General features: G+C 42.9%; 54 protein-coding genes, 5 tRNA genes and 1 pseudogene (1 of these 60 running past the window's edge). 20 read left to right on the top strand and 40 right to left on the bottom strand.

Going from position 1 to position 57,671, the window contains the following annotated elements; genetic code table 11:
• Together ACWNM1_RS17355 and ACWNM1_RS17350 are read left to right on the top strand one after the other, a co-directional pair.
• A protein-coding gene (locus ACWNM1_RS17355; protein ID WP_449601894.1) for a transposase crosses the window boundary here: on the top strand, positions 1–111 show its 3' portion. It extends 3 nt beyond the left edge of the window; 111 of the gene's 114 nt are visible here — the last part of the coding sequence; the start codon falls outside the window, past its left edge; its stop codon occupies positions 109–111.
• Between the two features lie 44 nt (positions 112–155).
• Positions 156–404, top strand: a complete 249-nt coding sequence (locus ACWNM1_RS17350) for a transposase (RefSeq protein ID WP_449601896.1) — start codon at positions 156–158, stop codon at positions 402–404.
• Between the two features lie 299 nt (positions 405–703).
• Here the strand turns inward: ACWNM1_RS17350 and ACWNM1_RS17345 are convergent, their stop codons facing one another.
• The 4 genes and pseudogenes from ACWNM1_RS17345 to ACWNM1_RS17330 all read right to left on the bottom strand — a co-directional run bounded on the left by ACWNM1_RS17345 (position 704) and on the right by ACWNM1_RS17330 (position 3,000).
• Positions 704–898, bottom strand: a complete 195-nt coding sequence (locus tag ACWNM1_RS17345) for a response regulator (RefSeq protein WP_449601893.1) — start codon at positions 896–898, stop codon at positions 704–706.
• Positions 888–1,202 (bottom strand): annotated as a pseudogene (locus ACWNM1_RS17340) (multidrug ABC transporter permease); the annotation flags it as partial. The gene ACWNM1_RS17345 and the pseudogene ACWNM1_RS17340, both read right to left, overlap by 11 nt.
• A gap of 946 nt (positions 1,203–2,148) precedes the next feature.
• Complete coding sequence (gene panD, locus ACWNM1_RS17335) at positions 2,149–2,532, bottom strand: aspartate 1-decarboxylase (protein ID WP_449601892.1); 384 nt, start codon at positions 2,530–2,532, stop codon at positions 2,149–2,151.
• Positions 2,533–2,760: 228 nt separating this feature from the next.
• Positions 2,761–3,000, bottom strand: coding sequence for an IS3 family transposase (locus tag ACWNM1_RS17330; protein WP_449601891.1), 240 nt, complete (start codon positions 2,998–3,000; stop codon positions 2,761–2,763).
• A 1,762-nt stretch (positions 3,001–4,762) separates the two neighbouring features.
• Between ACWNM1_RS17330 and ACWNM1_RS17325 the strand changes: the two genes are divergently transcribed.
• On the top strand, positions 4,763–5,467 hold the full coding sequence (locus ACWNM1_RS17325) for a 4'-phosphopantetheinyl transferase family protein (RefSeq protein ID WP_449601890.1): 705 nt from the start codon (positions 4,763–4,765) through the stop codon (positions 5,465–5,467).
• 345 nt (positions 5,468–5,812) lie between these two features.
• Here the strand turns inward: ACWNM1_RS17325 and ACWNM1_RS17320 are convergent.
• Both ACWNM1_RS17320 and ACWNM1_RS17315 read right to left on the bottom strand, forming a co-directional pair.
• Positions 5,813–5,895 (bottom strand) — tRNA-Leu (locus tag ACWNM1_RS17320).
• Positions 5,896–5,978: 83 nt separating this feature from the next.
• A complete protein-coding gene (locus ACWNM1_RS17315) occupies positions 5,979–6,344 on the bottom strand; it encodes a helix-turn-helix domain-containing protein (protein WP_449601889.1) in 366 nt (121 codons plus the stop codon).
• A 230-nt stretch (positions 6,345–6,574) separates the two neighbouring features.
• Here ACWNM1_RS17315 and ACWNM1_RS17310 point away from each other — a divergent pair, with 230 nt between their 5' ends.
• On the top strand, positions 6,575–7,198 hold the full coding sequence (locus ACWNM1_RS17310; protein WP_449601888.1) for a hypothetical protein: 624 nt from the start codon (positions 6,575–6,577) through the stop codon (positions 7,196–7,198).
• Positions 7,199–7,272: 74 nt separating this feature from the next.
• Here the strand turns inward: ACWNM1_RS17310 and ACWNM1_RS17305 are convergent.
• From ACWNM1_RS17305 to ACWNM1_RS17260, 10 genes are all read right to left on the bottom strand, one after another.
• Positions 7,273–7,355: transfer RNA gene (locus ACWNM1_RS17305), tRNA-Leu, on the bottom strand.
• A 6-nt stretch (positions 7,356–7,361) separates the two neighbouring features.
• Positions 7,362–7,433, bottom strand: a tRNA-Glu gene (locus ACWNM1_RS17300).
• A gap of 438 nt (positions 7,434–7,871) precedes the next feature.
• The gene (locus ACWNM1_RS17295; protein ID WP_341049804.1) at positions 7,872–8,330 is read right to left on the bottom strand and encodes a DinB family protein; all 459 of its coding nucleotides are present in this window, start codon (positions 8,328–8,330) and stop codon (positions 7,872–7,874) included.
• A gap of 94 nt (positions 8,331–8,424) precedes the next feature.
• Positions 8,425–8,892, bottom strand: a complete 468-nt coding sequence (locus ACWNM1_RS17290; protein WP_449601887.1) for a hypothetical protein — start codon at positions 8,890–8,892, stop codon at positions 8,425–8,427.
• Between the two features lie 132 nt (positions 8,893–9,024).
• Positions 9,025–9,630: a class I SAM-dependent methyltransferase gene (locus ACWNM1_RS17285; RefSeq protein WP_449601886.1), complete on the bottom strand. Its 606-nt coding sequence runs from the start codon at positions 9,628–9,630 to the stop codon at positions 9,025–9,027.
• 20 nt (positions 9,631–9,650) lie between these two features.
• Positions 9,651–10,127, bottom strand: a complete 477-nt coding sequence (locus ACWNM1_RS17280; protein ID WP_449601885.1) for a hypothetical protein — start codon at positions 10,125–10,127, stop codon at positions 9,651–9,653.
• 83 nt (positions 10,128–10,210) lie between these two features.
• Positions 10,211–10,639, bottom strand: a complete 429-nt coding sequence (locus tag ACWNM1_RS17275; RefSeq protein ID WP_449601883.1) for an oxidoreductase — start codon at positions 10,637–10,639, stop codon at positions 10,211–10,213.
• A 277-nt stretch (positions 10,640–10,916) separates the two neighbouring features.
• Positions 10,917–11,005, bottom strand: a tRNA-Ser gene (locus ACWNM1_RS17270).
• 7 nt (positions 11,006–11,012) lie between these two features.
• Positions 11,013–11,088: transfer RNA gene (locus tag ACWNM1_RS17265), tRNA-Asn, on the bottom strand.
• Between the two features lie 152 nt (positions 11,089–11,240).
• Positions 11,241–11,993 (bottom strand): MBL fold metallo-hydrolase, encoded by a 753-nt coding sequence (locus tag ACWNM1_RS17260; protein ID WP_449601881.1) that lies wholly within the window; start codon positions 11,991–11,993, stop codon positions 11,241–11,243.
• 126 nt (positions 11,994–12,119) lie between these two features.
• Here ACWNM1_RS17260 and ACWNM1_RS17255 point away from each other — a divergent pair, with 126 nt between their 5' ends.
• Positions 12,120–12,551: an Lrp/AsnC family transcriptional regulator gene (locus ACWNM1_RS17255; RefSeq protein WP_449601879.1), complete on the top strand. Its 432-nt coding sequence runs from the start codon at positions 12,120–12,122 to the stop codon at positions 12,549–12,551.
• A gap of 139 nt (positions 12,552–12,690) precedes the next feature.
• On the opposite strand, the gene ACWNM1_RS17250 is transcribed toward ACWNM1_RS17255, so the two are convergent.
• The gene (locus ACWNM1_RS17250; protein WP_449601878.1) at positions 12,691–19,521 is read right to left on the bottom strand and encodes an S-layer homology domain-containing protein; all 6,831 of its coding nucleotides are present in this window, start codon (positions 19,519–19,521) and stop codon (positions 12,691–12,693) included.
• 204 nt (positions 19,522–19,725) lie between these two features.
• Between ACWNM1_RS17250 and ACWNM1_RS17245 the strand changes: the two genes are divergently transcribed.
• The gene (locus ACWNM1_RS17245) at positions 19,726–20,364 is read left to right on the top strand and encodes a pentapeptide repeat-containing protein (RefSeq protein WP_042185508.1); all 639 of its coding nucleotides are present in this window, start codon (positions 19,726–19,728) and stop codon (positions 20,362–20,364) included.
• 13 nt (positions 20,365–20,377) lie between these two features.
• On the opposite strand, the gene ACWNM1_RS17240 is transcribed toward ACWNM1_RS17245, so the two are convergent.
• A complete protein-coding gene (locus ACWNM1_RS17240; RefSeq protein ID WP_081382729.1) occupies positions 20,378–20,848 on the bottom strand; it encodes a SprT family protein in 471 nt (156 codons plus the stop codon).
• 120 nt (positions 20,849–20,968) lie between these two features.
• On the opposite strand from ACWNM1_RS17240, the gene ACWNM1_RS17235 reads away from it, so the two are divergent.
• Both ACWNM1_RS17235 and cmpA read left to right on the top strand, forming a co-directional pair.
• Positions 20,969–21,331 (top strand): hypothetical protein, encoded by a 363-nt coding sequence (locus ACWNM1_RS17235; RefSeq protein WP_042124766.1) that lies wholly within the window; start codon positions 20,969–20,971, stop codon positions 21,329–21,331.
• A gap of 65 nt (positions 21,332–21,396) precedes the next feature.
• Positions 21,397–21,534, top strand: coding sequence for a cortex morphogenetic protein CmpA (gene cmpA, locus ACWNM1_RS17230; protein WP_094874036.1), 138 nt, complete (start codon positions 21,397–21,399; stop codon positions 21,532–21,534).
• A gap of 75 nt (positions 21,535–21,609) precedes the next feature.
• Here the strand turns inward: cmpA and ACWNM1_RS17225 are convergent, their stop codons facing one another.
• The gene (locus ACWNM1_RS17225) at positions 21,610–21,780 is read right to left on the bottom strand and encodes a hypothetical protein (RefSeq protein WP_156113060.1); all 171 of its coding nucleotides are present in this window, start codon (positions 21,778–21,780) and stop codon (positions 21,610–21,612) included.
• Between the two features lie 250 nt (positions 21,781–22,030).
• On the opposite strand from ACWNM1_RS17225, the gene ACWNM1_RS17220 reads away from it, so the two are divergent.
• A complete protein-coding gene (locus tag ACWNM1_RS17220) occupies positions 22,031–22,225 on the top strand; it encodes a helix-turn-helix domain-containing protein (RefSeq protein ID WP_449601877.1) in 195 nt (64 codons plus the stop codon).
• A 74-nt stretch (positions 22,226–22,299) separates the two neighbouring features.
• On the opposite strand, the gene ACWNM1_RS17215 is transcribed toward ACWNM1_RS17220, so the two are convergent.
• Positions 22,300–22,794 carry a DinB family protein gene (locus ACWNM1_RS17215; RefSeq protein WP_188114522.1) on the bottom strand — a complete coding sequence of 165 codons (495 nt, stop codon included), beginning with the start codon at positions 22,792–22,794 and terminating at the stop codon, positions 22,300–22,302.
• 168 nt (positions 22,795–22,962) lie between these two features.
• Between ACWNM1_RS17215 and ACWNM1_RS17210 the strand changes: the two genes are divergently transcribed.
• The 5 genes from ACWNM1_RS17210 to ACWNM1_RS17190 all read left to right on the top strand — a co-directional run bounded on the left by ACWNM1_RS17210 (position 22,963) and on the right by ACWNM1_RS17190 (position 28,261).
• Positions 22,963–23,526: a CGNR zinc finger domain-containing protein gene (locus tag ACWNM1_RS17210; RefSeq protein ID WP_449601875.1), complete on the top strand. Its 564-nt coding sequence runs from the start codon at positions 22,963–22,965 to the stop codon at positions 23,524–23,526.
• A gap of 138 nt (positions 23,527–23,664) precedes the next feature.
• Positions 23,665–24,750 (top strand): stalk domain-containing protein, encoded by a 1,086-nt coding sequence (locus ACWNM1_RS17205; protein ID WP_449601874.1) that lies wholly within the window; start codon positions 23,665–23,667, stop codon positions 24,748–24,750.
• A 188-nt stretch (positions 24,751–24,938) separates the two neighbouring features.
• The gene (locus ACWNM1_RS17200; protein WP_449601873.1) at positions 24,939–26,813 is read left to right on the top strand and encodes an acyltransferase family protein; all 1,875 of its coding nucleotides are present in this window, start codon (positions 24,939–24,941) and stop codon (positions 26,811–26,813) included.
• 61 nt (positions 26,814–26,874) lie between these two features.
• Positions 26,875–27,381 carry an RNA polymerase sigma factor gene (locus ACWNM1_RS17195; RefSeq protein ID WP_042124760.1) on the top strand — a complete coding sequence of 169 codons (507 nt, stop codon included), beginning with the start codon at positions 26,875–26,877 and terminating at the stop codon, positions 27,379–27,381.
• Position 27,382: 1 nt separating this feature from the next.
• Positions 27,383–28,261 (top strand): DUF3298 domain-containing protein, encoded by an 879-nt coding sequence (locus ACWNM1_RS17190; RefSeq protein WP_449601872.1) that lies wholly within the window; start codon positions 27,383–27,385, stop codon positions 28,259–28,261.
• 69 nt (positions 28,262–28,330) lie between these two features.
• On the opposite strand, the gene ACWNM1_RS17185 is transcribed toward ACWNM1_RS17190, so the two are convergent.
• Together ACWNM1_RS17185 and ACWNM1_RS17180 are read right to left on the bottom strand one after the other, a co-directional pair.
• Positions 28,331–28,852 (bottom strand): N-acetyltransferase family protein, encoded by a 522-nt coding sequence (locus tag ACWNM1_RS17185; protein WP_449601870.1) that lies wholly within the window; start codon positions 28,850–28,852, stop codon positions 28,331–28,333.
• Between the two features lie 137 nt (positions 28,853–28,989).
• On the bottom strand, positions 28,990–30,969 hold the full coding sequence (locus ACWNM1_RS17180; protein ID WP_449601868.1) for a GTP-binding protein: 1,980 nt from the start codon (positions 30,967–30,969) through the stop codon (positions 28,990–28,992).
• Between the two features lie 176 nt (positions 30,970–31,145).
• Here ACWNM1_RS17180 and ACWNM1_RS17175 point away from each other — a divergent pair, with 176 nt between their 5' ends.
• Positions 31,146–31,937 (top strand): SDR family oxidoreductase, encoded by a 792-nt coding sequence (locus ACWNM1_RS17175; RefSeq protein ID WP_449601866.1) that lies wholly within the window; start codon positions 31,146–31,148, stop codon positions 31,935–31,937.
• A gap of 85 nt (positions 31,938–32,022) precedes the next feature.
• On the top strand, positions 32,023–32,985 hold the full coding sequence (locus tag ACWNM1_RS17170; RefSeq protein WP_449601865.1) for an S-layer homology domain-containing protein: 963 nt from the start codon (positions 32,023–32,025) through the stop codon (positions 32,983–32,985).
• Between the two features lie 140 nt (positions 32,986–33,125).
• Here ACWNM1_RS17170 and ACWNM1_RS17165 read toward each other — a convergent pair whose 3' ends face one another.
• Entirely contained in the window at positions 33,126–33,872 is a 747-nt protein-coding gene (locus tag ACWNM1_RS17165; protein WP_449601864.1) for a hypothetical protein, read from the bottom strand.
• A 169-nt stretch (positions 33,873–34,041) separates the two neighbouring features.
• Here ACWNM1_RS17165 and ACWNM1_RS17160 point away from each other — a divergent pair, with 169 nt between their 5' ends.
• Positions 34,042–35,097, top strand: a complete 1,056-nt coding sequence (locus tag ACWNM1_RS17160; protein WP_449601863.1) for a UvrB/UvrC motif-containing protein — start codon at positions 34,042–34,044, stop codon at positions 35,095–35,097.
• Positions 35,098–35,442: 345 nt separating this feature from the next.
• Here the strand turns inward: ACWNM1_RS17160 and pbfA are convergent, their stop codons facing one another.
• Genes pbfA through ACWNM1_RS17130 form a run of 6 tightly spaced genes read right to left on the bottom strand, consistent with a single transcriptional unit; the run spans position 35,443 to position 42,135 of the window.
• On the bottom strand, positions 35,443–36,798 hold the full coding sequence (pbfA, locus tag ACWNM1_RS17155; protein WP_449601861.1) for a (R)-1-hydroxy-2-aminoethylphosphonate ammonia-lyase: 1,356 nt from the start codon (positions 36,796–36,798) through the stop codon (positions 35,443–35,445).
• Positions 36,788–37,603 carry a phosphonoacetaldehyde hydrolase gene (phnX, locus tag ACWNM1_RS17150; protein WP_449601860.1) on the bottom strand — a complete coding sequence of 272 codons (816 nt, stop codon included), beginning with the start codon at positions 37,601–37,603 and terminating at the stop codon, positions 36,788–36,790. The genes pbfA and phnX overlap by 11 nt, the downstream gene beginning before the upstream one ends.
• Positions 37,600–38,694 (bottom strand): 2-aminoethylphosphonate--pyruvate transaminase, encoded by a 1,095-nt coding sequence (phnW, locus tag ACWNM1_RS17145; RefSeq protein ID WP_449601859.1) that lies wholly within the window; start codon positions 38,692–38,694, stop codon positions 37,600–37,602. Before phnW ends, phnX begins: the two co-directional genes overlap by 4 nt.
• Before the next feature lie 28 nt (positions 38,695–38,722).
• Positions 38,723–39,724 carry an extracellular solute-binding protein gene (locus ACWNM1_RS17140; protein WP_449601858.1) on the bottom strand — a complete coding sequence of 334 codons (1,002 nt, stop codon included), beginning with the start codon at positions 39,722–39,724 and terminating at the stop codon, positions 38,723–38,725.
• 46 nt (positions 39,725–39,770) lie between these two features.
• Positions 39,771–41,390, bottom strand: a complete 1,620-nt coding sequence (locus ACWNM1_RS17135) for an ABC transporter permease subunit (protein WP_449601857.1) — start codon at positions 41,388–41,390, stop codon at positions 39,771–39,773.
• Positions 41,383–42,135: an ABC transporter ATP-binding protein gene (locus ACWNM1_RS17130; RefSeq protein ID WP_339269226.1), complete on the bottom strand. Its 753-nt coding sequence runs from the start codon at positions 42,133–42,135 to the stop codon at positions 41,383–41,385. The genes ACWNM1_RS17135 and ACWNM1_RS17130 overlap by 8 nt, the downstream gene beginning before the upstream one ends.
• A gap of 209 nt (positions 42,136–42,344) precedes the next feature.
• Between ACWNM1_RS17130 and ACWNM1_RS17125 the strand changes: the two genes are divergently transcribed.
• Both ACWNM1_RS17125 and ACWNM1_RS17120 read left to right on the top strand, forming a co-directional pair.
• Positions 42,345–43,106, top strand: a complete 762-nt coding sequence (locus ACWNM1_RS17125) for a DeoR/GlpR family DNA-binding transcription regulator (protein ID WP_149645227.1) — start codon at positions 42,345–42,347, stop codon at positions 43,104–43,106.
• 443 nt (positions 43,107–43,549) lie between these two features.
• Positions 43,550–45,007 carry a methyl-accepting chemotaxis protein gene (locus ACWNM1_RS17120; RefSeq protein ID WP_449601856.1) on the top strand — a complete coding sequence of 486 codons (1,458 nt, stop codon included), beginning with the start codon at positions 43,550–43,552 and terminating at the stop codon, positions 45,005–45,007.
• A gap of 552 nt (positions 45,008–45,559) precedes the next feature.
• Here the strand turns inward: ACWNM1_RS17120 and ACWNM1_RS17115 are convergent.
• The 11 genes from ACWNM1_RS17115 to ACWNM1_RS17065 form a co-directional block, all read right to left on the bottom strand.
• The gene (locus ACWNM1_RS17115; RefSeq protein ID WP_449601854.1) at positions 45,560–47,788 is read right to left on the bottom strand and encodes a Tex family protein; all 2,229 of its coding nucleotides are present in this window, start codon (positions 47,786–47,788) and stop codon (positions 45,560–45,562) included.
• Positions 47,789–47,906: 118 nt separating this feature from the next.
• The gene (locus tag ACWNM1_RS17110; protein ID WP_449601853.1) at positions 47,907–49,136 is read right to left on the bottom strand and encodes an MFS transporter; all 1,230 of its coding nucleotides are present in this window, start codon (positions 49,134–49,136) and stop codon (positions 47,907–47,909) included.
• A 143-nt stretch (positions 49,137–49,279) separates the two neighbouring features.
• Entirely contained in the window at positions 49,280–49,888 is a 609-nt protein-coding gene (locus tag ACWNM1_RS17105; protein ID WP_449601852.1) for a TetR/AcrR family transcriptional regulator, read from the bottom strand.
• A 156-nt stretch (positions 49,889–50,044) separates the two neighbouring features.
• Entirely contained in the window at positions 50,045–50,395 is a 351-nt protein-coding gene (locus tag ACWNM1_RS17100) for a type II toxin-antitoxin system PemK/MazF family toxin (protein WP_042124727.1), read from the bottom strand.
• A gap of 3 nt (positions 50,396–50,398) precedes the next feature.
• Positions 50,399–50,680, bottom strand: coding sequence for a CopG family ribbon-helix-helix protein (locus tag ACWNM1_RS17095; protein ID WP_025698676.1), 282 nt, complete (start codon positions 50,678–50,680; stop codon positions 50,399–50,401).
• Positions 50,681–50,894: 214 nt separating this feature from the next.
• Positions 50,895–52,076 carry an alanine racemase gene (alr, locus tag ACWNM1_RS17090; RefSeq protein WP_449601851.1) on the bottom strand — a complete coding sequence of 394 codons (1,182 nt, stop codon included), beginning with the start codon at positions 52,074–52,076 and terminating at the stop codon, positions 50,895–50,897.
• A 216-nt stretch (positions 52,077–52,292) separates the two neighbouring features.
• Complete coding sequence (locus tag ACWNM1_RS17085; protein ID WP_094872533.1) at positions 52,293–53,378, bottom strand: LolA family protein; 1,086 nt, start codon at positions 53,376–53,378, stop codon at positions 52,293–52,295.
• Between the two features lie 234 nt (positions 53,379–53,612).
• Entirely contained in the window at positions 53,613–53,786 is a 174-nt protein-coding gene (locus ACWNM1_RS17080; protein WP_076284026.1) for an aspartyl-phosphate phosphatase Spo0E family protein, read from the bottom strand.
• Between the two features lie 122 nt (positions 53,787–53,908).
• Complete coding sequence (locus ACWNM1_RS17075) at positions 53,909–55,309, bottom strand: helix-turn-helix domain-containing protein (protein WP_449601849.1); 1,401 nt, start codon at positions 55,307–55,309, stop codon at positions 53,909–53,911.
• Between the two features lie 256 nt (positions 55,310–55,565).
• Entirely contained in the window at positions 55,566–56,324 is a 759-nt protein-coding gene (locus tag ACWNM1_RS17070) for a DUF3600 domain-containing protein (protein WP_449601847.1), read from the bottom strand.
• A complete protein-coding gene (locus ACWNM1_RS17065; RefSeq protein ID WP_449601846.1) occupies positions 56,311–56,898 on the bottom strand; it encodes a sigma-70 family RNA polymerase sigma factor in 588 nt (195 codons plus the stop codon). Before ACWNM1_RS17065 ends, ACWNM1_RS17070 begins: the two co-directional genes overlap by 14 nt.
• 328 nt (positions 56,899–57,226) lie before the next feature.
• On the opposite strand from ACWNM1_RS17065, the gene ACWNM1_RS17060 reads away from it, so the two are divergent.
• Complete coding sequence (locus ACWNM1_RS17060; protein WP_449601845.1) at positions 57,227–57,646, top strand: MarR family winged helix-turn-helix transcriptional regulator; 420 nt, start codon at positions 57,227–57,229, stop codon at positions 57,644–57,646.
• Positions 57,647–57,671: the final 25 nt, after the last annotated feature.

Genomic DNA, 57,671 nt, shown 5'->3' with positions numbered 1-57,671 from the left:
GAAGAAATGGCAACGCATCTTCCAGAGGTTGAACTCGTGATGAGTATACCGGGAATCGGGGATAAGCTGGCAGCCGCAATTGTCGCAGAAATCGGAGATGTTCCAGTTTAAAGAAGCTAAACAACTGGTGGTTTTTGCGGATTAGATCCTGACGTATTCAGCTCGGGCGAATCACAGCGACCATCTCCAAAATTACCAAACGAGGCTCTAAGAGACTTCGTCGAGCGTTATATTTAGCCATACAGTGTGGTATTCAAGGAAGAACCAACCCTAGAGTTCAAGATTACTATGAGAAAAAAAGAAATAAGGGCAAGCCCTACAAGGTGATCTTGATCGCCTGCGCCAACAAGCTACTCCATCACGTATACGCCATCCTTAGTAAGCAGCAGCCCTTACAAATATAGCAATTTGAAAGCACAAGCTGTTTGACAGCTATCACGAGCAGAAAAATTTTGTGATTCAGCTTCGCGATAGTACGACCTTCCAAAATCCGTATTTAAAAAAATACCCATTTACAGGAAGCATTGAACAGATTTTATTTATCAATTCAAAAGAAAAGGGCACTTTTCCAGAAGGGAAGTGATCCTAAAAAATCCGAAAGAAAACATCGTCATTCTCGCCATGATTTTGTATTGGCATTCTACAGAGCAAATTGCAGAGATCTTTAAAAGCAGTGTCTTCTTCCAATGGATTCAGCAGCACCTCAACATTCCAAAAAGTTTAGAATGATGCCGAATACAGCATAGCTCCGGCGCAGTTCCTTGCACAGTTCCCAGCCATCCATATTCGGCATCATGACATCAATAACCGCCAGATCCACCCCATTATTCTCAAGGAGCCCAAGCGCCTCTACGCCATCGGAAGCACCGTATATCTCACCCATGCCTTCAGCCTTCAAAAAGACTTCCACCAATTCGCGGATGTGCGGATCGTCGTCCACTACCAGAATTTTGGCCACTTCCCGCTGAACCCTCCTTTTCACCGCCGCCCGGAAGCACCGGTGTATTGAGCTGCAGCTGCTGGTCGGCGAATTCCCGGTACAGCTCATGCTCCCGCAGTAATTCTTCATGTGTTCCTCTGCCGGTAATTCGGCCCTTCTCCATAAAGATAATCTGATCCGCATTCACAACAGTAGCCAGCCGGTGCGCAATGACAATCGTCGTCCGGCCCTTCATCAGGTTGGACAAGGCTTTCTGCACCACTAACCCTATATGAGCAATACACACAACACCGTTCCTTTAGGTGCATTTATTAACACTTGCTGAGTTCGAGCAACTATTTACTCTGCTAACTTCGCAACTATAGTGGAAGATTTTGGTTTATACATACTATTTTCATAATTCGGTTAATCAACAGATGTGGATTTTATTATACAATCCACATCTAGGCTGTATTGTTCATAATTAATTATTTCTATCATGCGCAGAGAACGCATCTTTTGAGGTGATTTCCTTCTCTTGAATACCTTTCTAGCCCTATATATTTCAAAATTCTCTTTTTAAACATTTCTCTGCGTTCTTACTGAAAAGCAAAAGCAAGCCTTTTTAGAAATACTTATCTCGCATGTATGTTCTTGTTCATTACGAAGGTAATTATCACCGAGTGCTTTGATGCATATCGTCTATACTTACTTTTAGATTCGTACTCTTAACGACATATTCCATCGTTAAAGGGCGCTTAATTTTAAAGCTACGAAATCATCCCACTATGGAATTAAAAGATGTTAGAACTCGACGTAACACCAGCCGCTTTCAACGTTGTTAATTATCATCCCAACTTCTCCTTAAATTCAATTGAAATGAAAAGAGTAGGGAACCTATAAAATTTATCATCTTAATATGAATAAAGTACAGAATCTCGGGTTGAAAAAATCTCTGAGTATTTTGGAATGAAGATCACTAATTAGCCCTATGAACAGAAGCAAATAAAATTCATTATAGGGAGGAAGTAACTTGTGCGGAACCAGAAATTGGTCTAACAGAGCAAACATTTGAAACGTTTTGTAAAACTATCTATATTAGTTATCTTTGCGCTGTTTGTGTCATTTACTCCACTGCCTGGCCTGAGTTATTACGTCGTACTATCAACGCCGCCACAGATTAGAAAATGTCAATGTTAGTAATTATACTTTAATTATTAAGTGAGTAATCACAAGATGGTTGATTGAAGCTCTTCATTTAAAATTTCAACTATTTTATTGTTTTTCCCCATAATTCCGACTCGTGGAATGTGTTTTCGTGCTTCTTCGTCACTTAAAATAACATAAGACATAATAATAATTGTATCATCAATTTGTACTAATCTAGCCGCTGCACCGTTTAAACATATAATCCCTGATCCAGGAGCACCCTCTATTATATAAGTTTCAAAACGTGCACCATTGTTGTTATTAACTATTTGGACTTTTTCATTAGGTAACATATCAAGAGCATTGAGGATATTTTTGTCAATTGTAATACTTCCCACATAGTTAAGATTCGCTTCTGTGACTATTGCTTTATGAATCTTAGATTTTAGAAGTGTTCTAAACATAGCATACGCCCTCCCTTTTTTGGAAAATTTTAATGACTGCATATGTAGTAAAACTCCTTATCATTTTCAACTTATATATTATACTTTGTCAATATTTTTATTTTTTCAAGTAAATCAACAAAAACGCATTAAGATCGAGAAGAATACAACCAAAAGAACATAGATGAATGAGTTACTTAAGACATCACACTGGCAAGAAATTATGATATGTTTAGAGAGGTGATGATGTTATACGAGCTGCTTTCGTGAACCTCTATCAAGAAAGTAGTTTTGTTGTATTTGTTTGAATCTCGTTCCAAACTGAACTGGAAGAACGTAGCCTAGAGAACCGTGAATTCGTTTGCAGTTATAAAAATTCAATGAATTGGAGATCGCAACATAAGCTTGTTTCTTCGTTCTCAGTTGAGCACAATACACAAACTCTTTTTTTTGGCAGACCGTGTAAAGATTCAATACAAACCTTATCATAGCAATTACCTTTCCGAATTATGCTTGCCTTGATTCGATACTCTGTTCTGCTCTTTCTCTCTCAGTGTTCGAGCTTTCTGATTTTCCAGGACTAGAAACAGGCTTGCTTGGAACTGCCGGTACTTGCGCAGCCGTTGGTGCAGTGTTTTAGCAGGGATATACAGCTCCTGAGCCGATTCTGCTACCGTCTTGGTCTACTCTTGAATGTATATTACACCTGTTTTTATTTTTTCGTTGTAGCTATTTAGTCTTCCACTCATGTGGCACCACGTTAATTTCATTATCTCCAGTCTATTAACGGGTGTCCTCGATCAATACTAACAGCAGAAACACTGTTAACAGTATAAAAAGTTATCAGATACTCAATCCTGAGTGCCTTTTCGAACGTGAGCCTGAACAAGTAATTGGTCGTTGGGAAAGGAATCCACCCAAAATGGAGTATTTTGAGTTTCCGCTAGACTGCAAGCCAGTGCGTCATAAACAAAAAATAGAAACAACCTTCTATTTGTTTCCTTTTGCAACACTTCTTGTTACTGCCTATACACCTTTTCGCAGGGACAAGCGTTCATTGTGTTTCTTGGCTCAAAGCTCGGCAAGGAAAGGGAATATAACGATATTTATAGAATAGAGAAAATATATTTATTATACTTTAACTGTCACCTTATCAAAGGCGGCAACCCTCATTTCTATGAGTATTTCTATAACCTTTTTATTTTAGAAACCACAAGAAGGATACTTTATGGAAAACGACGCCCCCCCCAAGATTGGGAACAAGGAACTGACAAATCAATAGAAATGGCTATATTTATGAGCTTAATCGGATTTAGTTCTGAAATCTGTAAATATACTTTGCCGGTTTTCATTCTCAAAAGCAAAGTACGTTATTAAATGCTTTTCACCAACAATTTAAATCTGAGGTTTGGTTTTAAATAAGGGCTGGCAAATCACTCCTCCTCTTATTCAAATTTTCGATTTTATAATAACTCAAACCCATTAAGATGGAAGCAAGAAAAAGATTAGGGAAAACAAACACAAAGGGCTTGAACAAAACATGGTAAGGAAACAATTAGCCATCTCACAGATTACTTAATATAAGATCACATCTTGCCAATGAATGTACTAGACATAATTTTCACACTAACAATGTAATTTAAAAGACAGGCGAGGCCATCAATTCACAGAATTAGGAAGGCGCGTCGCTGTAGAAGAAAACCTATGTAAAGATTAGATGAGGTGACCCACACTCTTGTGCTACTTATGCAGGCCGTGTAAATGAAAATTAGTCCACCAAGTTATTTTGATGCAAGAGCTCTGCTTCCAACGTATAAGGTACATTGAAGTTTTTTTCTTTGTAACTTACTAGTGCTTGATCTGACATGTGAAGCAAGTCTTCTCTAAAATAGGTTGAATAGACTTTATACCACATTTATTCTATTGTGCTTAGCATATTGCTAGTTCAGATAAAAATACTTTATTACAGGTATTAAATAAGTGCTGTAGTATAGTTGCCGTCAAACATAAGAAAGAAAAAAAATGATATTCTCCGGCAGGTGGTATTCTTTCCCCTCACTGCTGATTCAAGACGTCAATGGTCCTGGTGTTCGCCAGCTTACAAGGATACTTCAACTACTGAGGTTACAACCCGTCTATTGGCCAACAACCGTTAGAATTTTAGAAGCTCAGGATCTGACATTCAACACCTCATTTGTTTGAACTTAAAGGTCGTGGGTATAATCAAATAACTTTATGGAGTTGAATTATATTGGAAATCATCGCTTTGAAACTACCAGAGATTATACCAACAAATGTTTACCAGCTCTTCCTTACTAGAATCGGGAAAGAAAAGAAGACTCGAATCCTGAAATATCAACACATTCGGAGTGCATACCATTCCTTATTTGGCGAATTACTTGTGCGTGCGATTATATGCCATAACACCTCTATAAATAACCCCGAAATTGATTTCATTGTTGGCCGGTATGGCAAGCCATTTCTAAAGAATTATCCTAATTTCTCATTTAATATATCCCATTCTGGACATTGGGTGGTATTGATTTGGAATAATCAAAAGGTCGCATTGGGGATCGATGTGGAAGAGATCAAGTTGATAGACTTGAAAATTGCGGAGACTTTTTTTCATAGAACAGAATATCTTGATCTGTTGTCCAAACAAGGGATCGAACAGACGGAGTATTTTTTTCAGCTTTGGACATTGAAAGAAAGCTACATTAAAGCCGTTGGAAAGGGACTGGCCATTCCCTTAGATAATTTTTCTTTCCATTGTAGTGGGACTAAAATTTTGAATTCTCCTGAAACGAGAGGCTATTACTTCAAGTCTTACCGAATTGATGCTGGACATTATATATCCGCTTGCTCTAATACCGACACCTTGCCCGAAAATATAAAATTCATGAAATATGAAGATTTATGCGGATTCTTTTTCAATCAGTCAAAATCCCTAAATTGAGTAGTATGCTTGACAATAATTCCTCTAATTTATAACTGAATATTTTTGTGTGTTTCTTAATCCGCTTACACAGTGACATAGTCAACTTTCATTTGACCCTTAAAATTGTTATACATAGAGCTTGTATCCCTCTATTCCCCCTTATGTCCACGCCTCCAACCGACCACTGCAATTGCAAGGGCCCGTTTAATAAACACAAATCGTCCTCCTTGATACCTTTAATAATTTTCCGTCAACATTTCGTCAACAAAGCTAAAACGGTATCATTAGCGTCAGTTTCTTTATTGAAAATAAAAAAGCAAAAAACCCTTGAATCATCAAGGGTCTTTGCTCATTTAAATGTTATGCGGTAGAGAGGACTCGAACCTCCACGGGTATACACCCACTACCCCCTCAAGATAGCGTGTCTGCCATTCCACCACTACCGCGCGGTGAGATAAAACATAAAACTTTGTTTGAGGTCAACATTCATTATTATAAATGTACTTCCCCAAAATGTAAAGGCGTTGATTTAAGAATTTTCGTCGGCCCATTTCTGCTTACGATATTCAGTGAATGCTAGGTATTCTTTAATGAATTCCTTTTCCTCTGGAAGCAATTTATTCGTTCGATCTTCATTCAACTTCACTTCTCCGAAATCATAGTACTCATTGCTCTCTTTCAATATTTCAGATGTATTTCTACCTAAAATAAGCCAGTCCAGACTTACATGAAAAAAAGCGCCGATCTCAATTAATTTATGTGTTCCCGGAGTAGATTTGCCCCGCTTCCAATCTCCCATATTACCTGTGCTTATATTTAACTGCTCGCAGAATGATTTCTTGGTGAGACCTTTTTGCTTAATTAAGTACTCTATACGTTCGTATATGGTCTGCATCCGTAAACCGCCCTTCACAAAAAAATAAAAAAAGACTTATTTAAGTAATTACCTATTGCAAAATAACGCAAAAAAGTATATAATTGGTGTTACTATGTATTATCCGATTATATCATATGGCTAGAGTGACGATAAGAGGCGACTCAGGTGACAAGTGTCTGATGTAATGCCGTCTGACCCCCTTAATTAACATGTCATCCCGAAGGATCTCTAGGAGGGAGCGGTGACTTTTGTCAAAATGCTTATCATCTTCCATTATCCATTCACTTGAATATCTGCCGCACAATGCAGTGGTCATTAACAGCCACGGAGTTATCCAGTTCACCAACAGGAAGTGGAAGGCATTTAGTCATGAATATGGCCTCTCCCCTCACAAACAATGGATTGGAGCTTATTATTCGGAGCTTCTGCAAGATGTGATCGTCGATTCCGATCAATGGGTCAAGCTTTATGATTCGGTGAAAATTATACTCCGCAGAGAGCATCAGATTTATACCTCTGAGTTCATCATACAAACCGCCTATAAAGGGACGCGAATCTTTCGTTTGGAAATCTATCCGCTGCTCACTGATTATTACCTAGAAGCTGCTTTTATAATTTCTCTATATGATTTGGGTGTATTTATAGAAGGGACTAAGATGTCGGGGATCACAAGCATCTGTTCGACATGTCAGCCAACACAAGAGTTAATCCCCATCTGCGCTTCCTGCAAATCCATTCGAAATTCTAAGGATGAATGGATCAACATTGAACATTTTTTAAAACATCAGCTTTCTCTGCAATTCACCCATGATATTTGCCCAGACTGTGTCAGACAGCTCTATCCCCAATATGCAAGAGCCTTCAAGAACTAATCAACTTGTCTAACTCTATAAAAAAAAGTAAGAAAACCTCTGCGAAGCAAAGGATTTCTTACTTTTTTTTTGTATGCGGTAGAGAGGACTCGAACCTCCACGGGTATACACCCACTACCCCCTCAAGATAGCGTGTCTGCCATTCCACCACTACCGCATAATATGACCCGTATGGGATTCGAACCCATGTTACCTCCGTGAAAGGGAGGTGTCTTAACCCCTTGACCAACGGGCCTTAGCAAGATTGTCTTAACGTGACAACAAAAATTATGATACCAGAAATATAAGGACATGGCAAGCACTTTTTTTCATACCACTCAGCCTGTAGCATTCTTCGATTCTTCAATCATCTCTATATCCCAATCACGTCTAATCCTTGCCTTGATCTCCTCATATTGTTCCCTGGAGTCGCTGTGTATCTCATGAACATAAAGAAGCTTCCTTCTAGAACCATGATCCTCGTAATGAATAAGTTCAATAGAAAAATTCACGCCGCAAGACCGTTATAATAAGACATATCCCCTTGATGTGTAAACGAAAGGATAGCGGTCTCGTAAGAACGAGGGATATTTAAGAGGCTGCTAGATTTGATATAACATTTGTCTCAATTGTTACATACAAAAAAAAGCTTATTCCCAACCGATAAACGGAAGGAGAATAGGCTGTAAGCTGTTCACATTTTCCCTTTTAATTCTAATTCTTTAATCTGCATCATATGGTGTCGGTCATGCGATATAAAATCCTTTAAATAGGACTCAAAGGAAAACCTTCCGTCAACATATTTTCCCGAGTATTTCCCCTCTTCAAGGCTACTTATACAATCTAATAGTAAGTTACGATACTTCATAGTCAATTCTATTAATTCATCTTTGGTTTTTGTCTTACCATATGTAACAGCATCATTATTGAATTGATCGTAATCAATAAGTTGCAGTGTTATCGCTTTATCACATGCTATCGGTTCTATCGTCGATTCATAGAAGTATTTATCCCATAACATAATATGACTAACAACATCATGAATTGTCCATTTTCCTTCAGCGATGGGTGTTTTCCAATCTAAATCAATAATTTCTAGAACAAATCCATTCCATTCCTTAAACTGATTTAGCAAGTCTGATCTGTTATTCATTGGCACATCTCCTTTTTTTAGTAATCATCTTAACAGCATTTATTAATACTCTCTCGATACATATTCTCAATAGCAAACTGTTATATGGGTACTCTCACAGTTTTTTTGAAAGCTCTATTAATGCATTTTTTGCCGTATTACTTACATTTTGATTATGGTGAATTTCAAACTTAATAAAAATTGGAACATATCGTTTATTATAAGTATTACTTAATGTGTATAGAGCATCTGCAAGAAATTCAGGATCAATTTCTTCTATATGGTCCGCCAAATAATCCAAATTGCTTTTTGAGTAGTCATTTAGTAATTGATTAATATCCTGGTTGATTTCTTTACTATGATTAAAGAGTAGATGTTTTTCAAGGAGCAAGATAATATCATCAAAGTACGGCAAATCATAGCCGAAATATGGATCCAAGTACCTGTCCAAACAAAATAATAGACTTCTCTTTTCAGAAACATCTTTACGATTCAAAAAATCGTTGATTGCAGTCACTCCTGTAATTATGATATCTCTATGTTTCTGCGTATAAGTTACATAACTACCATCTCGTTCACCCAAAAAAAACACCTCTTTTCTAACTTATCCAGTTAAATACCCCTATTTCATTATCGGTATATTCTTCTATATGTTTATAAATACGTTTCATATCCATTAACTCCTAGAGAAACAAATTTAGGTTGAATCATGTCTCTATTTTTTATATATGTAATCGATAAATCCTTGTCGTATCCATTCACCTTCAAACTTTCTTTCCAGTACTCGATCTTCTTTGTATATTAACTGCAAATCATCAAACATAGAATCTGCTTCATGATAATCATAATAAGAGTGTATTACTAATTCATCATCTTCCATTTGTTCAAACTGATTATCCCCCAAATCAACTCCATCGCCGACTCTAAAATCCTTTAGGGTTAAAAAATTCACAAATAATAATCCATTAGGTTTTAGAACTCGTTTCATTTCATTTATCGCTTTTTTCACATCTTGTTTTCTCATATGAAAAATAGAGTTATACGAATACACAAAACTCATCGACTCAGCACTTATCGCCAACTGTCTCATGTCGCCTTGTTGTATATTTAGATTCTGTCCTCTTTCAGTTGCGAACTGATTAGCTCTTTCAATTTGTTCGACATTCATCTCAATTCCGTTTGTACTGTATCCATAATTCGCAAACAAACTTAATGGAGGTGAATCCCCTCCCGCCCCACAATCTAATATTGTTTTCTCCATACCACTTTCATTGCATAATGCCAAAAATCTGTACAAGGGTATTTGCTTAAACAGTTCCATGTTGATTCCACTCCTTTGACTTATATGATTTTCCGTCTTAAATGTTTTTTATAGATTGTTAATACAAATTCTTTCTCTACAAAACCATCATCATATCCTTCTATTGGTAGGCCATTATGTAACGGTGAATTTATAAAATCTTCTAAAACTTCTCTTTTATCTCCCGTATATTGAATCGAGCAAGCAAATGGTAGTTCTTTGTTTACATCTGATATTAAGTTGAATCTCAACTGGCTAGCCATTAGATCAAACCACAGGTAAAAGATCATACCATTAGCTGAATTTGATCTACCGATCTGTTCTTGTCTATTTTCAATTACTTTATTTATAAAATTGTCAAAATCATCAATTAAATTTTCTTTCGCCAAGTCAGGTTGAATTGTAATTCTCCACATATTTGTCTCAATTTCTTTTTGAATATCAGATTCTGATGACCCAATGTATATTTGATCTGTAATTATTTCTTCTAGATTTTCAAAGTACTCATCTTTGTTCATGTAATGCACTCCTTATATTCACGAGTTCTCATCAATGAGATCCCATCTTGGCAAACACAGAGCAATAGCAACGAGCAGAAATGTTATAATGTCTCTTTAATAACTTTCTCGTACTCATCCCATTTAAAATAAAAAGGCCCAACATCAATAGTTTTATTGCTGGGTTCCAGTTTGAAATCTCTCCATATGATAAGATCCTCTTCTTTCTCAATAAATACGGATATAAAGCCACACTCTTCATCTCCACACCAAGGGCAGACTAATATTGGGTATCTGTAGTACATATATTCATGCATTTGGTTTAATAAAAAATAGTTAATCATTTTCCTTTGATGCTCTTCACTGCCCCACCCAAGGGACGGAACCATATCATGCCTTTTCAGCATTTGATAAAGAGACCTGCCATCAATTATTATGTCAGCAAATTCGGTATTTTTATTTCCTTCTTGATCCGGATCAAAGCGATCATATCTACTTGAAGGTTTAGTTTGTAATTGATTTATAGTTTTCATGTTCCCTCCTTTATATGAATGCTGTGTTAGCCGATGTAACTGACTTCTTGAGACTGATTCATTAACATTCGCTCTTCTCACTCCATTCACCTTCCAAAATATAGAATATGCTCATAGTGATCACTGATAATTCAGATTAAAAAAGACAAATCACATTCGCGTGATCTGCCCCCGGCACTTCCTCAATTCCATATATATCACATTTAGCAACCGAAAATAATTTTACGTAACAAAAAAAGAGCCCCCATAATGGAAGCTCTTCTTATGTAATTCAGAACGGAGAGAGTGGGATTCGAACCCACGCACCGCTTACGCAGTCTAACCCCTTAGCAGAGGGTCCCCTTATAGCCACTTGGGTATCTCTCCATAAAAATGGCTCCCCGAACAGGACTCGAACCTGTGACAACTCGATTAACAGTCGAGTGCTCTACCAACTGAGCTATCAGGGAACATTAGAAGTAAATTAGAAGTGAACATGAATTAATTTATCATGATTTCAAGGTCTAGTCAAGCAGGTAAAATAATTTTTGTGATCGTTTTCAAATTCAAGCATTATTTCTGCCTGTAGCTAGATTTAAGAGGGGATTACTCCCCCTATAGTTTATACGTAACACCATTCCCCGTCTTCCGGAAGCTGTACTCGATCCTGTAGCTCCTCCTTCTCCAAGTGAGCTTTTAGCTTATCGCGGGTAACTAGGCAATGGTTGATGGCGTCCATGTGTACAGCAATCACCTTAGTAGAAGAAGTATATTCGCATAAATCTACGACATCCTGCTCATTCATTGTGATATGACCTCCGGTTAAAAACTGCGCTCCACCGGCATTAACGATCGTCGCCTCAGGTTTAAATACATCGAGCGCAATCTTCACCTCATCACACCAAATCGTGTCTCCTGCCAAATACACAACTGGTTCGTTTTCCGCCTGAAAGACAAACCCGGATACCTTCCCCATCAGCTTGCCAATCTCTCCGGTTCCATGCTGTCCACCGGTACGTGTTATAGTTACTCCTTGGAATGTCAGCTCATCGGTGATTTCCGAGACGTTCTCAAATCCCTGCTCTACTAGGGTATCCCTGTCTCCCTCCTGACATAATAGCGGTAGATCATGCGGCAACAAAGAAATCGCAGCGGCATCCCAATGATCTGGATGAAGATGCGTGACTATTATTGCATTAGGATTCAGCCATTTGTCTACTGATCCAGGTAACGATACAAGCGGATTCCGACGGTCATTTTCCGTATTAAAAATGGGAGGATTAGCGCCCTGCTCACTCAACATAGGATCGATCAGAAATGTACTTCCCCCATACTCCATCCATAGGGTCGCGTTGCGAATATGCTGTATTTTCATCGTAAGCCCTTCTTTCTTTCAGATATCTTCTGCTACAATTAATTATAGTTGGACCTTGAAACAGAATACATTGAGATTGGAAAGAGATTGGCCTGTTCTACTTTCACGCAGAAAGGATTTTAAATAATGACGAGTTCTTATTCCATAGATGATGTGGATTTTCGCATCCTACAGCTTCTAATTGATGATTCCACGATCAGTCACAGAGACATTGGGCAGCAAGTGCATATGACAGGCCAAGCTGTGGGCGCACGTATTCGCAAAATGCAGGACACCGGAGTGATTGAAGGCTACACCGTCCGCTGGAATCCAGATAAAGTGGGCGAGATGATCCATGTCTTTATAACAGTTTTTCTAGGTTCGAATACGGTACATCCAGCCTTTCAGACATTCGCAAAGCAGCATGACAGCGTTAAAGAAATGCATCGCGTCAGTGGAGAAGGCTGCTATTGGATACGTGTTCGTACGGGAAGCCAAGAGGATTTGAATAACTTTCTCGACGAGCTGCTGAAGTTCGGAAATTACAGAGTCAATCTATCAATGGGAAAGCTGAAATAAGGCTGTATCGCGTAGGAGGCCGCTATCGGATCAGTTGACCTTATATGCAAAAACGCAGAGCAACAATTCTCCAATAATCGGAGAACCGCTGCTCTGCTGTCTTATTACATATGAAATGTTATAGCTTCTACCACCAACGCTAATTCAATAATTTAGCTGTTCTAAGCAAACGAACTAGAATTACAGCTGCCTCTGCACGGCTAGTATCACTGCCAGGCGCAAAGCTATCTGCCGATTGGCCTTTCATGATTCCTTTTGCTGTCAAGACATTCACAGCCACTTTAGCCCAAGAAGAAATAGCAGATGAATCTGTAAATACATTTGTCGCAGGTTTAGCTCCAGATTCTCCAGATTCTCCAGCTCCAAGGTTCAACAGCTTCAGTGCTCTAGCTGCCATAACAGCCATTTGCTCCCGTGTAATAGGGGCGTTCGGACGGAAGGTTCCATCCTCATAGCCTTGAACCAGTCCTAAGGCTGCCGCAGCTCTGGCGTCTGCAGCATACCATGATAAATCAGACACATCACTAAAGGTCTTCGTTGTGTTCGCAGCGGCTAGGCCTAAAGAGCGCATTAGCATAGCTGCGAATTCAGCACGACTAACGGAATTCTGAGGTGCAAAGTTATCTTTGGATTGTCCGGTCAAGATCAGTCGACTGGCAAGCGTTTCGATCTCGTTCTTTGCCCAGTGTGAAGAAATATCTCCAAAAGTTACAGGGTGTTGTGCAGCGACGAATATCCCGCTAGCACTGCTGCTCTTAACAGTAACCTTGGTCATCCCACCTAGGATCTCGAATAATGCAGGTACATAACGGAAAGAACCCGTCTGCTCATCGTAAATAAGGACTACTCCCGTCTTTGCAACCAGTGCTCCTTCCATCATAAATGTACGATCTACATACGTAGTGCCGAACCCATTAGCAGGTACAGTGTTTTTGCCATCTGTGACCTTTAAGGTGACACTTGCAGGAGTTCCTTGCACCTTAAAACCTTGCTGCTCAGCCTTGGCAAGCAGTTGTTCCAATCCTTTTCCGCTTAGCGGATTGAGTTGGAACTCTAAAGTGCCTGCCGGCATTTGTGCAGCTTTCAGCACGCTCTCCACGAGTCCTAACGGGAAGCGATAGCTCATATCGCCACCGGCAATGACAAGCACCGCATTCGGGCTAAGTGCTGCTGCATTGCGTAAAGCTTCTGCGCTAAAGCGAGCTATACCATCTCCGTTAGCTGAGATTTCGATAAGAGCTTGCCCAGCAGTCGCCTTAGCTTTTAGCTGCGCATCATGATTACCAGCTGGTGTTGGCGTTGGTGTAGCGACAGGTGCAACAGGATTTGCTGACCCCGCCGGATCAGGGGTACTCGTTGGTTCAGTCGGATCCACCGGATTCGTCCCACCATTAGGTAACACCACCTCAACTATATATACCCTCTTATCATTGCCAACAGTTACCGTGAAGTCTGTGCTTCCCGCTTTAACTCCATGAATACTGTTGTTTGTAAAAGTAGCAATGTCACTGCTCATAAAATTAAGTGTAGCTTGTGTAGTAATATCCGCTCCTTCTTTGTCTAACACCTGAAGAATAGCCGACTTTCCTTGTTCCAGTACAACAGGTCCGCTCTGTCCATCTGCTAGCTTGATGGAGAAAGGTTTAACAGCTGTGGCTATTCCTTGGTTCTGTTCAATGATGCTAAATTCAGGAGATGCATTGGACAGGAGGTTCATCCGTTCACCACGAATAATCAAGTTGTCGACGAGCAGATTACCTTTCAAATTTTTCGTTACTTCTATACCACTAGTACCTGCACCGTCTAATACATTATTCGTCAGAACAACTCCATCAATCGTCGTGAGGGCATTTCCCTCCAGATTACCGTGGGCAATCAGGCCAGAATAGGTGCTATCGAGCGCTGTATTGTTACGGATGAGCACTTTTCCTTTTAGGTCGCTCTCACCAGCGTACAGCCATAATGCACCGAGGTTTACCCCGTAGCCCGAATCATAACTACCTGTGCGAAGCAATGTATTCCGCTCAACGATAGTCGTTCCTTGGAACGGTTCTGCGGAGAAGCGGGTAGATACAGCGATCCCGGCTCCGTTAGTCACAGTATCTTTTACCACGTTATCTTGAACTTTGTTATCCTTACCACCGAAGACCACAATGTTATCGGCCAACCATGGCAGTGAGACGTTATTAAAACGAGCCGTATTGTTATAGCTAAATGTCCGTTCCGCGCCATTCACTTCATTCAATTTGGCATCTGTGAACGACCACATCGCAATACCATCATCCCCTGGATAGCGGATGTCACTTTGTTCCATCATGCTGTTGCCAGTGCCTACGGCAAAGTTAATTCCGTCCGCCATCAGATTGCGGATTCGAAGACCTGCCATATACAGACCATTCGTGCGAGCCTTCTCACCCATTGGCTGTGTTAACCACAAACCTGCTTTGGTATGTTCAATCCATACGTTTTGAATAACTGAGCCTTGGCCAAAAGCACCATGGAAGGCGTTGGTAACCGCCTCATCATCCCGTACATTAATGCCGCCTTCAATTAATAGGTCGTAAACACCAACCTTGCCGCCATGTCCGAAGAATTTAGCTCCGTTCAGAACCGTATACCACATGCCGGCACCACGGATTTCAGCGGTATCCAGATCCAGTAGACCATCTCCAACATTAAATTTACCTGCTGGAAACCAAACCCCTTTACCTTCAGCATTCGCTTCAGTAAGCGCTGCCTTGAAAGCGGCGGTATCATCTCCCTCATCATTGGCTACCGCTCCAAAATCCGTTACAGAAATAAAGCCGTCAGGGCGAGTCAACTCAGGGGCTACCTGCTCCATATCCACCAAGTCGATGACGTATGAAGTCGCTTGGTCTCCTGTTCCCTTCTCTAAACGAATAGTTGCTCCGGCGGGAGCATCGCCAATCAGAGCATGAATTTCATCAAAGAAGCGATGTCCACTACCTTGACGAGGATCATTTGACCATGGGTAGCTGCCATATTCCCAAGCATATTTTGAAGTCAAATTAAGCTGTTTCTTAACGCCATCTACATATAGAGTCAATGTTTCTTCAGCACCAGCACCATCCGAACTGTCCGGAATGGAATAGCGCAGAACAATAGAATTAGCTGCTTCTGCAAGCTTGAACTCTATATAGTCCCCAGTATTCTTCAAGGCGACGGCTTGTCGTCCTGAAGCCTCGGAAGCCATAGTGCGATATTTCCGCGAAGGACCGATTAGTGTTCCGTTAGTGACTGCATCCTCAGCTTCATAGCTAATATAAGGAACTGTTGCCCCGCGGTAAACTTTGTTCACGCTATTTTTTACTGTCAGGCTATCAATACTTACTTTATTCCAATCGATATTGTCGTTGTTTAGAGAGATTGTGTTGATTCCTGCACGCAGCTGCAGCTTCACCTGTACAGTCTTCCAAGAGGAAGTCTTGACCACGTTAACTTTATTTGACTCCTTCAGGCCGTTCACCTCAAAGAGCAGATCTGTTACATCACTGGAAGTATTCTTGTAACGAACAACGGCATCATATTCACCTGCTTGCTGGGCATTGACTGCAAACCGTATAACATGATCTCCATGGAATGCTTCTCCTCCTGCATAAATTGTATCTGTAGGGATTGGCAAGAAGCTCCAAAGAGTGCTATCGGCTCCCACAGCAGAACCAAGTTGAACAGCTGATGCGTCGTGAGTAAGATAGGCTGTTTTATCCGCACTTAGCAGGAGCTTATAGCCTAACTTCTCTTCCAGCGTCCACTGGGAACGTTCTGTTTCCCCAGAAGCTAACAAGACGGCTTGGTCTGCTTCATTTAAAGAAAGATATTGTTTGGTCTGAACATTCATTATGCGTTTACGTCCATTTACATCTTGGACGATCCATTGGGAGTGAGCCGCCTTGTCGGACGCTTCTGCATATACGAGTGCCCCTTCTTGTTCAGCCAATACTTTACCAGTCAGCCCTTTCGGCACGATCGTTATAATGTTGGTATCATTCTGAACTGGAGTTGTTGTATTGTTATTGCGCAGTTCTCCAGACGGAGTAGTAAACTCCTGCTGAGCCGCTTCAAGAGTCCATTGAGCTAAGCCGTCACTCTCTAGTAGGAGCGCACGTTCAGCATATCCTGTCTTATTCGCAATGTTTATTAATTCATCGTCGTATTCTCCATAGAGACTACGAATGGTGTAGTGCGTATAATCGGAAGCCAAGCTTACTTCCCAAGCAGATGCTCCGTCTATAGCCGGTTCCGCGCTACTGCTCTCCAAGTATGAATAATCTCCATTCAATGTTAAATAATGGCCTGTTGCTCGATTGATGATCGTCTGTTTGCCGTCTTGCACAGATATATTCCAATGCGAGAATCCATTCTCTGCTGACGGCTGCCCGTACAGAACAACTCCGTGCTCATTCTCGTATAAATACTCCCCACTGCTTGCATTCTTAAATCTTACAGGGTAAGCAGGGATCGGTGGCGCAATGGCTTCAACGGCTTCAGCGGCAAAATGAGCACTGTTTCTATCCGCTGCATCGGGAGCCTTACTGATCTTTATAATCGGATTCCCATTCTCGTCAGAAGCCCCATACATATAGTGGCCAGCCCACCCACTCTTGAAAGTAGTCAGACCTGAAGGCTGCATATCCACAATCCACTTAATGCTGCCCCATACATCATAGACGGTTTGCAATGTCTGAACGGCAACATTAGGCTCAATCTCATCTACTGCACCACCTATATGCTCTAGGGAGAGGTAACGTCCAGTACCTTTATTTTTAATCTTCACAGATCCATTGCTGCCAGCTATTTCTTGCAGCTGCCAGACAAAGGTATCGTCATTCATATCAAGTGAACCATAAGTAGCCTGACCTACTGTTACATCCTCGTTCGCAGCAGTTAAAGCTACAGGATTTGGATCAGCGGTTGCAGATTCCGGTTTATCCTGCGGCACCACTGCTTCAGTGTCCTGCGAATCATAGACAGCTTCGGTGACTGTCTTAGATTCTAGCAATTTCTCTAGTACATCTGGAGAAGTTAACAAAGGACCATCCTTAAGATATTGATTCTCACCATTTACAGCGTCTAGCTTGAAGCGGAACAAGTCCGGCTTTTTTTCAGTAACGGTAACAAATCGCCACTGTGGGCTGCCCCAGCCTGGATTGATCACACCATACTCGGCGTATTTAGTGAGATTTTGAAGTGAAATGAACTTCTCAGGGAATTTATTAGGTTGCTTGTCGAGAACACTGCTGATTACGTATGTGTTGTCGCCAATATTTTTACCTGTCCAGATAAATTCCCGCTCCACATTATTCCTGTCTGAAAGCTCAGTGACCTGGATATGGCCATCTGGCATATTCATTGTGTTAATGTAGTGGCCTGTTTTCTTGTTCTTGAATAACTTACGGCCATTATATTTCTCAATCAGCCATTGATCGGAGCCATCCTTTTGCATATTTCCATATTTCAAGAGACCATCAGCAGATTCATACCAATAAAAAGACTTCCAGCCATTTTGAATTCGATAATATGGAATGGTGCCATCTGTTGGCGTGTTAGGGTCTAGAAGCTGCCACTGGGCGCTTAATGAAGTCGCATCCCCACTTGCTCCAGCACTGTCTCCACTCAAGGTAGATAGATAGATGCCTTTGCTCTCTACATTTTCTAGTGTCAGATAATCATCATAATCATCAGAATCTTTAAAATTCCATTGATCCGATGGTAGGCTTCCACTGATCTGCTCAGCCTTGGCTATGCCATCACTATACGAAAGGTAATGATTAGTCGCTGCATTACGGATACGTTTATTACCGTTATAATCCTCTATATACCATAGATGATCGGATGAATCAGCAGTATCTGGAGCAATTAATCCGTGCTTAAGTGCACCGTTTGCGGATTCATACAAGAAATCTGTAGCTACTTGTGCATCTGTATAAGTTGCCAAGCGTACCGGCTGCAACTCGGAAATCGGGACAACTTTCCACTGGGCATTATGACTGGTTGCTTCACCCGGCCAGCTGTTAGAGCGCACGTTGTTATCTTCCTCAAACTGAGGATTCAGCCATAAAGGTTTAACTCCGTCGGTTAATCCTTTATTACTTAAGGTAATAAAACCCGCTCCATCCGCGCCTGGTGCATCTTCTTTCACCCATTCACTTAGCATCACCTTGTCCGGATCGATTTCCTCTGAAAAAACTCCAGCCCAAGTCACTTCATTTTGCTTAATATAATGACCCGTCTCACGGTTTCGAATCATCAGTGTTCCGTCGTCCGTTCCCGGCTCAAGAAACCACTGGGCAGCCTCATTCTTCAAAGGCTGTTTACCGTAAAGTACATTTCCTTTCTCCTCATACATCACCTGACCGGGACGCATCCGGCTTTCCAACCGTACAGGTACTGTTCCTGCGTTAGGATCGATAAAAGCCCACTGCGGACTCTCAAACGTAATATTGATATCCGAGCTTACTTGCGCAAACCCTAGCTGATTCTCCTCGTGGATAACCAGCTTACTCTCAGGCACGCTCGCGCTTCGGATGATCATGTATCCGTTTCTATTGGAAGTATCGATCAACCATTGATCCGTAACACTTCCAGCTCCTTGGAGATCTGCCGCCTTAAGTGTATCCTCTTTGCCGTTGTTACCAGCCATTGTAATGTAGTGGCCCGTCTTCACATTCTTAATTCGTGACAGACCATTTACAGTCTCCACTGTCCAATGCGATGATGTGTCCGCTGGATTGGTCATACCATAACGCACGATACCATCAGACGTTTCATATAAGAAATTATTTTTCCACTTATTCTTGATGAGTACTGTCCCTGATGGAATTAGCCCTGCGCCTGTTCCTCCAACCCCTTCTGCTCCTACGGAACCGCTACCGATTCCCATCACAGGCAAGCTTGAGAATATCAGCAGCATCGCGAGCAGACCCGCCATCGCGGACCTGAATCGTTTCATAAATGTGCCCCCTCTACCTAATATCGACTTCCCTTCCATCTTAAGTTGGTAACGCTTACAAAACGATGTGTGATTTTATCCAGAAAAAGGTGTATTTGTACGTATCTCCCGAAAGGTCTGAGCGTTACTGAAAATTGACAAATCTGCTGAACCCTAAGATAGTTAATTTAAATAGAAACGAGCATTCATTAAATGGAGGTACTTATGAAATTCAAAATGGATTCACCAAAAATATCAGATCCAGACGCTCTACTCCCTGAGCAAATATACTCACTGCAAACCAAAGATGAATTCAGTCGTTGCAGCATAAGCGATACAGTTATTGATAATCAAGAGGCGAATAAAGTCAGCTTTGATCAAGTGGTTTTTAAAAATGTTACGATTATCGAGTCGTCCTTAACTGGGATTGAACTGATGGATGTAATTTTTGAGCGATGCGATTTATCCAATGTGGATTTTACGAATGCAATTGTTCATCGAACCGAATTCAGGAACTGCAAGCTCATCGGTACGGACTTCACAAGAGGCAGGTTCCAGAATGTTCGCGTGGTAGATTGTATCGGGGATTTCGCAACATTTCGAATGGCTAATCTGAAGCAGGTTGCTTTTGAGAATAGTTCATTGATGAGCTCTGATTACTACCAATCGAATTTCCAGAAAGTCAGCTTCAGCGAATGTAATATTGATCAAGCCACATTATCAGGATCAAAACTTAACGGGATCGATCTTAGTGACTGCGAGTTTAGTGGCTTGATCGTGGATATACAAGATTTGGAGGGATGTATCATTTCACCTCAGCAAGCTGTTTCCTTTGTTGGATTGATGGGTCTGGTTATAAAATAACATGCTGTTCTACTTACTGGACTTCCAGCGCTAGCAGCTTCAGCTTACCCGAACATTTGCCGCAGCGGTAGCGCTTGGGGTCCACTTTTCGCTTACGCGGATACTCCATAGCACATGCTGTACAGATCAGCTTGTACCGGTAAGGGAGTGACTTTCGAGCTTTCGCACCCGGCAATGTCTGACAATAGCGGCTCCCGCCGACTTGTGCCAGCAGTCTTTTGAAATCAGTGTCACGATGCATATACCCTCGCTTCGCCAAATGCAGATGATAATGGCAGAGCTCGTGTTTTATAATCTTCTCCGTCTCTTCTCTACCGAACATAGCAAGCTGATGGGGATTAATCTCTATATTATGGCTCTTGGTAAAATATCGACCGCCTGTTGAAGATAATCGGCTGTTAAAGCTTGCCTTATGCCTAAAGGGTACGCCAAAGCTGTCCCGTGATACCTGCTCAATCCACAGCTGCAGCTCTTCGTTGCTCATCGTTTCCATAGCGTTCTATCACAAGTCCTTTCCACGGGAATTAAGATCTCTACTTGAATTGTAACTTGTGCATAGGCTAAACTGTCAAGAAGGAAGACAAGTACGGAGGGAGAATGACCAATGCCGAAAATGCGGTATGTAATTTTGCAGCAACATCAAGAATTGCAATTCGTGGAAATGCCCGAGGAATATGCGTACCAGCTAAGTGCGCTCAATTTACGTCTAAACAAAGAAATCGACAAGCTGACAGCCGATAATGTACCGGATCTGCCCTTAGCCATTGCTGAGTGTGATTCATTGGATCTGCTTCGCGAAGATTACTCCCTGGAGTCCGGTCTGGATTATATCAATAGATTGGAACAGGCCTTTGCCTCTGTTCAGGAGCAAAAGAACTATCCTCTCATCTCCCTGCTGACCGAGATTCGGGCGCTGCAAGCTCAATTAGAGCAGTGGTACGAAGAGGAAGCAGAAAGCATTCTGTAAATCGTCACCTTTAGGCTCATTTCTCCATATGCTAACTTACGTAAGCAGTTAGAGGAGTGATACCCTTGCCACAGTGGCTCTGCCATCAACTGATGAAAGCCTATTACAAAAAAGACCGCCGTCAGATCAAGCTGCTGAACGAGTGCTGGTTCTTTTATCGTAATTCTGCGGAATCACCTGATTCCATCCAGAGAAATTTATAGGATTCGTTAAATTCAAAAATCCATCCCGCTACTTACAGGGGATGGATTTTTGTATAGGATTCGTTGGAATCCGAATTAGAACATAGGGAATACATATCTGACCAAAAAGAAAAGTGCTCCGAAAAAAATAATAATATAAGCAGCATATTTAATAAAGGTAGATGCGACAACACTGGAATCCGATTTTCGTTGCACCTCTGTATGCTCCACTTCAACGCTTCTATCTTTATAGCCCGGTTCCATCATCAATCTCTCCTTTCGAATATAGGCTGGTAGATAGTCTCCATTAACCCGGGGCTTTCAGAGTTGAAACACAATTCCAAATCGAACCAGTTATTATCCGGCATCATGAAACTGCTTTTTTTCTTTTACGATTCCAAGCACATCGCCTTGTGAATTCGAGCTCCCTGATGGTTCGACTCCAAGTGCAACGCTTCTTCAAATCGTTCTTTCGCGAATCAACAGCTCCATTTCACTCCCGGATGTAGCGAAACATATGGGGTTATCGAAGCAGCATCTAATTTATCTATTTAATCAAGAAGCCGGGGTTCCCCCGATTGAATTCCATCTGCGCCTCAAAATGCAGCGTGCCAGTCAACTGCTGGCATTAACCGATCTACATATTAAAGAAATCTCTAGTGCTATCGGGCTCGCCGACTCAATATCGAAGCACCCCAAAAGGTTAAAATAAAGAAAAGCCACACGACAGCTGCACCAGGTAAACCAGTACAGTGGAGTGTGGCTTATATTTTTATTGTAGAGGTTCTAATTAAAACTACGGTTGGAAACCCAGGAGCCTTGCAGTTTACGAAGCATAATAATTTGTCCGGTGTGGTATGAATCATGCAGGATAAGACTCATTACCTCTTCCCCTGGGGCATGACCCGAACCCCCCCAATCATATGCGCCTTCTTCCAACGCCTCAATGATTTCTCTAAGAGCAGCGTGCACGTCCTTCAGGTCTGCAACGGCCTTCGCCCATGCTTCTTCCCCTTCCGTTGTTACTGTGAAGGTATCATCGTTGCTTTCAGCATCAGGTTGTTTGGGCAACCCTTTTAACTTTCGCAGCAAACGCACCTTATAATATGTTAGATGGTTAACCGTCTCCCAGATGGAATTGACTGTACTCCCCTCTGGCTTCCAAAGTGCCTGTTTACTGTCCACACCTTCCAGTGCATCACTTAACGGCGGGGCCCAATCCTCGATATCCATGCAATAATCCCAATTTTGCAGCAGAACCTCACTGATTTTATTTTGCATGTTCAACCTCCTAATACTAACTGATTTATGTAACTACTTAAACCATTATATAGTGGTTACACAAGAAATGTAGCATATTTCCAGCGTTCAATCAAGTAACTAGCTAATCACAATTTTAACTGTTACAATCGTTGTAATCGAGGGTTGTGCGGAAAGGATGAACAGGACGTGTTGTGGGAGGATTTCATTAATAGTTACTGGCGGGATTGGCGAACAGGAGATAAGAACAAGGATCGGGATGAACTCGAAGATCCGGAGTGGATTGCGAAATGGCTGAAGAAGCATGCTCTGTTAGAAACACAGCTGCCGAATACGATAGAACTGGAACAGCTAAAGAAGCTTCGATCCCTACTATGGGACTGGGTACAGGCTATTGTACAAGGAAAATCGATGGATGGAGAAATGCTGAAGCAGCTCAATATCTTTATGGACAAGGGTCCTGTTACGCGGCGAATGGTATGGAAAAGTGCCGAGCAAGCGGAGATTTCATTATTGCCACTACATAGCGGTTGGGAGCAGGTGATGGCGGAGATAGCGGCGTCTTTCGCGGAGGCTTTGCTTGAAAAAGAACCCTCAAGATTCCGTATCTGCGAGAATCCCGATTGCCTCTGGGTCTATTACGACGATACACGCAACCGCTCCAAACGGTACTGCGATGATAAAGCTTGTGGCAACCTCATGAAGGTGAGGCGGTTCCGGGCACGGAAGAAGGCTGAAAAGGGTTCGGAGTGACTATTAAAGGAACTCTTGCGGGATGACGAATTTCGATCAACATTTATCCCCCCAAAACTTTTCAACACTCCTAATACGTCTTGCTAGTAAGTGCGCTAATAACACACTTATTACAACTAAATGGAGCGTGAACAAACAATGAAAAAGAGCCCTTTTAACGTATTGAAGCTTGGTGTAGTCGGATTAACGGTTGTGGGAATAAGCGCTGGCATGTTACCAATGAATGGCACTGCTTTTGCTGATGCAGTGAACACGACTAAGCCCGCCATCAATGCCCCGATTTCAGCTGTACCGATTTCCACCATCAATAACACTGGGATCCAAATCAAAGAAGTAATTCTCACATCTTCAACGGAGCTTCTGAATACAAATATTAAAGTGCCACAGATCGTAGGTATGTTGGACACAAAGGCTCAGGAAGAAATCAACAGTATCATTCTCTCTAAAGCGCAGAAAGACCTTGCTCTTTGGGAAAAGGATGCAACTGAAGCAGCAGCAGACGCTAAAAAGGCTGGATTCGAGTATCGTCCATATGAGCTATACATTATTTATGAATTAAAAGAAAATGGATCGGATAACCCTTCTGGAATGATCTCACTTATTGTTACTTCTCAAGGTGAAACTGGTGGAACAGGTATGCCTCGTGTAGATACATACAATGTATTTAATACGAAACAAGCTCAGCGGATTGCCTTGTCAGATTTCTTTGGAAACGACTTTAAGGAAAAGTTGAATGCCGGTATCCTTGCGAAGATCAATGAGGAACCTGAGAACTATTTTATTGAGGATTTCAAAGGAATCGACGAAGAACAAGGTTTTTATATTGAAAATGGTGAGGTTGTCATCCTCTTCCCTAAATATAGTATTGCTCCAGGCGCCATGGGAACTCCTGAATTTCGTTTCAGTACCCATATTACGAACAACCCGAAGCTCGATTTAAGTACAATAGCTACATTTAAGAATGCTAATGGGGTTTCAATGGTGTCATTACGAGATGTGGCGAATCGTTTAGGATATGAAATCAAGTGGAATCAAACGTCGCGCTCAGCTGAGCTGAAGAAAGGTGCACAGTGGACAAATGTTACCTTAGGTAAAGATTCTTACTTTTTTGCCAAAATGGCACCTGTCACTTTAGGTACTGCTCCTATCCTAAAGAACGATACGATATACGTTCCGGTTAAAATGGTTACCGATATTTTACGTGTGGAAATTATGAACGGCTAATTAGGCTAATGGCATTCCAGAATGATTTTTTGTTCTAGAATGCCTTTTTAAATTCATAGGCACTTGTGTACCGATTTCTGATCCATTCATGGTCACTCCTTTATTTACCAAGAGAAGTTAAGAACTTTTTTAAGTTAGTCATACGTCTTGCTGACATAAGACAACTGATGACGAAGGAATGAACTACCATGAAAGAAATCAAGGTTACACCACCGACTAACTCTTTAGAATCTGACAATTCTACGACTAGAAGGCGTATGGCGGGATTAGATGGACTTCGAGCACTCTCTGTGATCGCAGTTATTGCGTATCATCTCGACCTCAATTGGGCTCCAGGAGGACTTATAGGGGTCGGAATATTCTTCGTTCTGTCTGGATATCTGATCACGGATCAAATCATCCAAAGGTGGAAGCAAGACCGACGGTTCGACCTTAAAGATTTCTGGATCAGACGAGCGCGACGGCTATTGCCTGCTATGTTTGTCATGCTTTTTTTCACTGCTATGTGGCTTCTGTTGTTCGATCGTTCAAGATTAGCAGCATTACAAGGGGACTTTCTATCTTCTACGTTATACTTCAATAACTGGTGGCTTATTTTTCACGATGTATCTTATTTCGAGAGCTTTGGACCACCTTCTCCTATAGGTCATTTGTGGTCGCTCGCTATTGAGGAACAGTTCTACTTCATTTGGCCATTGGTTATTATTGTAGGGTTTCGCCTTGCACCTCAGCGAGGTAAACTCATTGTGATGTGTCTAACAGGGGCATTCCTTTCGGCACTTGCTATGGCGCTAATCTATCAACCTGGAGTTGACCCAAGCCGAGTCTATTATGGTACTGATACCCGAGCTTTTGCTCTACTGATTGGAGCCGCTCTCGCTCTAGCATGGCCGAGTCAAAATTTGACCGATAAGATTTCACGCAGATCTCGCTATATCCTTGACTTCAGTGGTGCAACCGGATTAATCACCCTCATTCTTATGATTTGGCGGACGAATGAGTACGGACAATTTCTTTATTATGGCGGCTTGGTTCTAGTGTCGATCCTTTCCGCAATTGTAATAGCTGTACTCGCACATCCTGCGAGCCGACTAGCTAAAATCATGGGTTGCAAGCCCTTGCGTTGGATTGGCGTACGTTCCTATAGTATTTACATATGGCATTATCCAGTCATCATTCTAACTAATCCTACAGTAGATACAGGTGGGTTCGATGGTTTCCGTGTTCTTTTTCAGCTGGGAGTTAGCCTCCTATTAGCCTCACTATCGTGGAAATATATCGAAGAACCTATTCGTCAAGGTTTATTAGGAAGATGGTGTACGAAATTAAGTATTCGTCTGCAATTCAAGATTCGACCCTTATTCATCTTTATTGCAGTCCCGTTAATCATATTATCCATATCCTGCAGTAGCAACTTGGATACCAAGATATCCGCAGATCCGAATACAGGCACTATTACTAATCCCGATAAGAATGAACATAATGTCACACTAGTGCCCCCTCAAAGTGTACCAACACCTGTGCCTGTGCCTGTACCTGTACCAGTAGATCCACCAAAGAAGCCAGAACCTCAGCCTCAGGTAGAAGAAGCAGGTAAAGGTGTTACTGCGATAGGTGATTCCGTAATCCTCGATGCTGCTCCTTATCTACAAGAACTTCTGCCAGGCATTGTTATCGATGGTAAGGTAGGCAGGCAGATGTCACAGGCACAAGAAGTGGTCGATAAGCTTAGGACGAAGGGGAAACTTGGCACTCGAGTGATCATTAATCTAGGTACGAACGGAGCTTTTAACTCCAATCAATTGCGGAAATTACTTATTTCACTTGAAGATGTTCAGCAAGTCATACTGGTAAACACACGTGTACCGAAAAAATGGCAAAATACTGTGAATACTTTGCTTAAGAAAGGGGCTTTAGAATTCCCCAATGCTATGGTTGTAGACTGGCATTCCTCAAGCGAAGGAAAGGATTCTTACTTCTATGAGGATGGCGTTCATCTAAAACGCGAAGGTGCCAAATCCTATGCCGCACTTGTAGCTAAAGCCCTACAAAAGGAGAATTAATGAGGATAGTAATCTAACATACTAAAGCTACGCAATATAAAAAGAGAAGGGTTTTACGAATATGCTTAAGAGGAATAAAGAGAAATTACTCACTCTTTGTATTACAGATAACAAGGAGAACATATACCGTCTAGCTTACAGCTATGTGAAGAACAAAGAGGATGCATTAGATGTTGTTCAGGATTCGATTTATAAAGCTCTCTCCTCTATAGGGTTGCTAAAGAACCCAGAATCCGTAAAGAGTTGGTTGTTTAGAATCGTAGTAACTACCTCTCTGGATTTTCTGAGGAAACATAAAAGAGTTCAACCAGTAGATGATGAAGCACTCGACTTTTTTATCCCTGGTGCGGTAGACGTGTATCCAGATATTGATTTAGAAAGATCGCTGGATGATCTACCCCTTAAGTATCGAAATGTCATCGTCCTTAGATATATCGAAGATTTAAAGATCGAGGAAGTTGCGGAAGTATTAAATGAAAACGTCAATACAGTAAAGACTAGGCTATATCAAGCACTCCAGTTATTAAGAGTCAACATGCAGGAAGAATCCTCAAAGGAGATCAATTAGAATGGATAACCAAATCAAAAAAATTATAGAAGATTATAACAAACTCCCTATTCCTGAGGAATTAGATTTCGTTGTAAGTAAAGCATTAAAGAAAAGGAAGATAAGAAGAATACGTTACCAGTGGATATCTGGAGTTTGTGCGGCAGCCCTATTTTTCGTGATTGGGATCAATGTCAATGTTAACATTGCCAATGCCTTCTCTGCTATACCTGGTGTAGACAGTATTGTTAAAGTGCTAACTTTTAGAGAATACAAAGTGGATGAGCAGACCTATAATGCAGACATAAAGGTCCCCATCATTACTAACCTAGAGAATAAAGAGCTGGAATCGACTCTGAATGAAAAATATCTCGAAGAAAACAAAAAACTATATGATGAGTTTCAAGCAGAGATGGAGTCTTTAAAGCAATCCGGAGAGGGTCATTTAGGGGTCGATACAGGCTTTGAGGTTAAAACGGACAATGCTGAGCTATTTGCTATTAGCAGATACGTGGTAAATACCGTAGGTTCATCGTCAACAACAATGCAGCACGATACGATAGACAAGAAGAATCAAATCCTGCTAAGTCTGCCTATGTTATTTAAGGACGATCGATATATCCGTATCATAAGTGAAAATATTAAGGAACAGATGCGCTCCCAAATGAAAGCAGATGAGGAGATGTTCTATTGGATTTCAACAGATGAACCCAATGAAGACCTGTTTTATCAGTTTGAAAATATAGCTAAAGATCAAGATTTCTATATCAACGATAAGTACCAGCTGGTTATTTCCTTTAACAAATATGATGTGGCTCCTGGTTACATGGGCGTTAGAGAATTCATCATTCCCACAGATGTAATTGCAGATGTTCTGGTCAGCCGTACGTACATTAAATAAATCATTATGAGACTCATAAGGGGTATGCGTTTTTTATCCCTTATGAGTCTTTTTTTGCGTGAAAAGTCATTAATCAATCCCTATGCCTCTAATGTCTTGCCATCCTATTTTTATTTCTTCTAATAATTCATTCCCTATCTTAACTTCTATACTTGAGATAGACTCTCCCCCAACGCTGTGGTAGAAATGAATCGCCGGATTGCCCACCAGCACCCAAGCCATGAACGAGCTATAATTTTTCTTCAATAAATTCTGTGCTACACTTCTTATGAGCTGCTTCCCTAGACCTTTTCCTTGGTGTTCCTTAAGCAAATAAAGTGCGTAAAGCTCCGCATCGTAGAGATCCGGCTCTCTTCGCGCCCCTCCATTTGCAAAGCCAATGATCATCCCTGCCTCATCTTCAGCAACATACATTACCTCGTCTTTATTGGGATTTTCAAAATTCTGAATCCAGCGCAACCTTCTAGCTTCTACTGTGAAATTATCAAGAAACTCGTCTGATATTAGTCCTTTATACGTGGTTTTCCAACTTGTAGCGTGGACGAAAGCGATCCCGGCTATATCACTAGCTGTTGCTTCTCTGATCTTCAATTCATTTCCCCCCTGTATTAATTCTAATCAAGTCTCCCTGAACTATCCCATTATATCCACCAGCCTATATTCTGGAAATAAGAAGAACCAGATAGCATCCTTTTGAGACGTCATCCGGTTCTCTCCTTCTATCTCACTTATCCCTGCAACGCCTTCCGCACGCTTAATATATATTTCGCCTGATCCAGCGGGTTCACACCCCGGCGGGTGCGCTCTGCCGATACATCTGATGGACATTCTTCATAGCCGGCAAAAAAAGAAGTGAACGTGCTACGCCCCTTCGTGTAGGAGCTTAAAGTAACCGGATAATCGAGCGACGTTGCCAGTGGCAAACGCCCTTCGATGATCATCCGCCCGCCTTGCAGCACAGGCGGTTCGAACGTGCCGCGCATCTGAACGAGGTCGTTCATCACTCGGCCGCCATTCTCCCCAGGGACAACGATGCGAACCTGAAGAATCGGCTCCAGCAGTTTAGTGCCTACCCGCGCGAGTCCATCCATAATTCCCATTGGAGTCGCTACGGCAAAATCCAGCGGATGGGTATGCCATACGTGATGCTGGCCCTCGATCAAAGTCACTTTAAGATCGGTAACCTCCCAGCCGTACAAGCCCTGTTGCAAGGCTTCTGGTACACGGCGTGCGGTCTCGCTCTGATATTGTGGCAGCAGATCGGAACTCCGCACTACCGAATCATAAACTAAACCACTGCCAGGAGGTCCGGGCTCAATCTGAAACCGTAGAATCGCCCAGCACGGCTTCGGCATCGTATAAGCGATAAAGCCTTCCCCAGCAGAGGCTGGCGTTTCTTTATAGATAACAGAAGGCTGACCGAAGGTAACCTTCAGCGCATACCGCTCCTCCAGAACACTATTCAGAATCTCCAGCTGAATAGGTCCCATTACTTTGATATGCAGCTCTCGCTCATCCTGCAGCCACTGTGCATCCAAGAGCGGATCTTCATCCGCCAGCTCTTGAAGTGCTCCGATAACCTTATGGTCATCCATATCGGTTTCCCAGAATACGCGCACCGTTAGCAGAGGTACAGCCAGCTTCGCTTCCTCCGGAATTGCCCCCGGATGACCAAGCACATCTCCGATCCGCACCCCCGAAAGACCATAGATCACAGCGATATCCCCCGCTTCAAGCGCTCCGACATCCTCAGTACGACCGCCCTCGACCTTGCGGATCTGGGTCACTTTCCCCTGAATATCCTGCGTGTAGTTCATTACCGTATCGCGGTTACGGATCGTTCCTTCATAAAGGCGGACAAACGCCATTCGCCCCATGCTTTTATCACGCTGAATATTGTAGACAATGCCGGACACCGGACCCTCAACATTGCCACCAGCTCGCGGAAAATACTCAACCATCGCGTCCAGCAATGCAGTAATGCCAATCCCCTTGGCGGCAACACCATAAACCATTGGGAAAAAGCGTCCTGAAGCGGAAGCTGTCTTCATATATTTTTTCCAAGCTGAAAGATCAACCGAACTACCTGACATATACGTCTCTAGCAGGTCTTCATCCCGCTCAGCCAATGCCTCTAATAATTCTGTCTGTGCAGCAGGATCAGCATCGCTTCCCCATAAATCAATAGCTTCTATGTACTCCTGCTCTTTGCCTATCGGTTGCTGAACAGGAATGATATCACTAGATAAATAATTTCTCACTTGGGCCAGCACAGCCTCAGGGTCTGCACCTACACGATCCATTTTGTTCATAAAAATAAGCGTCGGTATTTCCAGCTTCCTCAGCGCGTTCCAGATCATCTCACTTTGAGCCTGCACACCTTCTACCGCCGACAAAATTAGCACCGCACAATCCATCACTCGCAAAGACCGTTCAACCTCTGACAGAAAATCGACGTGTCCTGGTGTATCAACGAGGTTGATCTGCACACCTTTCCATTCAAAAGAAGCTAATGCCGCCCGAACGGATATTCCTCGTTGCCGCTCCACATCCATAGAATCCGTCAATGCTGTCCCACTGTCTACGCTACCGAGCGCTCGAATGCGACCGCTTTCATACAAAATATGCTCTGTTGTTGTTGTCTTGCCGGCATCCACATGGGCAAATATCCCCACATTAATCCGTTCTGCTCCCTGCTTCTGAATCATCTATAGTACCCCTATCATGAGCTAGATTGATCTAAATTTATATTGTACAAATCCTTATGTCTCATAGTAATACATCCCTCCTTGTTGTTCCACCCTCCTGCTAAATTGGTTAAATCCAGCTATGCCGGGTATGTAATTACTAAGTAAGAAGTCTAACGCCAAGGAGGAAATTCATCATGTTAGATCAACGTTTGCAAAATAAAGTTGCAGTAGTCACAGGCGCAGGGTCCGGTATTGGAAAAGCTACAGCCATAAGGTTTGCTCAGCACGGAGCTAAGGTATATATGCTTGATCGCACCCCTGAGGAATCCTATGAAACTAAACGTGAAATTGAATCCATTGGAGGAACAGCTACAGTTATCGAATGCGATGTTTCCAATCCAGGTCTTGTCGAAGAAAGTATTCGTAAGATTGCGGATGAGGCTCGGAAGATTGATATTATTTTTGCGAATGCTGGCATTAATGGTACATGGGCTCCAATCGAAACACTAGAAATCGAAGATTGGGACCAGACGCTGGATACCAACCTACGCAGTACCTTTGCCACAGTAAAATATGCTATCCCCCATATGAAAGAAAATGGCGGCAGCATCATTATCACTAGCTCTATTAACGGAAATCGAGTGTTCTCGAACATCGGCGCTGCTGCGTACTCCTCTTCCAAGGCTGGACAAGTCGCTTTTATGAAAATGGCTGCGTTAGAGCTGGCGCAATACGGTATCCGCGTAAATGCGGTCTGTCCTGGATCGATTGACACTCAAATTGGAGATAATACGGATAAGAGCGATGATCTTCAAGAGGTGAAGATTCCTGTGGAATTTCCGAAAGGCAATCATCCTCTGGAAGATGCGCCCGGTAAACCTGAACAAGTAGCCAATCTAGTATTATTTCTCGCCTCGGATGAGTCTTTCCATATCACAGGAACTGAGATCTATGTAGATGGTGCAGAGTCACTCCTTCGCGGATAACGTTTTACTTGAATCTTTATAATATTTTAAATGACCTGCAACATTTTGGTCTAATCTACCATCTAAGAGTATGGAGGTGACGCAAATGAAAAAACCATTATTCATAAATAACGCTAAAAAAATGACGATAGCCTGCGGTATTCTAGCGGCAAGCCTGTCATTTGGAGCATCCGCTTTTGCGTTTTCGGATTTGAAAGGTGATCCTGCGGAAGCAAAAATTAACTCCCTGCATAAAGAGGGGATTATAAATGGAGTAGACAAAGATAAGTTCGCGCCTAAATCTAAAGTAAGCTTTGCCCAAGGGATTCAGTTCATCGTTGGTGGTCTGAATCTGTCTCCAAAGCCAGAGGCGGGTAACAGCTCATCCAAAGCTAGTGATTATTTTGATAAGGTGAACGACAAATCCTGGTATGCTTCAGCCTTCCTGACTGCCAAGCAAAATGGTCTTTCACTCGATCGGACAGTGGATCCTAACGGAACCATCACCCGTGCTCAGTTCGCGCACTTATTGACGCAAGCACTGCAAAGTAAAGGGAACTTCCCTGTTACGCTGATGTATGTAGACATTAAGGATGGCGATAAGCTCTCTACAGAGATTATAAATAGTCTCCAAATCCTGCTGAATACACATATTGCCACACTCGATAAGAACGGGAATTTCCGGCCAAATGATGCCATTACCCGCTCGGAAGCAGCCGCTATGACTTATGATGCAGCCGCTTTTGCCAAACGCGTAATTGTGTCTAATGGCAACCCCACTACTCCAACCTACGAAACTGAGGTTACACTAACCAAAGCGGGTGAAGGGGTAAACAAAGCTACGCTGACCGTTAACAACTTACCGCACCCGGGATATGGTCTGGTAATTGAGAGAATCGAATTTGGCAAAGACAAGACCGCAGTGATTTATTTTAATGTGACTGCTCCTGATCCAGGAAAAATGTACGCACAGGTGATCTCAAAAGCATCTGTTGTCACTTATCTGCCAGAGGGATATAAAGCGATCGCTAAATCGGTATCCGGATCTACCTCTAGCGCTACGCAATAAAAGCTCCGGACTCGATTCTTATGGAACGAATCAAACGAAGGTGCCCCAAAAGCCGTAAAATGGCTACTGAGGCACCTTCGTTTTTTGGGTTCTTCCCCATGTTCTAAACTACCCAAGGACTAATAAGAATTTCTTACTTCTCAGGGTGTCCATTGATCGTGAATAATGCCTACTAGTGCATGATCCTCTCCAATCTTCTCGAAAACTAGACGCAGGCTGCGCCAGTCCATCCCTTCGACAGAAGGATCGATGCCAGTAATATGATATTCAACGAAATCATATTGCTCCTTGGGATACACTTCGTTCAAGTTATTGATCGTTGTACCTTGCCCAAGCCCCTTGTTCACAGCAATTTCGGCCGTCTGAATGAAGTCTGCATCGTAGACAAACCGCTTGTAGTAATCTGCGAATGTCAGCTCAATTAAATCACCCGATCCAGCAAATGTTCGCCAGACTCTTTTGGTAGAGTCATTCATTAATCCTTCCACTTCATCCTTGCTGAATACAAGATCATTCTTCGTATCTACGTATGCGTATGGAGAAAAACGTAATCCTTTATCTGAATGTACCCATGCGGCTAATTGCTTCATATCCTTATTTTTAATAGACCTTATGACTGTCGTCGCAGCTTCCTCTACAGTTGGCGGAAGTCCCTCCTGATCCAGTGGCTGATCCGTGCTTGATGGCTCCGTCTCCTGTAGTGGCTCCGTAGTAGCCGCTGGTTGTGCAGTTTGTGTCTGCTCTGGCGTTTGCTCAGGCATCTGCATTTGCGTCTGTTCTGGGGTCACCTTCGGTTCCGTTCCCGCTTCCGGCGTTCCTCTGCATGCTGTAAGCCATAGCATAGCTGCTATCAGCGCGAGCCCACCGATATTTCTTACGAAGTACATAAGATCCCTCCTCTTTTTTGATCCCTCGCTCTTTAGACTGATTTGAACATATGAAGGTTGCAGGCTTATACTAAAACTATCAGTCAAACAACTCTTATGAGAGGGCGGGGTTACTATTCATTTAACAGAAAAACTTAAAAGCCTTCCCCTGACTCCCGGCGTATATCTCATGAAGGATGGCCTCGGTCATATTATATATGTGGGGAAGGCGAAGCAGTTGAAACGGAGAGTAAAATCGTATTTTCAAAACTCGAAGTCTCATTCCCCAAAGGTAAAACAGCTCGTTCGCCATATTAAAGATTTGGATATTATCCTTACAGATACCGAATTCGAAGCTTTTATGCTGGAGTGCAAATTAATTAAAGAAATAAAGCCCATGTACAATAGAAAAATGAAAAATCCACAGGCTTATACGTATATCGTAATAGGAACGGATGATAAAATGCGTACATTAGATATAACCTATGATCCTGCTGTCCAAAAGGGTAACCAGATTTGGGGTCCCTACACAAGCAGAAGTACCGTGGAAAGAGCTGTGCAAGGCATCAAGGAAAGCTCAAAAATCCTCTGCAGCAATCCAAGCTTCAAAAAATCATTATGCCTAAACCATTCGCTTGGCTTATGCATAGGCATGTGTGCAGGCGGCGATGCTGCCGTTCAATATAATACTATCATTGATAAAGTCATAGCCCTACTAAACGGAACGGATTCCAGCCTCCTTGTGGAGATGGAGCAACAGATGACTAAAGCTGCAGAGCAATTTGACTTCGAAACCGCCGCCAAATACAGGGATTATATCGGAGCCATCAGCTTCCTGAATCACAAAGAGAAGGTTATCGAATTCGCTGCAGAGAATCAGAATATCGCGATCCTTGAAGCCATGGATGAACAGACGCTTAAACTCATATTGCTCAAAGGCAATCGCATCCTGGCGCATACTAAACTCGAATACGCTCAACCGGATATTACCTACCTGCAAGCCGTTATAACATCAGCGATTATGGATACTTTCTGCGGTGAACTTAACCAGACCCCGGCAGCAATTACTCGCCATGAAATTGACGAAGCACAAATTATATACAGCTATTTAAAAAGCAGCTCCTGCAGCTACATCATCGTGCAAGAGGATTGGCTTGCAGCTAACAATCATTCCCGTCTAGACACTGCGGTGGACGAGCTGTTGCGTATCTTTTTAAATGCTGCTCCAGCCCATTCGTATAATTAATCCACCCTCTAACTGCGGTGAATGTTTGGACTTCCGCCCGCTCTTGTCTTCAGATTTCTTGATTTCAAACCAGTATTCGTGGTAGAAATCTGAAGACATAGACGGACAACGCTCCTCCAGTTCCACCCCCCCCTCTGTCACCGTCACCTTTTATCAGCTTTTCCATACCGTTTGCTTCGCCTGCTCCAACGTGACCTAAATATTTCCCTAGTAATAGCCATTATTTCAACTGTTACTCTAAACTTACCCAAAAAGAGCAGGTCCTTCACTCCTTAAACGACAAAAAAGGCTCCTTCGACCCCATCTACGGAGCGGAAGAAACCTGCTTTGAAGCTTGCCTATCTCTCAACTATATTTACACAATCCTTCATCCAGAAGATTAACAGCAAAAGTTAATTGCTCTTCAGATACAATAAGCGGAGGATGCCAGGTGATGCAGTTCCCTCCTGCCAATTTAAAAGAAAGACCCTTCTCCAAGCAATAATACAGTACTCGCTCAGCTAATTCCTCATTCTTCTGTTTAGTCTCTCTGGACTTCACAAGTTCAATAGAAATCAGTAGTCCAGCAATACGGACATCTCCTATGCAAAGATGTTTAGCCGACAGAGTCTCAAGCTTTTCTCTTACAAATTCAGACCTGCTGATACATTGTTCCTGCAGATTTAAGTCATCGATATAATCGATGGTAGCACAGATCGCTGCACTTCCTAACGCCGGTTTCTCATGGGTATAGTGCCCTAAAGAAATATCCCCCGCACAATCATATTGCGCTCTGGTAAGCACCGCTGCTTGCGGGATCACCCCTCCACCTAACCCTTTTCCGAGCACGAGGATATCCGGTTCGATCTCGAAATTCTGATGGACGTAGAACCTTCCGCTTCGCATCATCGCTGTAGGAATCTCATCAAAAATCAGCAGAATCCCATATTCATCACATATTTTTCTTAATCTTGTGAAATAGGAGATAGGCGGAATATGCGTATCCGTCGCCCGAATAGGCTCAAGTAAGATCGCCCCAATCTCTCCCTCATGCTGAATCATATACTCCAGATAATCGAGGCAGAAGGTAGCAACTGCTTCATGGGAATGACTTCCCAGCAGGTTGCGGTATGCGTTAAAAGGAATGGCTTTCAGCATTCCCGGCATTTGCGGGCCCATGTCCTTTTTAAACACGTATTCTCCTCCGACAGCGATCGTGTCCAGCCCCGCGCCATGAAAGGACTCCCACATGGAGATGACCTTATGCTTCCCCGTCCATTTGCGAGCAATCTTAAGGGCCAGACCTACAGCTGCACTTCCGGAAGGCGTAAATAATACTTTATAGTCCTTTGAGGTCGTTTTGTTGATTAAAGCTTCTGCAGCTTTCACCGCAATATCTGCCGTAAATCTTCTTGGAATGAACGGTAGCTCATCGAGCTGTTTTTTCACAGCTTCAGTTACGTAAGAATTCTTATAGCCAATCTGATGAATGCTATTTCCATGAAAATCAAGATATTTGCGTCCATTCACATCTGTGATATAACATCCCTCAGCATCTACGATACTGTTCAAGCACGGCGTTGACATGGATTGTCGCATATATGCACGCTCGTCCGCTTCGATCCTATCTATACTCACAGCGCTTAACTGGGTCATCCACTCTGTCCGCAAGGGGCTAAAATTGATGTCCCCTTCTCTTTTTAGCTCATGATTATCTCGCATAAGGTCTGATTCCTTGAGAAATCAGTACATTGATTCGCCCAATCAGCTGTGGAAGCTCACTCATCGATAGAATCGTAAAGTCTGCCCCATTTTGAATAAAAGAGGTTTGTGTTGCAGAGATCACCGTTTCCTTCTCGGCGTCTGAAAGTGCATTGAAATCGTCCTCGCTTAATCCCATTTCTGAGCTTCCAATGATAACACCTACAGACCAGACGCCAGCATTCACACCTTCTTGAATGTCAGAAACCGTATCGCCTACCTTAACAACCTTCCAAGCTGCGGATAGCTTTAAGGCTTCCATATTATGATAAATCATATAAGGATAAGGTCTTCCCAAGGAATGGGTTCCATCCGGAGTGATTACGTAATCAGGCTGATAGCCCTTCCGAGCGGCATTCGGAATCACAACATCCATCATGGACTCTGTGTATCCAGTGGTCGAACCAATCTTTAGTCCTTGGTTTCTTAGCACTTGGACGGTCTCAATGACCTCTGGAATCACATCGGTATATTCAGCTAAGGATGCCATCAAGGCCGGTTCGAATTCAGCATACAAGTTCTCTACATCCTGTTCAGTAAAAGCTCTGCCAAACTTCTCTTCCCACAATGCAGCCACTCTTGACATGGATAACATCGCGCGGATATGATCTATTTTCAGCATCCCCATGGGTGCTCTTGCTTCCTGCATCGTAACTTCAATTCCGGCTTCCCGAAAAATATCAAGGAACACATTCACCGGTGCAAAGCAGCCAAAATCTACCGCTGTTCCTGCCCAGTCCAGAATTACGCCTTCAATTTGATTCATTGTGTCATTCCTCCCATGTATGCTTCGATAATATTACATAAGTTCTGAATATCTTCTTCGTAAATCTCACCAATATTCCCAATCCGGAAGGTGTCGTGCTCCGTTAATTTGCCTGGGTAGAGGACGTAGCCTTTTTCTTTCACATATTCATAGAAATCTTCAAAGCTGAATGTCTCGTTCGGAAAAAGAAAGGTGGTTATAATAGGAGACTGCTTATCGTCTGTGATATACGCCTCTATTCCTATTCTCGCAAGTCTTTCTCTCAGTACGCGGTTATTATTCTGGTATCTTGCTGCCCTTGCAGGAATGCCGCCTTCTTCGATCAGTTCTTCAATCGCTTTCGAAAATGCAGCGACTACATGGGTCGGAGACGTATAGCGCCATTTCCCATCTGCGTCCATCGCCATCCATTGATCGTATAGATCAAGTGATAGACTACGTGCATTCCCTTTACATGTGAGCAGCTTATCCAGCTTTGCAATGACAAACCCAAATCCCGGAACACCCTGAATACATTTATTGGCGCTGCTGATTAAATAGTCAATTTCAAGCCCAGGTACATCAATCTCTATTCCACCGAAGCTGCTCATCGCGTCGATAATTAATGTTTTATCGTAGGCTTTTGCCAGTTGTGAGATCATCTCAAGCGGGTTAAGAATCCCTGTCGTCGTCTCGCAATGCACCATCGCAATGTGCGTAATGGCTGGATCCTCTTTAAGAATCCCTCTAAGCTCTGCCTCTTGGGGGAATTCATTATATAGGACACTATACACACGATAATGGAGTCCGATATATTCCGCCATTTGCACAATACGTTCTCCGTAGGCACCGTTTGTAATAATCAAAAGCTTATCATCCGCTGAAATCGCCGTAGTCAGCACAGATTCCACTGCAAACGTACCACTACCCTGCATGAGCACTGCCGTATATTCATCGTTCGTTGCCCTTGCCAAATCCAGAAGTCTGGATCTGATTTGTTGTGTAATGTTCTTATAGTCCTGGTCCCAAGTACAACGGTCAAAGAGCATTTGCTCTTTGACCGTGTTAGTAGTTGTCAATGGACCGGGTGTCAGCAATTTATAGTTGTTCATGGCCCTTCACTCCTTGTTCTAATCTTATTTATTTCGCTTCTTTAAAGAATTGTTGATGTTGCTCCAGCAGTTCCACAGTCAACGGCTTAACAAATTTCATACTGTGTGCAGGCTTATGGATATCACTAACCGTTTCATCTTTATATAGAGCCACTGGGTAATTTGTAATTAAGTCTTTTCTAGCCTCTTTAATAATCGTTTCTGCCATTTTCATAGCCAGCTCTGTTGTTGCATCGTCTTTTTTCACCACGGCTACGGATTCTGTAAGCGAGAAGTTACCTTCCGTTGGATCTACATAGTCAATCGGTGCGCCTTCTTCTTTAGCTAATACTGCCTGATGACGAAGTCCAAAGCCTGCAGCCACTTCTCCTGCTTTTACCTTTTTAATCGGACCGGAACCGGAGCTTTCCAGATGTGGGCCTACATTAGCAACTAAATCATGCAGAACCGTTTTACCTTCTTCTTCCCCGTATTGCGAAATAATCGCCTGAACCAACAACCAGCCTGTCGAAGAGTCCATAATGTTCGGAACAGATACCAAGCCTTTAAATTCTGGTTTTGTTAAATCCTTAATGGACGTTGGCATCGCCAAGCCCTTATCTTTAAGCACCGCTGTGTTTACAAAAATAGCACCGGTATTCGCCAAAATCGGCGTATAATACGCTGGATACGAATCTAGCGCGTTAGTTGTAAACGATAGGTCTTTAAACATGCTGTGATTCTCTTGCGCACTTTCTACAAAATAAGAGCTCATCGTGATCAGGTTAGCCTCAATTTTGTCTCCCTCTGCCATCAGCTTTCCACCCAGCTCAGAAGTGCCCAAGGATTGAAAGAGATATTGCCCTTCGTACCCCGCACCTTTTAGCGCAGTCTCCATAGAGGCTACAGCTTCTTCATCCGCATTGGTCAAAATCACTACTTTACTCGCATCACCCGCTGCTTTATTTCCACAACCTGCTAATGTAAACACCAAACTCAAAGCCACGATAGACAACATAATTCCTTTGAATCCCTTAATTCTCTTAGACATAATTTCTCCCTCACTTTAACTGGTTTAGTTATATTAAAATCGTTAATTAACGAGAGTTTGACTGCCGTTTCTGGAGATAGTCACCTAGGAGCTTAATGATAAGGTTGGTGCAAAAGATCAGGATGGATAGGACAAACACCTCATTAAATTTGGCGAAATGCTGCAGCTCTTTTATTTTGCTGGCCACTACCGAGGTTTGGGCCGTCACTAGAAAGATAATTCCGCTAATGGTCACCATCGCATTGATAAAATAGTAGCTGACCATCTCGATCACCGTGGATGCAGAGTTCGGTAGAATGACCCGGCGGATCGTCTGCAGCCAGCTGTCACCTAATAACTCAGCAGTGGTTTCCCACGATGGATTCATTTTCGCCAGAGAGTTCTTTGCCATCAAATAAGGAGTCGTAAAGTAATGAACAAGGGTGCAGAGCACAAGAATCGTAAAGGTTCCTTTGAGACTGCTGTTATTGAACAGAAGTAGATACGACAGACCAAGGACCATACCCGGTACCGTGTTCGTCACCATCGATAGGATGTCAAAAGTCGCTTTCCCTTTTATAGGCGTTCGCACATTGATGATAGCCGCAGCATAAGCCACGATCGTACCTACGATTGCCGTCAGTCCTGCTACGAGCAAGGAATTTTTATATACATTGATTAAATCGCTTGATTGAAAAACATCCACAAAATGCTTGAATGTAAACGTAAGATCATAAGGATAGCCATTCATCAGTGGTGCAACGAACATGACTGCAAATACAGCCAGTAGCCCGATTAGAATCACGGATGAGATTAGTCCAAGAACCGAATCTCTGCCTTTATTCGGGATCATCTCGATTTCAGTCACCTTGTCATAATGGAAATTGAATTTTTCAAGATACGTTAACAGCACAACCCCGAACGCCGCCGGTATTAACATCAGTACAGCAATAACTGCCCCATTGTTGAAATCCGGTATAGCCCCAAGCATGACCTGATACAGCTGAGTAGCAACCACGTTATACGTCCCCCCCACCGATGCAGGGATCCCAAAATCCGTGAAGCTTAGGATAAAAGAAAGAACAAACGCCCCTCCCAAAGTGCCCCACAAAGGCCGAACGACCGTGTTCATGAAGCTTCGCAGCGTCCCATCCCCCATAAGCTTGGATACGACGATGAACTTTTTATCAATGTACTTGAACGAATTATGAATCAGCAGGAAAGCAGAAGGTAAGGTATAAATTACGTAGCCTATCAACAGACCATTAAATCCATAAATCTCGAATAAATTCCGTCCGAAGATTTTAGTAATCAGTCCCTGGTTGCCAAAAGAGTACATTATCGCAAACCCGTAAGTAATTGTAGGCAGCAGCATAGGAATCAGAATTCCAGTTCTAATGATGCTTTTTAACGGGCGATAAATTCTTGTACAGTGGATAGAATAGGCTAGGATAAAAGCTAGAACCGTCGTGATGAGTGCCGTAACACCGGAGACCTTCATACTATTTCCGATGGACTCTCGAATCTCTTGATCTTTCAGAATGGTGAGATAATTGGATACCGAATAACCTTGGCCCGTTTCAAACGAGCGGATAAATAAAACTGCCAGTGGCAAGATCAGGAAAATGATAAATAACAATACGATCGGGATAAAAATGATCCGCATTTCCGGTTTAGCTTTAGGCATAATGTTCACCGAACAGGTTATAGATATTTTCCCGTTTCACTTGCAGTTGCCCCAGAATAAATTCTTTTACAAAATCATTGCTAGGTTGTTGAATGATCTCTTGAGGTGTTCCAAATTGGGCAATATGACCTTGATTAATGATGAGAATTTTATCCGACAGGGTTAACGCCTCTTCCGGGTCATGGGTGACGATAATCGTCGTAAGCTTATATTCTCTGGCGATGGATTTAATCCGAGCTTTAATAGATTCCTTGATGATACCATCCAATGCGCTTAGAGGTTCATCGAGCAGTAATAATTTGGGCTTCATTACGAGTGTTCTTGCCAAAGCCACCCTTTGCTTCTGCCCACCCGATAGAGCGCCGATCTTCTTCGTTAAATGCGGCTTTAATTCCAGAAACTCGATATACTCCTGAACCTCATGCTCCGACGTTAATCCCTTTTTATTTTTCAGACCATAAACGATATTTTCGTAAGCATTAAGGTTGGGGAAGAGCGCATAATCCTGGAACACTATATTAAATCCGCGTTTCTTCATGGGTACATTGCTTAAATCTTGATCATTAAAAATGATTTGCCCCTGCTCCATCTTTGAAAGTCCCAAGATGATGTTTAGCAAGGTGGTTTTGCCACTCCCGCTGGGGCCGAGTAAGGAGACAATTTCCCCTGCTTGGATGTCTAGACTAATATCCTCTAGAACAACCTTGTTATCGTAATGCTTGCTTATGTTTTGTAATTTAAGCAAAGGTTCCACCTCCTCAAGTACAACCTCAGTATAAAAAGGTTTTGTTTTTGAGGATAAACAGTTACGTAAAATGTATGTAAATTATAAATAAGTTATGAGTATATTATAAGTATATCATGACTAACTTAGAAAGGAGTAGTTGCTACCCTATATTAATCCCTTTATACTTCAACTATCGAAAGCGATATAAACTTTGAATGGGTGATTACATGTTTCCACTGGAAAGACAAAAGAAAATCATAGAAATCTTAATGTTCAAAAAGGTTCAGAAGCTGCCGGAGCTAGCAGAAGAGCTTAATATTTCTATCGATACCCTTCGCAGAGATATCAACCTGCTGGACAAGCAAGGGAAGATCAAGAAGATTTATGGTGGAATTAAACTGGTGGAATCGGAGTTTGCTGAATCTCCAATGGATGCGCGGATGGTCGGTCACTTAGAGGAAAAGAAAATGATCGCCCAAAAGTGCAGCGAATATATCAACGATGGGGATTGCATCTATCTGGACAGCGGCTCTACCACCTATCAGATCGCCAAATATATCAAGAACAAAAAGAATCTCACGGTCATTACGAACTCCATTCCTGTGGTAAACGAGCTTATGAACAGTGCGGTTGAGCTTATTATCATTGGCGGAAAGGTCCGACTAAATGAGCAGTCTGTCATTGCATATGATTATCTATTTAATTTCAGTGAATTAAATATCCTTAAGGCTTTTATTTGCGCAAGCGGCATTACCCTTGAAAAAGGCATCTCCGACTATAACCTGGAGGAAGCTCAAACGCGCAAAAAAATTATCGATCTCTCCAAAGAAGTTTATGTTGCCGCTGACCATACTAAATTCGGGAAAGATGTGACCATCGGCATCGCCTCACTCGATAAAATTGGATACATTATTACCGACCGTAATATAGATCGAAGCTTCCAGCAGAAGTTTAAAACCAAACGCACGAGCTTGATAATTGCGGAATAATAGCTTTATCATTCTGACGATCACAAACGTAATAACGCTTCTCCCGATATTTGAGAAGCGTTATTTTGCATGTTTGCCCAAGCATCATTTTCTCCATGCCGCGAAGCGCACTCTCCGATTCAGAAAACCGATACCCTCATAGACAATTAGGGAATATGTCCCTATAATTCAGTGATTATTGCGCTACACACTACTAATTAGGGAGAACCTCCCTATAATTCAGCAGATTCGTTAGCAAATATAGAAATCACCCCAATTTTTAGGGATAAATTCCCTTATTCCATCGATTTTATGCAATTATCGACTACTTTCAGGGAGTTTTTCCCTAATTACTTTTCCAAACATCATTTTCTGAACATCCCTGAACTTAACATCATAGACATCATTTCGTGAATCTCTTAAACTAAAAAATCAGAAGTACTATTACATTATGGAGTGTGAATATGCCCTTGAATCAGATGTCCGAATTACACCAGAGAAACAAATTAATTATTTACTTGTTTTGGGGCTGTTTGTTGTTCGGTTCAATTTCGCTTTACAGATTTCCACAAACAATCATGGCGATTATATCAGCAGCGGTCCCTCTTGGATTATTGTGTACGGTACTAATTTGGAAACGTGTGGCTACAACCTATATTATGTACATAACAGCTATTGGGTTTAATATCATTACATACTTCTACATCGATGCAGGGGCAAACATCATTAGTACGTTAATTCTATATTGGGGTCTAGGCATCGTATCCCTCTATCACAACTATCGCCCATTGCTCCTTAATGGTGTGATAGCTTGCATCTTACTCAACTATTTTCTGATGACCAAACCCGCTTTCGAATCCGTTGATGCCTTAAGTGTTAACGTTTTTCTCATCATGATGATACTGGTTCTGATCTATCAGAGTCAGATTGGTACGAAAATGTTCAAAAATATGTCTAAGAGCAGCAACGAAGCTGAACGTGCCAGAGCGGAAATGGAGACCATCCTTACAGGTGTTACTGAATCCGTAGGAGTTCTGAGTCACTCTAGTAATCTAATGCATAACAACGTACTGACAACAGATCGAATTTCCAAAGAAGTCGTAACCGCCTTCCAAGAGATAGCTAGTGGAGTAGAATCACAAGCACAGAGTGTTAGCGATATCTCAAATGCTATGCAGCAGTTAAACGAATCAGCTATGCAGGCAAATGCCGCCTCCGTCTCCATGAGCAATAGAAGCCGTGAAACGGATCAAATTACGCAAGAGGGGCAAGATGAAATCATTCGCTTAACTGGAACTATGTCTGAAGTTACGGATATCGTAACGAGTACTGCTGGCTTGATGACACAAATGAATGAAGAAAATCAGAAGATTGAATCGATTGTTTCCAGCATCGTAGGCATTGCTGAGCAGACCAATCTTTTATCGCTAAATGCTTCTATTGAAGCCGCTCATGCGGGGGAACACGGCAAAGGTTTCGCAGTCGTATCCAATGAAATCCGAAAGTTGGCACAGAGCTCCCACAATGCATCCGCGGACATTGCCCGGATTCTCAGAAGCATTCAAAATAATATTGCGCGGGTTGGCGATATGGTTTCTAACGGGTTGCTAGTTGTAGAATCAGGTAGAAATTCCACTGGTGATATCGCTCGATTATTCGAGGGCATTCGAAATAATACACACCAGGTGCTTGAACAAGCAGAAGACCTGAAGGATAGGAGCGATCATATCCGGCATGCATCCACCCTTGTACTGGGCGAAGTTAATTCAGTGGCTGCAATCACCGAAGAGAATACCGCAGCTATTGAACAAGTCCTCGCTAGCGCTGAGGTCCAGCAACAACATGTTTCTGAAACGGTGATTAGCATCAGCAATCTGAATGAGTTAGCTTTTAAGTTAGACAAACTAACCAAATCCTCTTAAGCCAGGAAAAAGAATTTACTCCTGTGTAGCCAAGAACTTTGCTTAGGTGATAAGTGATATAAGGAAAATCTCCCTATAAATTAGGTCTAATCTATCATTATGACTAGGTTATACGGAAATCCTCCCTATAAAACGGAGAATTTCCTTAAATACAACTATTTTAGTCGAGATATAAGGAGAAATTCCCTAAACTCTATCATAGTAACCTTCAATGAAAGAATTATAGGGAGATATTCCCCATAGTTCTAGTGGATTGACCCTGAAGAGGTTTACGTACGGACGAACGCGTAGAACGCAGCTCCTATAAATAACTAAATCACCCTAACCACATCTAGCGACTCTTCTGTGACCAGGGCTTGAAGCAGCATAATACCAAAACGCAATGAGGTACATTCAGAATCCGCTGGTGTTATCCATATTTTTCACATTGCATAATTTAAAAAAACAGTGGCAGTTCAGGACCTACTTTCCGTCCATGAATGCCACTGTTTTACTGTTGGAGATTGTATACTGCTTATTTCCATGATCAATGGAGCAGTTCTTACTCCATAGTTATTTCACACTTCCTGCCTCAACACGCGGCGGACGCATGGTCAGGCTGACCCGGCCCTTCTTCAGGTCAACACCCATCACCCAGACGGTGACATTGTCTCCTACGGAGACAACGTCCATCGGGTGCTTCACAAAGCTGCCGCTGAGCTGGGATATATGCACCAGCCCATCGTTCTTGATCCCGATATCGACGAATGCGCCGAAATCGATCACGTTGCGGACGGTTCCCTGCATTTCCATGCCGGGAACCAGATCCTCGATCTTCAGCACGTCGGTGCGGAAGATCGGCAACGGCAGCTCCTCGCGCGGATCGCGGCCCGGACGCTGCAAGCTCTCCAGGATGTCGCGAAGCGTAGGCACGCCGACATCCAGCTTCACAGCCAGCTCCTCGGCATTTTGTGCCTCCAGCTGTGAAGCCACTTCTTTGCTGCCAAGCTTATTTACATCTAGGCTTAGCTCGCGGAACAAGCGATCCACCACCGGATATGACTCGGGGTGAATGGGTGTGCGATCCAAGGTGTTGTCTCCACCTGGAATCCGCAGGAAGCCGATACATTGCTCATAGGACTTCGCACCCAGACGAGGGACCTTTTGTAGCTGCTTCCGAGTCGTGAACTTACCGTTCTCTTCACGGAATTTAACGATATTCTTAGCAATCGTCCCGTTAACGCCAGCCACATAAGAGAGCAAGGCTGGAGATGCCGTATTCACATCTACACCCACATGGTTAACCGCCGATTCCACGACAGCCTTAAGACTCTCTTCCAGATGCTTCTGGGAGACGTCATGCTGATACTGACCCACACCGATAGCTTTCGGATCGATCTTCACCAGCTCCGCCAGCGGGTCCTGCACACGGCGGGCGATAGAAGCTGCACTACGCTCTGCTACATCCAGATCCGGGAACTCCTCCTGCGCCAGCTTGGAAGCAGAATAGACACTCGCACCAGCCTCATTAACGATCAGGTAAGCCAGCTCTGGATCGCCAATTTCGGCGATCACTTCTGCCGTAAATTGCTCGGTCTCACGAGAGCCTGTCCCATTTCCGATCACGATGAGCTGAATGCCATATTTAGCGATTAGTTCTTTAAATTTAGCAGCAGCTTCAATTTTCTTGTTGTTCGGCGGCGTAGGATAGGTCACGGCTACTTCAAGCAGCTTACCAGTATCGTCTACGACGGCCAGCTTACAGCCGGTACGATAGGCAGGGTCAACACCCAGCACACATCGTCCCTTAACGGGTGGCTGCAGCAGCAAGCTGCGTAGATTACCAGAGAAGATCGAGATCGCTTGATTCTCGCCCCGCTCGGTCATCTCCCCACGAACCTCACGCTCCACAGAAGGAGCAATCAGACGCTTGTAGGCATCCTCAGTCACTGCCTCCAGCAGTTCCTTCACTGGGGATGGGCCTTTAATGATTTTCCGCGCAATGTAAGCATGAATTTTGTCAGTGACAACCTCAATGCCTACCTTCAGTATATTCTCCCGCTCCCCGCGATTAATGGCGAGAATTCGGTGAGGTGGCATCTTGTGTACAGGCTCACGGTAGCTATAGTAGTTCTCGTATACGGATTCCTGCTCTGCATCCTTAGCTTCAGACACAAGGATGCCCTGACTTGCCGTATATTGCCGAACCCAAGAGCGGATCGCAGGATCATCTGCAATGTTCTCGGCGATGATATCCAGTGCACCTTGAAGCGCTTGATCTGCGGTCTCCACTCCTTTTTCAGCATCTATATATTTCGTAGCCTCAGTTTGTGGGTCACCTTGTCTTTGCTGCTCCATCATCCAATTTGCAAGCGGCTCTAAGCCTTTTTCCTTCGCAACACTAGCACGAGTCTTACGCTTCTGACGGAAAGGACGATACAAGTCCTCCACTTCCTGCAGCTTGACCGCATTGGAGATTTGTTCATGAAGTTCTTTGGTCAGCTTGCCCTGCTCTTCAATATTGCGGATAACGTCTTTCTTACGTTCGCCCAAATTGCGAAGATAAGCCAGGCGCTCTTCAATATCACGCAGCGCATTCTCGTCCAGCTCACCCGTCATTTCTTTCCGGTATCTGGCGATGAACGGAATCGTATTCCCCTCATCCAGCAGTCCAACCGTTGTACGCACCTGCTTCAGGCTAATGTTCAATTCCTTGGCAATCGCTACAGTAATCAATTCCTGCTCCCGCTGTGCGGCCGCCTCTTCCGTAATGACTCCCGTATTGCTGTTATCTACCGTCATTAGTATCCCTCTTCCCGTACACAATCTGCTTATACAATTCTTGTTCTCATAACTAAAATAGTATCACAGATCGGCTCTGTTCCAAAGTCCAGCCTAGAGAGGAGGTAGATTGGGTGGTTTACGCACGTTGTCCCATTCCCCTTTTTCCAGAACTAAGTGACAACATAAAACATAATGCTAGAACAAACGCCGCTGCCACATATGGAAAGTTAATACTTAGATCAAAAAGATACCCTGCAACGATAGGCCCTGCGATATTTCCAAGACTCGTATAAGCAGAGTTCATCCCTGCTACGAAGCCTTGCTGCGTTTCCCCCGCCATCTTGGATAACTGGGTGCCTACCGCGGGTCGAAGAATATCCATAGCCAAGAATACGACAAAGGTAATCGCGCAGATCGCCCAGAAGCCACTTACAAACAGCGTCAACAGAATAAACATTGCAGCAGTTATAAGGCAAGTGGAGATTACCTTATTCTCGCCGAATTTATTCAGAATCCAGCCAAACGCGGACACCTGCACCACAGCACCGGCGATCGAGCCAAAGGTAATCACAAAAGCAATATCTTTAGGGGTAAAGCCAAATTTATGGTCCACGAACAATCCGAACACCGTTTCATAGTTAGCCAATCCAAAAGCCATAACAAATACAATAATTAACCCGAAAAAGTAAGGTTCACGATAAGAACGCATCAATTGCGTGAAGAAGCTCTCCTGATTATTTTTAGATAGCTTCGCTTCCATCCGTTTCTCTACAGACAGAGACTCAGGCAAGATCAAAATTGTGATTAGAGCTGCGATCCCAGCCGCACCGGCCGCACAGAAAAAGGGTACCCGCATGCCAAGCTCAGCAAGATAACCGCCAATTCCTGGACCGATAATAAATCCGGTAGTAATGGCTGCGTTAATAAGCCCCATGCCTTTCGCTCTCTCTTCAAAAGAGGTCGTGTCCGCTACATAAGCCATAACTGCTGGCATAATTAACGCAGCGCCTACACCACCGAGCAGTCTTGAAACGAACAAGAGCCAGGACACATTCGCCAGACCAAAGAGCAGCTCTGAAAAAGCAAACACGATCAGACCCGCAACGATCACTTTTTTTCGGCCAATTCTGTCGGATAACCTGCCCGCGAATGGCGATACCAATAATTGGGCAAGGGAGAATGAAGCCACTAAAAGCCCAACGGTACTTCCTGTGATCCCAAGTTCATTCATGTAAGTAGGCATGATAGGGACTACAAGTCCGATCCCTGTAAAAGCAAGAAAAATATTAAGCATAACAAGTAGCATAGCGCCCCTGTTTCTAAGTAGTAATGACATTGTGTTAACCTCCGTAGCTTCTAAAGCCAAGTCTTCAAATAGTTTCTCTGTAGAGACCGACCATCCGGTCTAAATTATAGCCAAAAAAATAGTCCTTCCATTTCCGGTGCCTTTAAGAAGCTTCAGCCTTCTTGATTCCTGAATGTAAAGCTCCTTTCAAGCCCCATTATATCTTATCCCGTATATATCCCTTGCAATAATAATCGTACTGATTCCCGGTAATATTTTTTGATATCATCCGGAGTCTTTTCAGGAATAGAACATTCAGCAGCTCTTCCGATCCCTTCGAGCATACCATTTACAATAATCACATAATCTTCTAAGTCACCCTTAATAAAATACCCCGTGTCCATGCCTTCCTTCAGAAGATCACGACACGCATGCGAGGCAGCCTCATATAAATGAGCAAGCCGCTTAGTGATATCCTCCGGATGAGCTCTGCTTCTTGAGAATTCCTCAAGCGCCCGAATCAACGGATTCTGAAAATCATTTGCGTAGTGCTCGGCTAAAGCATATAAACGCTCCTGAACACCAACAATTTCCTTCTTCTTATCATCCCACGCCTGTAACCACTGCACCGTATCCTCTTCTACCACATATAGAAAAAGTTCATCCTTGCTCGGAAAATGATGATATAAGCTGCCTTTACTAACATTCGAGGCTACGCAAACTTCATTCATGGTTACAGCTGCATACCCCTTCTGAACAAACAGCTGTGTGGCTTTAAGTACAATTCGTTTCTTTGTTTCTTCTCCGTCTGAACGTCCTCTGATTCTAAGCACCTCCTAAACCGACCGTACGGTCTAATACTATCAGATCATTTTGTAAAAGTGAACCCCTAATCCTTTTTTACTATGAGTTCGTAAAAATGCACATCAAAAGACGCCCGGATTCGTACCCGAGCGCCTATCTCATGGATTATCTATAACCCTGGGTGATTAAAAATCAATCAGTCCGAGGCTGATTTGCAGCGAATCATCCACCTTCTTCATAGTCTCATCATCAAGGTGGGTGATCTTGTCAGTTAAGCGTTGTTTGTCAATCGTCCTAACCTGCTCGAGCAGTATAACAGAATCTCTGTCAAAGCCATGAGCTGCTGCGTCAATTTCCACATGCGTAGGTAATTTAGCCTTCTGGATTTGGGCCGTGATTGCGGCCACAATTACCGTCGGGCTAAAGCGATTGCCAATATCATTCTGGATTACCAGTACTGGCCTTACTCCGCCTTGCTCAGAACCTACAACCGGCGAAAGATCAGCAAAAAAAACATCGCCACGTTTAACGATCAATGTCTACACCCCGCTTACTAAGCGGCCAAGAGTGCTGTCTGCATCTTCCTCCGCGAGGAACGCCTCGCATGCCATGGTCAAGTTGATCTTAGCCATTTCCATGTAGCCGCGCTGCATGGACTCCCGGATAGAACGTTTCCTCCGTTCGCTCAAATACAGCTTCATGGCCTGCCTAATCAATTCACTCCGGTTGGAATTCTCCAATTGAACAATTCCGTCCACTTCCTGCAAGAGATGATCGGGCAAGCTGATCATGATTCTTTTGGTGTTCTGCAAATTGGCCACCTTCTCTTCCACCCCCACAAACCTTCTGCCCTTGTGTTCCAGTGTTGCAATATACAAGGAATTTTATACAAGGAATATATGCCGCCAGTATATCAAGTATGCTGCATCCCATTATAAACTAGAAATGGCGGTTCGTATAGGCTTTTAGTCATATCTCCTAAAACGATACAATTCCTTCTATTTTCTCCCTTGAATAACATCACTGTCAAGAACTTTAAGATTGTAACAGAGCATTTACTAATTTAGGAAGTGTGCCTTCACGGATATAAACGCGCGGCACCCGATGAGCCAGCATGCAAATTACCTCGTAGTGAATCGTTCCAAGATGGAGAGCCAACTCGTCTGCCGTGACCATCACGTCAGCTTGACGGCCGATGAGTACAACTTCTTCGCCTGCTTTAATTTGTTCCGCTTCTTCAGCGAAAGATTTGAGTGATACCATACACTGATCCATGCAGATTGTTCCGACGACAGGAACGCGGCGTCCACGTATTAACACCTCCGCTTTGCCAGTTAGCATGCGGGAATATCCATCTGCGTACCCCACAGGTAACGTTGCGATAATCTCCTCGCTGTCTGTGAAGTACCGAGTGCCGTAGCTGACGCCCCAATGAGAAGGCAGGCTCTTCACATATACAACCTGCGTCTTCAGCGTCATTACCGGATGTAGTTCTACCAGCTGACGGTTTACCTCAGTTGAGGGATAAAATCCGTACAAGCTGATGCCTACCCGCACCATGTTGCTGGATAAATAAGGTGAATCAATGGCCGTAGCGCTATTGCCCGTATGTATGATCGGGATCTGAATGTTCTGCTCCCGCAGCGTTTCCGCCACGCTCATGAACCGTCGATGCTGTTCCAGTGTATAGCTTTTGTCTAGTTCGTCTGCCTTGGCAAAATGGGTAAACATACCCTCCAGCTCCGCCTGCGCAACAGACTGCACTTCAGAGATAAATGCAGGTGCGTCAGCTGGTAAAAGACCCAGTCGCCCCATCCCGCTATCAATCTTGATATGCACCTTCAGCCGATGTCCCGGATCTATAGGAAGCTGTCTAACAGCCTCTAATACTTCCGGTGTGAACAGTGTTACAGTTACATGGTTCTCCCAGGCAACGGCTATTCCTTCAGGAGAAGTGTAGCCAAGCACCAGTATAGGAATCAGTATTCCCGCCTGACGCAGCTCCAATGCTTCATCCAAAAAAGCCACACTAACATAATCTGCTCCGAGTCTTTCCAGTTCCCGTGTCACTTCCACTGCTCCATGGCCGTACGCATTTCCTTTGACGCATCCCATAAACTTTGTCTCTGCCGGCAAGTAGCGGCGAAAGGCTTCGTAATTGGCACGCAATTCATCCAGATTAATTTCGGCTACTGTCGGTCGATAGCTTGCTTGCACTTCAAAGTCACCTTCTTACGTTGTAGTAAAACGTCATAGCTGTAATAATCATTGTCTTAGTACTCATGGTAATGCTACGGAAGGTGGCTGTCAATGTGAGCTCAGTTATCTTTTCGCTTCAGTTCAAAGCGGCTGGAGCGCTGGCAAATATAGAAAGGCGGATACTACGTTGTAGAGGAAAGAATCCCACAAAACGCAGTATCCGCCTACTTTATATTATTTACCCGATTGTGCCTCCATAGAAGCGGCAATTTGCATCATTTCGTTAACAGGAAGATTAGCACTTGTAATTCGATACTCTATACCCTCAGACATCCAAGTCAAAGTCTGCTGCTCATCACCACTCAGAAGTCCTGCGGTAAAACCAAGATCTATCAGCGTGCCAGGAGCCAATGCTACTGCACGATCCAATGGACGGGCTTCCATAATGGTGTATTGATAAACCCCGTCATACCGGATGAGAACAGCATGATCCTTGTTCCCCTCCATTTTATGGGAGTCCTTCAACTCGACACCTGCAGGAACGTACCCAGGTTCGATAATACCAAAGTCACCCAGCTCAGCAGCGACAGGTTGCCCCTCCTGCTCCTGACCCTCAGGAACTACAACCGGATTTCCATTTTCGTCAACCTGAGCGACTGTACTTTCTGAAGCAGCACCTGTAGTCATATTCTTTTGCATATCAAAGGAATCCTTAGTGAAATCTGTATCGAATTTAAAGGTGTCAAACTTCACGTCTACAACTACCTTGGCTTCAGAATCAGAGACTTGAACCTGTTTAGGCTCATAAGTCTTTTTATCCAGCCAAATCTTCTGCCGCACAAGAGCATTGCTCTGATAATTCGCAGCTACCTCAAACACATAGTTATCTCCATCTTCCACAAATTGACGATTGTTATCTGAGACGATGCCCCGAACTAGTGTCTGATACAAATAAACCTGACCTTGATTGTCCGGCCAATCACTCTGGAAGCGGAAGCTCTTATTCATACTTGGTGTAAGTACGAACACTCCCTCATCATTACGAAGCACGATCTGCGTAATATCCTTCTGTACATTCGCCAAGCTGATCCGGTAATAAGAAGGGTTCTTGTACCATACCTCTACCTTATACTCCTGCGGCTGCTCGCCGGTGAATAGGGTCATAATGCCTGAAGCTTGGTACGTTCCCTGCTTACTCTCCAACTTGTCGGCCACATTGTTCAAATCCTTGACCACGGAAGCGGCATCCTTCTTCCCGCACCCCGTCATCACCAGGGCCACGCTCATAATGATCGCGAGTACCCATATTGTCCGGCGCATGACATCATCCCCTTAAACTGTTTTGAATGCATTGATTAGTACATGTCTATGAGGGACTTGGCCGCAATATGCAGACGGGCATGACAAGCTGGGAGTTAGATTTATTTTTTAGGAACATACAAACAAAAAAAGCCCACGCATAGCGCTGGCTTTATGTTTTATACAGAAATGTAATAACATTATGTAGGTCTTATCTTTTGAATAGAGAGAAAATTATACGATCAGTTTCTTGTTTCAACTCTCATTATCACTATGTATTGCTTTATTGTACTGATTGATTAATTCATCCAACCTCATCGACTGTCTGATCACATTTGGATGTAACAATCCACCGTATTCCCTTTCCATTAAATAAAGTTTGGCTCTAGCACCCTCTATTCTCTTTTGGATAATTTCTGGATTATTCATTACACTACCTCCTCAAATTAATATACTAGAGGTATATGTCAAATTCTATATTTTACAAATAAGTGCAGTACTATAAAGAAATGATTCTAATAAATACTAGAAGGAAGGTAATAATTACCTTACTATGCACTGCTAACAACAAAGCCATTTTTCTTTTCGTTGATTCGCTGCACCTTACTAATTAGGTTTCGGTATTCTTTTTGCGTTTCTAAAGATACCGTATGACGAAGCTCTTCGAACATTCCAACACATTTTATAATACATGATTCACTATTGATTTTTACTGAATGTTCTAAACTTTCCATTATATACTTTATACTAATCTCATATTTATTTCTTCTTATATAATAAAACGCTATCTCAGCCATCAAGTTGGTATATCTATCTTCGAAGATTTGTTGATTATAGGATCTAATCTCTAGCTGATGATGATCTCTACAATCTGATATTTTCCCCTCAAACTGCAGAAGAATATCATCCACGTTAAATTGGTAGTAATTAGCCGCTTGAAGGATTTTGAACAGACCTGAGAGGATCTCTTCCTCCCTTTGTTCAAGGTATGCCACATATTCAGGCAGCACCGTTATATCCCCTTTTAAAATTCTCAGCAAGCTAATATTAGCCCGTGCCCACTCCATACATTGATTCATAAGCTGCAAAGCTTCTTCCGTGTCTTCCCGAATCCAGTTCATATCCATATACATGTTAACATAATGTAAAGCCCTATCATAATCTCCTAGCTCTCTATAAACTACTGAACGTAACATGTAAGAGTATTGAATATATGAGAATAGTGGTATTTCAGGTTCCTTTTGAAGCCTGCTTTTTCTGGCACGGTCGTATTTAGCATGATATTGGATTGTTGCTTTATTCCCCATTTCCTTAGCCATTGCCATTACCTTATCCCAATGTCGTAAAGCACTATATGTATTCGCCAAATCTTTCAGCGCATCAAGCTGGTCCACCTCATCAAGCCGGTTAACAAACCCTTCAAATTGCACAGCTGCTCGCAAATTAGCATCCCGATCTTCACCCAAAGCGATCGTGAATAGCCTGTATTGGCAAAGGGCCAGCCGCTCTGAATGTTGATACTTCTCACTCTCAGCCACACTCTGATATAACATCGCTGCTGCTTTGTGCTTCCCTAGCGTAAAAAAATCTTCTGCAGTATCAAATAACGAAGGCGTATAAGATAAGCTATCCATCATGATCCCAACTACCCGTGCAATACTTTCCAGCTTATCCAGCTCTGCACAGCGATATAGAAATGGCCGAAGACGTCTCCAATTCGGATTGGAGTGAACAAAACACTCATCCACATACAAATCATAGTAGCAGCCTTCTTCTAATCCCATACCTTCTGTAATCCGATCTAATTGTTGCATGGCTATTGGGCGATTCCCATTGATGATATTACTGATCGTGCCTGAATTTACCTTAGACACCTCTGCGAACTGATTGATCGTTATCCCCTGCTTCTTGAGATAGTCTGCCAGTTCTGCACGAATGGTCATCTGCTTCATGATCAAAGCCACCTTCCGCCAACATAATTCATAGATAAGCAAATAGCATTTTAATAAATATATGTCTAATTATTCCAGTGGTCAAATACTTTTTTTCTATTCCTTTTCATTATGCAATTATTCGGTGATCAATGTATAGACTTTAGATTAGTAAAAGATAAAAACCACCAGAATACAAGGTGTAATAGACCTTTTCTGATGGTTTTTCTTATGATATTGCTATCAATAGTTATTCAATACATGCATTTAAATTCAACTAAGAGCTAGGTTTAATCATCATATTCAGCTTTTTAATATAAGGGTCTAGCGTTTCAATTAACTTCTCTTGGTTTTGAATCTCCTCTTTCGAAAGCCGATCCATATGAACACTACCATCTGCATCAAATACCTTAGCATCATAGCTTTGTAAGTCTATGATTAATCGTTCGATCTCCTCAAACTCTTTTTTAGTAAGCCTCTGTTCAGCTTTTTCAAGCAAGCCATTCCAGAAAGCATCACGATCTACAGATTGCACTGATTTCTTTGATGTTTTCGCTTCATTTATTTGTTCGAAATATGGTTCAAGCTTAGCCTGTAACTCTTTATATGCCTTCTGGTCCTTCACACCTAACTGTTCTAGGTGAAAGACGCCTTCAGCATCGGCCATTTGCAGATTATAAGATCCCAATTCCTCTAGTAAGGACATCAGCTTTGTGAATTCCTCTTCGTCAAAGCTTTGCTTCGCGTTTTGCAGTTTGGCTTCAAGCCTGTCATATTGTTGCTGGGTTACTCCTATCGTAGCAGCAGTTGCTGGGGATCCATACATGTTGTCTGCCAAATAATGATATCCGGCATAAGCTCCAGTAGGAATCAATAGTGCAGCCGCCATAATACTTGCCACGAGCCATTTCTTCATATGTCCTCCCCCTTGTTTGGCTACGGCCCTATTTAATATTTGCTCCTTCAGTTCCGGTGGGGCACTTATATTTCTCGCCTCTTCCTGCAGAACTGTCCGTAACTCTTCATTGAAATTCATGCAGGTCCTCCACCTTTCCCTTAAAAAGAGTATGATTGTCTGGCTTCTGACGAAGCTTCTGCAGTGCAGCGTGAATACGGGATTTCACGGTTCCGAGCGGAATACCTAGTATCACAGCACTTTCTTCCTGTGAATATTCGTTTAAATAATGCAGAATAATCACCTGCTTCAGCTTAAATGGAAGACGATCTACACTTGCTAGCAGGCGGCGGTTAGATAACCTGTCCACGACATCACTCGTGAAATCATGCTCCAGCATTAGATCTGTTTGTTCTACTTTTTTTACCATTCGGAGATGCGTCCATCTCTTTCTTCGATAGGCATGAATTTGCCGCATGACCACTCCCATCAGCCAAGGCTTAAAGGGGCGGTTTACGTCAAATTGTTCAAGAGAACGGTGCACCTGAATGTAAATCTCCTGAACGATATCATCCACATCGGAGGTTTCGCGAACGAGGAAATGAACGGTCTGATACACATCCTGGATCGTTGCTTCATATAGCTCACCATATGCTTCATGACTGCCGGCTAGCGTAAGCGCAATGAGCTGAGAATATTCATTTGGATGTTTCATCCCTCTCAATCCCTCCTTCGGTCTTACACTATATATTGGTAAATCAAAGAGATATCGTTCGATTTATTTTAACGAATTTAACCCAGCCTTTGAGCTGCATCAGGTTCAAGTGGTTTGACCGCCGCAATGGACCAAGCACCACGCGCTCTGGCATCACTCAAACTCTCCTTTCCCGCTAAATTTACTTAGCTAAGTAAATTCGCCTGTTAATACGCAATAATTCCAATTCTATTACAAGATACTAAAAAGAAAGAGAAAACCCCTTAACTTGACAAGCTTATTATAGCTTCTATATATTTTAGGAACTAAAGTAAATTGGAGCGTGGCTATGAGCACAGAGCAAGATAAACAATATGCTATCCATAAGGTTATGGAATCTATGGCAAATGTGCAGCAGAAATCCCAGTTCTTCATTGATATGATCACCAAGCAGGAGACCCTGACTCACAATCAGATCCTACTGCTGTTCCAGCTCAGGCTTATAGGTAGCTTGAACATTACTGACATCTCCGAACGATTCATTATTACACCAGGAGCCGCTTCCTCGATGTGCGATAAGTTGGAAGATGCCGGTCTTATCGAACGTGTGCGGACGAAGGAGGATCGCAGAGTCGTCAATATTGTCCTTACAGAACAAGGGAATCAGCGGATTCTCCATATCTTTGAAGCCTTTCCTACCTCGGATTTGGATAAAATCTCAGGAACCTTAGAACAAATAAATGTGCTAATGGATAAAATGATGAACTAAAAGCTTTTGGGTTATATATGCTGCC

The organism is Paenibacillus sp. Marseille-Q9583, from assembly GCF_976954365.1.
Note: the sequence above shows the minus strand (reverse complement) of the source record. Positions and strands in the feature narration are given on the sequence as shown.

Coding starts and splice junctions, on each gene's coding strand:
- panD (WP_449601892.1), bottom strand. CDS start 2,532: ATGTTTAGAACACTTCTAAAATCTAAGATTCATAAAGCAATAGTCACA.
- ACWNM1_RS17330 (WP_449601891.1), bottom strand. CDS start 3,000: ATGATAAGGTTTGTATTGAATCTTTACACGGTCTGCCAAAAAAAAGAG.
- ACWNM1_RS17315 (WP_449601889.1), bottom strand. CDS start 6,344: ATGCAGACCATATACGAACGTATAGAGTACTTAATTAAGCAAAAAGGT.
- ACWNM1_RS17295 (WP_341049804.1), bottom strand. CDS start 8,330: ATGAATAACAGATCAGACTTGCTAAATCAGTTTAAGGAATGGAATGGA.
- ACWNM1_RS17285 (WP_449601886.1), bottom strand. CDS start 9,630: ATGGAACTGTTTAAGCAAATACCCTTGTACAGATTTTTGGCATTATGC.
- ACWNM1_RS17280 (WP_449601885.1), bottom strand. CDS start 10,127: ATGAACAAAGATGAGTACTTTGAAAATCTAGAAGAAATAATTACAGAT.
- ACWNM1_RS17275 (WP_449601883.1), bottom strand. CDS start 10,639: ATGAAAACTATAAATCAATTACAAACTAAACCTTCAAGTAGATATGAT.
- ACWNM1_RS17260 (WP_449601881.1), bottom strand. CDS start 11,993: ATGAAAATACAGCATATTCGCAACGCGACCCTATGGATGGAGTATGGG.
- ACWNM1_RS17255 (WP_449601879.1), top strand. CDS start 12,120: ATGACGAGTTCTTATTCCATAGATGATGTGGATTTTCGCATCCTACAG.
- ACWNM1_RS17250 (WP_449601878.1), bottom strand. CDS start 19,521: ATGAAACGATTCAGGTCCGCGATGGCGGGTCTGCTCGCGATGCTGCTG.
- ACWNM1_RS17245 (WP_042185508.1), top strand. CDS start 19,726: ATGAAATTCAAAATGGATTCACCAAAAATATCAGATCCAGACGCTCTA.
- ACWNM1_RS17240 (WP_081382729.1), bottom strand. CDS start 20,848: ATGAGCAACGAAGAGCTGCAGCTGTGGATTGAGCAGGTATCACGGGAC.
- ACWNM1_RS17235 (WP_042124766.1), top strand. CDS start 20,969: ATGCCGAAAATGCGGTATGTAATTTTGCAGCAACATCAAGAATTGCAA.
- ACWNM1_RS17225 (WP_156113060.1), bottom strand. CDS start 21,780: ATGATGGAACCGGGCTATAAAGATAGAAGCGTTGAAGTGGAGCATACA.
- ACWNM1_RS17220 (WP_449601877.1), top strand. CDS start 22,031: ATGGGGTTATCGAAGCAGCATCTAATTTATCTATTTAATCAAGAAGCC.
- ACWNM1_RS17215 (WP_188114522.1), bottom strand. CDS start 22,794: ATGCAAAATAAAATCAGTGAGGTTCTGCTGCAAAATTGGGATTATTGC.
- ACWNM1_RS17205 (WP_449601874.1), top strand. CDS start 23,665: ATGAAAAAGAGCCCTTTTAACGTATTGAAGCTTGGTGTAGTCGGATTA.
- ACWNM1_RS17200 (WP_449601873.1), top strand. CDS start 24,939: ATGAAAGAAATCAAGGTTACACCACCGACTAACTCTTTAGAATCTGAC.
- ACWNM1_RS17195 (WP_042124760.1), top strand. CDS start 26,875: ATGCTTAAGAGGAATAAAGAGAAATTACTCACTCTTTGTATTACAGAT.
- ACWNM1_RS17190 (WP_449601872.1), top strand. CDS start 27,383: ATGGATAACCAAATCAAAAAAATTATAGAAGATTATAACAAACTCCCT.
- ACWNM1_RS17180 (WP_449601868.1), bottom strand. CDS start 30,969: ATGATTCAGAAGCAGGGAGCAGAACGGATTAATGTGGGGATATTTGCC.
- ACWNM1_RS17175 (WP_449601866.1), top strand. CDS start 31,146: ATGTTAGATCAACGTTTGCAAAATAAAGTTGCAGTAGTCACAGGCGCA.
- ACWNM1_RS17170 (WP_449601865.1), top strand. CDS start 32,023: ATGAAAAAACCATTATTCATAAATAACGCTAAAAAAATGACGATAGCC.
- ACWNM1_RS17165 (WP_449601864.1), bottom strand. CDS start 33,872: ATGTACTTCGTAAGAAATATCGGTGGGCTCGCGCTGATAGCAGCTATG.
- ACWNM1_RS17160 (WP_449601863.1), top strand. CDS start 34,042: ATGAAGGATGGCCTCGGTCATATTATATATGTGGGGAAGGCGAAGCAG.
- pbfA (WP_449601861.1), bottom strand. CDS start 36,798: ATGCGAGATAATCATGAGCTAAAAAGAGAAGGGGACATCAATTTTAGC.
- phnX (WP_449601860.1), bottom strand. CDS start 37,603: ATGAATCAAATTGAAGGCGTAATTCTGGACTGGGCAGGAACAGCGGTA.
- phnW (WP_449601859.1), bottom strand. CDS start 38,694: ATGAACAACTATAAATTGCTGACACCCGGTCCATTGACAACTACTAAC.
- ACWNM1_RS17140 (WP_449601858.1), bottom strand. CDS start 39,724: ATGTCTAAGAGAATTAAGGGATTCAAAGGAATTATGTTGTCTATCGTG.
- ACWNM1_RS17135 (WP_449601857.1), bottom strand. CDS start 41,390: ATGCCTAAAGCTAAACCGGAAATGCGGATCATTTTTATCCCGATCGTA.
- ACWNM1_RS17125 (WP_149645227.1), top strand. CDS start 42,345: ATGTTTCCACTGGAAAGACAAAAGAAAATCATAGAAATCTTAATGTTC.
- ACWNM1_RS17120 (WP_449601856.1), top strand. CDS start 43,550: ATGCCCTTGAATCAGATGTCCGAATTACACCAGAGAAACAAATTAATT.
- ACWNM1_RS17115 (WP_449601854.1), bottom strand. CDS start 47,788: ATGACGGTAGATAACAGCAATACGGGAGTCATTACGGAAGAGGCGGCC.
- ACWNM1_RS17085 (WP_094872533.1), bottom strand. CDS start 53,378: ATGCGCCGGACAATATGGGTACTCGCGATCATTATGAGCGTGGCCCTG.
- ACWNM1_RS17080 (WP_076284026.1), bottom strand. CDS start 53,786: ATGAATAATCCAGAAATTATCCAAAAGAGAATAGAGGGTGCTAGAGCC.
- ACWNM1_RS17075 (WP_449601849.1), bottom strand. CDS start 55,309: ATGAAGCAGATGACCATTCGTGCAGAACTGGCAGACTATCTCAAGAAG.
- ACWNM1_RS17070 (WP_449601847.1), bottom strand. CDS start 56,324: ATGAATTTCAATGAAGAGTTACGGACAGTTCTGCAGGAAGAGGCGAGA.
- ACWNM1_RS17065 (WP_449601846.1), bottom strand. CDS start 56,898: ATGAAACATCCAAATGAATATTCTCAGCTCATTGCGCTTACGCTAGCC.
- ACWNM1_RS17060 (WP_449601845.1), top strand. CDS start 57,227: ATGAGCACAGAGCAAGATAAACAATATGCTATCCATAAGGTTATGGAA.